General features: G+C 46.0%; 41 protein-coding genes (1 of these 41 running past the window's edge). 26 read left to right on the top strand and 15 right to left on the bottom strand.

The window, feature by feature from the left end; all coding sequences use genetic code 11:
* Window positions 1-406: 406 nt before the first annotated feature.
* The 3 genes from AC3WS5_RS09650 (at window position 407) to AC3WS5_RS09660 (ending at window position 3222) form a co-directional block, all read left to right on the top strand.
* On the top strand, window positions 407-955 hold the full coding sequence (locus AC3WS5_RS09650) for a hypothetical protein (RefSeq protein WP_492467103.1): 549 nt from the start codon (window positions 407-409) through the stop codon (window positions 953-955).
* 94 nt (window positions 956-1049) lie between these two features.
* Window positions 1050-1862, top strand: coding sequence for a COG1470 family protein (locus AC3WS5_RS09655; RefSeq protein ID WP_492467104.1), 813 nt, complete (start codon window positions 1050-1052; stop codon window positions 1860-1862).
* Complete coding sequence (locus AC3WS5_RS09660; protein ID WP_492467105.1) at window positions 1849-3222, top strand: hypothetical protein; 1374 nt, start codon at window positions 1849-1851, stop codon at window positions 3220-3222. The genes AC3WS5_RS09655 and AC3WS5_RS09660 overlap by 14 nt, the downstream gene beginning before the upstream one ends.
* 5 nt (window positions 3223-3227) lie before the next feature.
* Here AC3WS5_RS09660 and AC3WS5_RS09665 read toward each other — a convergent pair whose 3' ends face one another.
* Together AC3WS5_RS09665 and AC3WS5_RS09670 are read right to left on the bottom strand one after the other, a co-directional pair.
* Window positions 3228-6068, bottom strand: a complete 2841-nt coding sequence (locus AC3WS5_RS09665) for a hypothetical protein (RefSeq protein ID WP_492467107.1) — start codon at window positions 6066-6068, stop codon at window positions 3228-3230.
* Between the two features lie 76 nt (window positions 6069-6144).
* Window positions 6145-6771, bottom strand: coding sequence for a LuxR C-terminal-related transcriptional regulator (locus AC3WS5_RS09670; protein ID WP_492467108.1), 627 nt, complete (start codon window positions 6769-6771; stop codon window positions 6145-6147).
* Between the two features lie 697 nt (window positions 6772-7468).
* Between AC3WS5_RS09670 and AC3WS5_RS09675 the strand changes: the two genes are divergently transcribed.
* The 7 genes from AC3WS5_RS09675 (at window position 7469) to AC3WS5_RS09705 (ending at window position 15580) form a co-directional block, all read left to right on the top strand.
* Window positions 7469-9484 (top strand): site-specific recombinase, encoded by a 2016-nt coding sequence (locus AC3WS5_RS09675; RefSeq protein ID WP_492467109.1) that lies wholly within the window; start codon window positions 7469-7471, stop codon window positions 9482-9484.
* Between the two features lie 20 nt (window positions 9485-9504).
* Complete coding sequence (locus tag AC3WS5_RS09680) at window positions 9505-11826, top strand: TonB-dependent receptor (RefSeq protein WP_492467110.1); 2322 nt, start codon at window positions 9505-9507, stop codon at window positions 11824-11826.
* 2 nt (window positions 11827-11828) lie between these two features.
* Window positions 11829-12635, top strand: coding sequence for a DUF4249 domain-containing protein (locus tag AC3WS5_RS09685; RefSeq protein WP_492467111.1), 807 nt, complete (start codon window positions 11829-11831; stop codon window positions 12633-12635).
* Window positions 12636-12749: 114 nt separating this feature from the next.
* The gene (mce, locus tag AC3WS5_RS09690) at window positions 12750-13175 is read left to right on the top strand and encodes a methylmalonyl-CoA epimerase (protein WP_492467113.1); all 426 of its coding nucleotides are present in this window, start codon (window positions 12750-12752) and stop codon (window positions 13173-13175) included.
* Window positions 13176-13264: 89 nt separating this feature from the next.
* The gene (locus AC3WS5_RS09695) at window positions 13265-14824 is read left to right on the top strand and encodes an acyl-CoA carboxylase subunit beta (RefSeq protein WP_492467114.1); all 1560 of its coding nucleotides are present in this window, start codon (window positions 13265-13267) and stop codon (window positions 14822-14824) included.
* A gap of 23 nt (window positions 14825-14847) precedes the next feature.
* Window positions 14848-15114 (top strand): hypothetical protein, encoded by a 267-nt coding sequence (locus AC3WS5_RS09700; RefSeq protein ID WP_492467116.1) that lies wholly within the window; start codon window positions 14848-14850, stop codon window positions 15112-15114.
* Window positions 15115-15139: 25 nt separating this feature from the next.
* Window positions 15140-15580, top strand: coding sequence for a biotin/lipoyl-containing protein (locus tag AC3WS5_RS09705; RefSeq protein ID WP_492467117.1), 441 nt, complete (start codon window positions 15140-15142; stop codon window positions 15578-15580).
* A 270-nt stretch (window positions 15581-15850) separates the two neighbouring features.
* Here AC3WS5_RS09705 and AC3WS5_RS09710 read toward each other — a convergent pair whose 3' ends face one another.
* A complete protein-coding gene (locus tag AC3WS5_RS09710; RefSeq protein ID WP_492467118.1) occupies window positions 15851-17998 on the bottom strand; it encodes a family 20 glycosylhydrolase in 2148 nt (715 codons plus the stop codon).
* 144 nt (window positions 17999-18142) lie between these two features.
* Between AC3WS5_RS09710 and AC3WS5_RS09715 the strand changes: the two genes are divergently transcribed.
* From AC3WS5_RS09715 to gnd, 6 genes are all read left to right on the top strand, one after another.
* Window positions 18143-19816: a putative transporter gene (locus AC3WS5_RS09715; protein ID WP_492467119.1), complete on the top strand. Its 1674-nt coding sequence runs from the start codon at window positions 18143-18145 to the stop codon at window positions 19814-19816.
* A gap of 365 nt (window positions 19817-20181) precedes the next feature.
* Window positions 20182-21261: a PfkB family carbohydrate kinase gene (locus AC3WS5_RS09720; RefSeq protein ID WP_492467121.1), complete on the top strand. Its 1080-nt coding sequence runs from the start codon at window positions 20182-20184 to the stop codon at window positions 21259-21261.
* A 173-nt stretch (window positions 21262-21434) separates the two neighbouring features.
* On the top strand, window positions 21435-22685 hold the full coding sequence (locus AC3WS5_RS09725; RefSeq protein ID WP_492467122.1) for a tagaturonate epimerase family protein: 1251 nt from the start codon (window positions 21435-21437) through the stop codon (window positions 22683-22685).
* Window positions 22686-22760: 75 nt separating this feature from the next.
* A complete protein-coding gene (locus AC3WS5_RS09730; RefSeq protein WP_492467123.1) occupies window positions 22761-23573 on the top strand; it encodes an SDR family oxidoreductase in 813 nt (270 codons plus the stop codon).
* A gap of 157 nt (window positions 23574-23730) precedes the next feature.
* Window positions 23731-25017, top strand: coding sequence for a nickel-dependent putative hexonate epimerase (locus AC3WS5_RS09735; protein ID WP_492467124.1), 1287 nt, complete (start codon window positions 23731-23733; stop codon window positions 25015-25017).
* Between the two features lie 193 nt (window positions 25018-25210).
* Window positions 25211-26665, top strand: a complete 1455-nt coding sequence (gnd, locus tag AC3WS5_RS09740) for a decarboxylating NADP(+)-dependent phosphogluconate dehydrogenase (RefSeq protein ID WP_492467125.1) — start codon at window positions 25211-25213, stop codon at window positions 26663-26665.
* Window positions 26666-26743: 78 nt separating this feature from the next.
* On the opposite strand, the gene AC3WS5_RS09745 is transcribed toward gnd, so the two are convergent.
* A complete protein-coding gene (locus AC3WS5_RS09745; RefSeq protein WP_492467127.1) occupies window positions 26744-29545 on the bottom strand; it encodes a TolB family protein in 2802 nt (933 codons plus the stop codon).
* 237 nt (window positions 29546-29782) lie between these two features.
* Between AC3WS5_RS09745 and AC3WS5_RS09750 the strand changes: the two genes are divergently transcribed.
* Window positions 29783-34669, top strand: a complete 4887-nt coding sequence (locus AC3WS5_RS09750) for a translocation/assembly module TamB domain-containing protein (protein ID WP_492467128.1) — start codon at window positions 29783-29785, stop codon at window positions 34667-34669.
* A 62-nt stretch (window positions 34670-34731) separates the two neighbouring features.
* Here the strand turns inward: AC3WS5_RS09750 and AC3WS5_RS09755 are convergent, their stop codons facing one another.
* Entirely contained in the window at window positions 34732-35931 is a 1200-nt protein-coding gene (locus AC3WS5_RS09755) for a bifunctional 3,4-dihydroxy-2-butanone-4-phosphate synthase/GTP cyclohydrolase II (protein WP_492467129.1), read from the bottom strand.
* 312 nt (window positions 35932-36243) lie between these two features.
* Between AC3WS5_RS09755 and AC3WS5_RS09760 the strand changes: the two genes are divergently transcribed.
* The 4 genes from AC3WS5_RS09760 (at window position 36244) to rnhA (ending at window position 41361) form a co-directional block, all read left to right on the top strand.
* The gene (locus tag AC3WS5_RS09760; protein WP_492467130.1) at window positions 36244-39483 is read left to right on the top strand and encodes a TonB-dependent receptor; all 3240 of its coding nucleotides are present in this window, start codon (window positions 36244-36246) and stop codon (window positions 39481-39483) included.
* Between the two features lie 172 nt (window positions 39484-39655).
* The gene (locus AC3WS5_RS09765; protein ID WP_492467131.1) at window positions 39656-40177 is read left to right on the top strand and encodes an Xre family toxin-antitoxin system antitoxin; all 522 of its coding nucleotides are present in this window, start codon (window positions 39656-39658) and stop codon (window positions 40175-40177) included.
* 37 nt (window positions 40178-40214) lie between these two features.
* Window positions 40215-40673: an RES family NAD+ phosphorylase gene (locus AC3WS5_RS09770; RefSeq protein WP_492467132.1), complete on the top strand. Its 459-nt coding sequence runs from the start codon at window positions 40215-40217 to the stop codon at window positions 40671-40673.
* Window positions 40674-40884: 211 nt separating this feature from the next.
* Entirely contained in the window at window positions 40885-41361 is a 477-nt protein-coding gene (rnhA, locus tag AC3WS5_RS09775; RefSeq protein WP_492467133.1) for a ribonuclease HI, read from the top strand.
* A 17-nt stretch (window positions 41362-41378) separates the two neighbouring features.
* On the opposite strand, the gene AC3WS5_RS09780 is transcribed toward rnhA, so the two are convergent.
* Complete coding sequence (locus AC3WS5_RS09780; protein ID WP_492467134.1) at window positions 41379-42641, bottom strand: outer membrane beta-barrel protein; 1263 nt, start codon at window positions 42639-42641, stop codon at window positions 41379-41381.
* A gap of 608 nt (window positions 42642-43249) precedes the next feature.
* Here AC3WS5_RS09780 and efp point away from each other — a divergent pair.
* The 3 genes from efp to accC all read left to right on the top strand — a co-directional run bounded on the left by efp (window position 43250) and on the right by accC (window position 45913).
* Window positions 43250-43816: an elongation factor P gene (gene efp, locus AC3WS5_RS09785; protein WP_492467135.1), complete on the top strand. Its 567-nt coding sequence runs from the start codon at window positions 43250-43252 to the stop codon at window positions 43814-43816.
* Between the two features lie 203 nt (window positions 43817-44019).
* The gene (gene accB, locus AC3WS5_RS09790; protein WP_492467136.1) at window positions 44020-44514 is read left to right on the top strand and encodes an acetyl-CoA carboxylase biotin carboxyl carrier protein; all 495 of its coding nucleotides are present in this window, start codon (window positions 44020-44022) and stop codon (window positions 44512-44514) included.
* A 58-nt stretch (window positions 44515-44572) separates the two neighbouring features.
* Complete coding sequence (gene accC, locus AC3WS5_RS09795) at window positions 44573-45913, top strand: acetyl-CoA carboxylase biotin carboxylase subunit (RefSeq protein WP_492467137.1); 1341 nt, start codon at window positions 44573-44575, stop codon at window positions 45911-45913.
* Window positions 45914-46030: 117 nt separating this feature from the next.
* On the opposite strand, the gene AC3WS5_RS09800 is transcribed toward accC, so the two are convergent.
* The 4 genes from AC3WS5_RS09800 to AC3WS5_RS09815 all read right to left on the bottom strand — a co-directional run bounded on the left by AC3WS5_RS09800 (window position 46031) and on the right by AC3WS5_RS09815 (window position 49004).
* Window positions 46031-46861 (bottom strand): DUF2911 domain-containing protein, encoded by an 831-nt coding sequence (locus tag AC3WS5_RS09800; RefSeq protein ID WP_492467138.1) that lies wholly within the window; start codon window positions 46859-46861, stop codon window positions 46031-46033.
* Window positions 46862-47007: 146 nt separating this feature from the next.
* Window positions 47008-47913, bottom strand: a complete 906-nt coding sequence (xerD, locus tag AC3WS5_RS09805) for a site-specific tyrosine recombinase XerD (protein WP_492467139.1) — start codon at window positions 47911-47913, stop codon at window positions 47008-47010.
* 11 nt (window positions 47914-47924) lie between these two features.
* Window positions 47925-48596 (bottom strand): hypothetical protein, encoded by a 672-nt coding sequence (locus AC3WS5_RS09810; protein WP_492467140.1) that lies wholly within the window; start codon window positions 48594-48596, stop codon window positions 47925-47927.
* A 51-nt stretch (window positions 48597-48647) separates the two neighbouring features.
* The gene (locus tag AC3WS5_RS09815; RefSeq protein WP_492467141.1) at window positions 48648-49004 is read right to left on the bottom strand and encodes a YraN family protein; all 357 of its coding nucleotides are present in this window, start codon (window positions 49002-49004) and stop codon (window positions 48648-48650) included.
* A 35-nt stretch (window positions 49005-49039) separates the two neighbouring features.
* Here AC3WS5_RS09815 and manA point away from each other — a divergent pair, with 35 nt between their 5' ends.
* Window positions 49040-50254, top strand: a complete 1215-nt coding sequence (gene manA, locus AC3WS5_RS09820; RefSeq protein WP_492467142.1) for a mannose-6-phosphate isomerase, class I — start codon at window positions 49040-49042, stop codon at window positions 50252-50254.
* A gap of 131 nt (window positions 50255-50385) precedes the next feature.
* On the opposite strand, the gene AC3WS5_RS09825 is transcribed toward manA, so the two are convergent.
* The gene (locus AC3WS5_RS09825) at window positions 50386-50883 is read right to left on the bottom strand and encodes a GNAT family N-acetyltransferase (protein WP_492467143.1); all 498 of its coding nucleotides are present in this window, start codon (window positions 50881-50883) and stop codon (window positions 50386-50388) included.
* Between the two features lie 121 nt (window positions 50884-51004).
* The gene (locus AC3WS5_RS09830) at window positions 51005-52006 is read right to left on the bottom strand and encodes a beta-ketoacyl-ACP synthase III (RefSeq protein WP_492467144.1); all 1002 of its coding nucleotides are present in this window, start codon (window positions 52004-52006) and stop codon (window positions 51005-51007) included.
* Between the two features lie 178 nt (window positions 52007-52184).
* Between AC3WS5_RS09830 and ruvA the strand changes: the two genes are divergently transcribed.
* Window positions 52185-52766: a Holliday junction branch migration protein RuvA gene (gene ruvA / locus AC3WS5_RS09835; protein ID WP_492467145.1), complete on the top strand. Its 582-nt coding sequence runs from the start codon at window positions 52185-52187 to the stop codon at window positions 52764-52766.
* 44 nt (window positions 52767-52810) lie between these two features.
* On the opposite strand, the gene AC3WS5_RS09840 is transcribed toward ruvA, so the two are convergent.
* From AC3WS5_RS09840 to AC3WS5_RS09850, 3 genes are all read right to left on the bottom strand, one after another.
* Window positions 52811-54181, bottom strand: a complete 1371-nt coding sequence (locus AC3WS5_RS09840; protein ID WP_492467146.1) for an efflux RND transporter periplasmic adaptor subunit — start codon at window positions 54179-54181, stop codon at window positions 52811-52813.
* Between the two features lie 68 nt (window positions 54182-54249).
* Window positions 54250-55680, bottom strand: coding sequence for a TolC family protein (locus AC3WS5_RS09845; protein WP_492467147.1), 1431 nt, complete (start codon window positions 55678-55680; stop codon window positions 54250-54252).
* A 142-nt stretch (window positions 55681-55822) separates the two neighbouring features.
* A protein-coding gene (locus AC3WS5_RS09850; RefSeq protein ID WP_492467148.1) for a peptidase domain-containing ABC transporter crosses the window boundary here: on the bottom strand, window positions 55823-57671 show its 3' portion. It continues 314 nt past the right edge of the window; 1849 of the gene's 2163 nt are visible here — the last part of the coding sequence; its start codon lies beyond the right edge, outside the window; the stop codon is at window positions 55823-55825.

A 57671-nucleotide genomic window follows, 5' to 3' on the forward strand; every position in this document is an offset into this window, starting at 1 on the left:
TACGGTGTTGAAGGGATTTGGGTAAACCCACCTTATTGGGATCTTGAAAAAATCCCGTATAAAATTTCATCTTCCTGAAAGCCCTCAACACCTTCGGTGTTGAGGGGGCTTTTTTGTTTTGAAACAACGATGTCTGGCCAGTGTATTAAACGGATATCATATTTTGGTAAAAAAAATTTTTTTCTTTAAAAAAATACGTATATTCGTAGTATATAACCGTTGCAAAGATCGCCGATGAAATAATGCCGCTGAAATTAGAAGTGTTTAGAAACTCTAAAGCACTTAATTTATTTTGATCTTTCACATCTTTATGTGATAGTCAAAATTTTTTTTTTCAACTAATCTATCTCACCTTTGCACCCTGAAAAAATACAAAACAATTTTTTTATTATCTAAAAAACTATATATGCAACTTAGTCAACAACGGACTTTTTTAGTCCTTGGCATTGCCATTTTTGCCTTGAACCCTTTTCACACACAGGCACAGGGAACAGTGAGCGTAAACGTAACGCTCAAAGACTTTACGGGATTTTCCGCCACGACGCCGGCTGGATCCCAGACGGTCAATTTTTCTTATGCCTCAGCATCGGATTACAACTCAGCGAAGTCTGTGGAAGTGACTGATCAACTCAGATTCACCAGCACGAGAAATTACAATATCCAGGTTTTGGCATCCGGAGCACTTTCGAACGGCACAAATACCATTCCCCTGTCTATTCTTAGAATCAGCGCCAAACTTAACGGTGGAGCTACGTACGGAACAGAAATAACGCCCACAACGACGGCTCAAACTATTGTTACCGGGGCCTTAGCTACCCTTGACCAGGGCTTTGATATCAAATATGCCATTCCAGTGGACCAGGCAAAAACGGTATTATTCCCATCCACAGCCGCGAAGAGCAGTACGGGGATCACATATAACACAACAATCACCTATTCTACAACAGCGATATAATTATACTTCTGCTCAGCAGACTTAAGCAATCGCTGACTCGCGGACCACATACCAGATCTAAACTGCTGTTGTACAGCCTTACAATTCTAAAAAATTGAAACGTCCTCTCATCCTACTCGCTTTTTCACTGGCTCTATGTGGCAAAGCCGTACTTGGTCAACAGATATCTATTTCACCTATGCGCCTTTTTTTTAAAGGCGCCCCCGGTGAGACTGTCAGCGAAAAGCTGGCCATAACCAACGGAGGTACCGAACCCTATGAATTCCTGATACGACTTCAGGACTGGGACCGAGATTCGTTGGGTAACAAACGTTACTTTCCGATGAGCACGCTGCCACATTCAAATGCTGCAGAGATCAACCTGCCTCAAACCAGCCTGTCCATTGGTCCGAACGAAACCAGGACTTTCACGGTCAGCATGAAAATCCCGGAGGCTGATACTGGGAATTTTACTACCAACAGCATGCTTTTTTTCACCCAACGCCAGGCGCAGGCTTTAGATCCAAAATCCAAAGCAGCTATCGGCATCATGATCAAGATAGAATTTGGCATCCAGCTATTCTATACACCCGCCAATGCCAAACAGGGAACGTCGAATTTCATTGGCTTCGACTATGAGCCGGTACAGGTGAAGGACAGTGTTGATCATCAACTTAGATTGACGTTCGAAAATACAGGGGAAATCAACAAAGATGGAGTCGTTCGTTTTGAACTGACCAACAAACAGACGGGTGTAGAAACCAAACTAAATTCGGTGCCAGTAGCTATTCAGCCATTAAGCAAACAGATCCTGAATTACCCCCTCAAAAAAATGGCCCGGGGTGATTATCTCGCGGTAGCAATCATGGATTTTCCGGCAGACAACGAAATCAAAGTAGCCGAAAAAAACATCCATGTGGCGGAATAATTCCATCTGCGTGATCTTGCTCGTGGGACTAAATAGTTGCGCGGGCATCATAGAAGCTCAGGATGGATTGCTCACTATTGACCAGAACGCCCTAACAGTTGGACAAGCCACAAATGTTGTCTCTGGATATTCTTTGACCAATAATGGCCCCTCTAACAAGCGCCAGGTTACTATTATGGGAAAACAGGATCCAACGGAGACAACGGCCGGAACTTCCATCCCGATAGGAAAATTTACAGCCGCACTCCTGCATGGAACCATTTGGGAACCTCCCGTCACACTGATAAACAATACCCCTCAGACAATTTCAAGCGGCGGCAGCTTCACATCAGGCCCATTTTCCATGGGATATACAGCCCCAAACCTGGCAGCCTACGCATGGCTGGCAGCCTACTATTCGACAACCCTCGTATTTGGTGTTCTGTACAATTACAAAGCCCAGGTTTTGCCTGGCGAAGTCATGTTCTCGATTAATGTACCTGCATTTATAGCTGAAAAAATGGATCCTGGATCTATTACCCTTAACGTGAATAGTCTGAGTTTTTTTCGTAATCAAACCATCAGCACAACCAAGACTGTATCCCTATGGCATACTGTACCGTTCAAACTTTCTCTTTCCTCCACAGCATCGCAGCTTTATTTTTCAGGGGGCTACGCCGGTGTCAGTGACCCGCATGCAAATGCAGATAAAATACAGGTACAGAGTATCTGGCCCTCTGGAAGCCCCTTTCAGCTGGGAACAATACCACAGGTCTCTGTAAACAGTGCAGCCGTGGGAATTGGTAATAGCACCGACGTTTCTCTACAGTTCTCAATCAGCAGCCCCGGTTTGAAAACAGGTTTCACGAACATGGGAAATTACTCAACTACCGTTGCGCTGGCGGGCAGCAACGCTGATTTGAGTGGGCCGTCCGCGACTTACAATAAACCCTTAACCCTGAATGTCACAGTCAGCGACCTAGCCGAGCTGAATGTGACCAGCAACCAGGTTGATATGACCCTGCAATCCGCAGTTGATTATAAAAATGGTGTAGTTATAGACAAGCCGAACCATCTCCAGGTAAGCAAAACCACACCTTTTGACATAAGCGTAAAAGCAGGCAATCAAAATTTTATATCACCATCGGGCGACATACTGCCTGTGAGTATCATGAGCGTTGGGCCTACAACTCCCCAGGCGAATGTGAACACGGTCCAACTGTCAGCAACAAATCAGTTACTTATTAGCGGATGGTCGGCTACCATAGACCAATACTTTGATATTCGGTACCAGATTCCCTCCACTCAAACACAGAATCTCTTAAATAAAAAAGCAGACGTCTACAGCGGCACGGTCATTTATACATTAACAGCACACTGACCAAATCAGAACTGGGATACTTCAACCTTTCGATCCTCGTAAACATATTTAAAAACGATATCCCTTTTTTCCCCAGGCGCCAACTTTACAGTCTGTTTTTCCAGGACCATCTTGAAATGAAGCCCCCGTGTCTCCACAGAAACGGTATAACCACCTACAGGTAGATAAAACATAAATTCACCCTGTTCATTTGTCAGCGTGCTTTGTTCAACGCCGTTTGAAGCCACTGCCTTCACCTTCGGGCCGGATGGAGGCGGTGCATTGCCGACATACTTCTCGGCCACATACTCCAGCTTACCTGTAAGAACTGCTGTTTTAACGAGTGCAATTTCCATACGAGTATTTCTCCTAAGTGTCATCTCTACAGGATTTAACAGACTAAAATTTTTAGTCCCAGCAATCGAAACCGAATAGAATTTATCTTTCTCCCCGATGAACTTCACAACGCCCTTGGCGTTAGTTATAGCCGTGGTCCCATCTATTCTCACCAACACTTCGGAGGCGGCAGGTTCACCTGGATCGTGCACTCCATTAGCGTTCAGATCGGCAAAGAAGAAAAGTTCCAGCTTACGGTCGAGGGAATTGGCTTTTCGCCCAAAGCCTTTTTCAATTCCGACGCGGAACTGGTGATTATAATACCATGAAATAAAGGTAGGGTCCCGTGGGTCGGGTTTCACGCGTTCACCTACGGCGACGTCGTAAAGGGAACGTTGCCTGTTCACCCCATATAATATATCCGCAGATACTGTCCAATTATTTTTCACTCTCCAGTGAACGTTTCCGTTGATCGTGTAGTTTGCATTGTGATTGTACCCCGCATAGTTGTATCTGGCCGCCAGAGAAGCTGACATCTTTTTTTTCAGAATATCGAAACTTGCATCCGGGCCCAGGGTCAGATACACATAACCGGGGCGTTCAAGATTCAGCGCAGGCAGATCTGCCAGATAATAGCTGTTCATCTGAAAAAATGCAGAAAACCCAAATATGGGCCCCTTATAATTCGTAATGACGCGCGAGGAAATAAAGCCTTTCAATGGTCTCCCGGGAATAGACTGTAAAGTGTAGCCATTATCTGCGTCAAGTGAGACCTTATGTATTGTACCAAAATTGTTCAATTGAAGCCTGGTGCGAAATGATTGAGACCGCAAGCGATCCACTGTATTGAACATTTTGATAAACTGCGAGTAATAATAGGGTTTCAAAGAAATATTCCAGGCTCCGACTCTAACGCGGTAACTCAATTCGTAAAAATTGTTCCCGCGGCTCTCCGTTTTTTCAAGATACTCGTCTCCGGGCTCATAAGGCAGCCTTGGCGTATTCTTCAGCAAGCGCACTGAGAAAGACAATGATTTATTTGTGTCAAGCGGAAACAAAATGCTATTGTCCAGTTGAAGCACACCCCGTCTCAGCCCCCCATAGTAAGGGGAAGAATAATAGTTATAACTCTCAACCCGAAGACGAGACTTGTCAGTGTTAAGTCTTAGGCCGGCTGCGAACCCTGGAATGGCCCGCTCCGCACTACTATCCTTGCTGAGCAGGCTATATCCACCTTCCAGCCCAAGACTAACTTTTTCGTTTAACGGCGTAGTTATCGATCCTGAAGTCAACAATGTATTTACTTTTGTATATATATCTGAATTCCCGATAATGTCGAACAGTTTGCTTTTGTCGGGTGTCCGATTTTCTTTATAGGCGACGGCTACGGTTTGCCCTAAAAACTTGGGAAAGCTGCTCGGGCTGGAATAGATCAGGTAATTGTTGTTTAAACCGTAGACATTCAGCGATCCACTCTTTCCGGTTCTTATATTTGCTTTGATCCCCGTTCCGTTTATATTAAAATCAAACGCGTCATATACGCTCCCGGCGCGGATACCCCACCTGGCTGACTGGAAGTCGATGTAAGAATCGTACATATGTACCGTTTTACCATCCGAGCTACCCATATAGTCGGTGTTGAATCGGTAGCTGAGTTTTCGATTCCCTGCCAGTGCTTGCATTCCGCTTCCCTGAAGTTGCCAGGCGGACATCGTATTGCTCATCGTCAGATAACGAAGCGAAATCAGGTTTGATTTATATTGCGTGCCAGTTTGCCAAACCGGTTCGAGACGCTTGATACTAGCAATATTCACAATCCTGATCGTCTTTGCTGCAAGTTGTTCACCTGATGCATCCGAAGCGACAACCGTGACCGAAAAATCAGCCGCAATCCGTTTGTTGACCGGATAGCTTATAGTTAAAACAACAGATCGCTGCCTTCCCGGATCCAGTTGAATTGTGTCTTCAATACCGGTAACCTTCAAACCATTTTGACTGTTTGCCAGGTTTAACCGAATGGCCGAAGTTATCAACCCGTGGTTATAACACTGCACGGTTAGTTTTGCCTGATTTGTTCCAAGTCCGAAATAGAGCTCAGATTCTCCTGTATCAATGATGATCCCTCGTGTACCTTCTATTTGAACCCGAAATGCCGTGCCTCCCTGAACGGTAACATTTTCCCGCGTAGCCACCAACTTCACAGGAAATTCCTGAAAATTTCTTTGGATCGTTAGCCTGTCGGCAAAGAACTTAACAGGAAACGATTTTTTCTCGAAGGGCAATAAATGGATGCTATCAGGAAGATTAAGCAGACCCTTTGAGGATTGTTCAGGGTTTGCCCGGAAAAGCCACACCTCTTTAGCAGAGACATTTTCAACCCATAAACTATTGGAAAAAGTCTCTCCAGCCCTCACGGAAACCGTATCAAATCTGAATCCATAGCGGACTTCCCATGTCTGTCCGTTGACTTGTTGCTGTCCGTAAGTTATCAGAACTAAAAATGGTGGTAGCCAGTTGGAGAATTTTCTCATTAAAACGACCTGCAAATGTAATGAACTGCTCTCAGAAAGCGCAATCCTGGTCATCACATAAAAATGTGAGGCCGGGTTAAAAATAGTGAAATTTAAGTATGGCCATTAGTTCCGCTTTGCTATTTATCCGAAGTACTTTATAAATGTTCTTAATATGCTGACGTACGGTATCGATTGAAATCTGATACCTGTCGGCAATTAGTTTGTAACTGAGTCCGTCTAAAATGGACTCAGCTATCTGCCGCTGCCTGAGCGTGAGTTTTTCATCCAGGTGAGACTGCCGATGCAGATAATTAAAGACCTTGGTGATCACAGAATTGCTCACAAAGGCGCCGCCATCAGCTACGCAAGTCACAATCCTGTCGATGTCTTCCCTCGTAGCCTGCTCCGGAATGAACCCGCGTACCCCTGCTCTGATAAAGTTCACCATTAACCGCAGATCGTTGGATTCTCCAAATACCAGTATGGGTACTCCCAGGAAATCTTTTGACAATTCGGTTATAAAATCTAAAGATCCAGGTTTAAAAAGCCCATCCTCTAAGAAAATCAGTACCGGCAGACCATTTGACTGACTATTCAGCGAATGATCAATTTCATTTTTGTTCCAGGTTAGGGTATTGAAATGCAATTCCCTGGCCCAGTTAACCAAACGTTGGGGTCTTTCTCCTCCGGAGGCATTGTCGGCTATTACAATAATTCTCATAAGAAAGAAGAACTTACAAGCAAGAAAAGCATACTATCAAAACAGTTTAGGATGGCTCTTCATATACTAAAGTATGCAAATATAGATATTCCGCACATTCAACCTCTTTTAAAACTGGTGAATTTAATGTTATGGTCACAAAGCCGACAAAACCGCAATTTCCGGAGCCAATATTCGCCCAGGAACGGAATAAGGTTTCGCACCGGCTCGACTCCCAATTAAATCAGCTAAAAGAATGCAAGCTGCTCCATTTTCGGTCTTCGGTACCGCCAACCTCAGAACTTCACGCACTTATTCATGCCCAAATCGTCATTGAACCATGGTGCAAAATCTCGTGAATGTTAAAAAATTTTAACACCCCCCAGGAAATTTAAAATCGTCCTGAACGTTTGGTATGTAACAAATTAGAGAACAAAATACGATTTGACTTAACTTCACTCAGTTATGAAAATGCTCGAGAATGATAGGGTCAGCCCTTCATATTGCCGCGGCACGGATTTACGCGGGACGGCCCATTCAGCCCGACTGAAAAGGGAAGCACCGGACAAAGCTTTGAACGAACCAGAATCGTCAGCTTGTTATGAACCTGGCAAACAGGTTCGGGCAACCTGTTCACAAATAATCATCTTCCTTTAATTTTGGCAGTCATTCAAAACAAAGAAACAGACTGAATTACCCTTCAACAATGGAATCATAGATGTTGATTCAAAAAGAAATATTGCCGGGCAAAAATGAGTTACTGCGGAACCTCGAAGATGATAAGGTTTGCCCCGTGGGCACAAGAAATGAATGTCTGAATTTCCTGGTTGCATTTTTCAATTCCGTCAGACCCTCTGATCTGAAAGACAGGAAGGAAGCTGAGGAGAACCTTCAAGAGGCAATCCAGTTTATAGAAGTTCATCCTTTTGTCGCGCGAAAATTGCGCCATGCTATACTCGTCCAGTTGGTTAACAGTAACCTGGAATCTTCGCTGACAGAAAGCGGTATACCGGTAGGCAGCAACTTTTGGCACGAGCTGATCAGCAGGATCGACCATAAAATCCTCCCGCCAGAACAAAATAAGGACGATTTTCTTTATGTACTGAACCGTATTTTTCATGAGAAATACGATTATATTTGGGTTAACGGAATAAAACGAACTACCTGGATTAGTTTTTTTGAGTTACTTCAGTTTACCCTCCAGGCGTCTGATCCCAGTCTGCAGGGACATATTCTTTCCGCCCTCCGTGTGCTTTCTTTTAAAGTGGCCAATATCGGACTAGAAGATGAGATCCGAGACTTTACTTCTGTTTCCGGAACACCGCAGGAAAGTCCATTCACCAGGCAAAGCAGGAAGCTGTATGACCTGACGCAACAGGCAAAATCATCGCCTGATAATATTCAGGAAGCCTGCAACAGGCTGAAGACCGTATTGTTTGAAATCGAAGATGAAATCGATTATATCACCCGCCGCAAAGCTGCCAGAGGGACCAGTATCCGGCAGAGTTATTTACTGCTGATGGCGGGCGCGAGAGTTAGGAGAATGGTGCTCCTGATTGATATGATCGACAATGATGATTCCTTCGAAATGGGCCAGTTTGTAGATATGTTTAAAATACTGGTCAGGAATGAGAATCTGAAATATAGTATCCGGGAATTTGCTTCTCAGACTTTCAGCTATGTCGCTTACCAGATAGCAGAGCATAAGGGAGAAAAAGGGAGTAAGTACATTACGGCTACCCGGAAGGAATATCTCCATATGATTGTCAGTGCGATGTGGGGAGGACTGATCATTTGCTTTGTGGCGATCTTTAAGAACCTCCTGGGGCGTCTGCATTACGCACATTTCTGGCAGGGCTTCTGGTACAGCATCAATTACAGCGTGGGTTTTGTGGCTATTGATCAATCGGGCTCTACACTAGCCACTAAGCAGCCAGCATTTACGGCCAATGCAGTTGCCGTTTCACTTGATTCCAAGAAAAATAATGGGAGTCCGGATTTAAATAACCTGGCTTTGACGGTAGCCAGGGTGGTGAGGAGTCAGACAGCCTCTTTCATTGGTAACCTCGTCATTGTATTTCCGGGGACCTATTTACTGGCCTGGATTTACCATCATATTTTTCATGAAAAGATTTCGTCAGGAAGGGCAGCTGTCCAGTTATTGCAGGATCAGCATCCATTTCAAAGCATGTCATTACTCTATGCGTGCAATACAGGCGTATTCCTTTTTCTGAGCGGTCTTATTGCGGGATATGTGCAAAACAAAGTACGATTTGGCCGGGTTGGAAAAAGAATCGGCGAATTGGGTTCGCCGGATGAAGGACAAAAAAAGAAGGGCGTACTTTGGTTAGCCAGGTTTATTGAAAAGCACGCAGGATCCTACGCGGGTAATATCAGTCTGGGTTTTTTCCTGGGAATGGCGGCCCCGCTGGGAAAGATTTTCGGGGTTCCTTTTGATATCAGACATATCACCATCTCCTCCGGGAATATGGCTATTGGTGTTTATGGCGTGGGTATCCATAATATTCCCTTTAACTATTTCATGACCGTGTTCCTGGGCGTACTTGGTGTGGGATTCTTTAATTTTCTGATTAGTTTTTCGCTGGCATTTATAGTGGCAGTAAAATCGCGCGGGATAAGGCTGAAGCAATACCCGCAACTCTTAAGTATATTAGGCGCACATCTCAGAGCGAAACCCCTATCCTTTATTTTTCCACCCAAAAATGCGGGATAGGTCTCCGCGCGGTCTTTACAATGTCAGTTAGATCTATTCTTACAATACTCGGGGTGATCATCATGTGGACGGCTCAGGGTCAGGACAAATACACCATCAGCGGTTATATAAAATCCGACCGGACCGGAGAATCCCTGATCAACGCCAGCATTGAATTGGGGAGCAATGCCACGGGTACCAGCAGCAACGAATATGGATTCTATTCGCTGACTGTCCCGGCGGGTGACTATGAAATCAGCTATTCCGCTATCGGCTACGCACCAATAAAAGAAAAAATCACTCTTAAGGGAAATTTGCAGAAAAATATGCGACTTACAGAACAAGTGCAGGATCTTGAGAATGTCACCGTAACCGCCCATTCCAGGGGGCGCTCTATAGCCGGGACTCAAATGGGCGTCGAAAGATTGACGATGAAGGACGTTGAATCCATTCCCATGTTTTTCGGAGAGCGGGATATCCTTAAAGCGATCCAGTTTTTACCCGGCATCAAACCGGCAGGAGAAGGCAGCAGCGGCTTTTATGTCCGCGGTGGATCCATCGGCCAGAACCTGATCCTTTTAGATGAAGCAACCGTTTATAACGCTTCTCATCTGCTTGGATTCTTTTCCACCTTCAATCCCGAAATGATCAAGGATATCACGATATTTAAAGGCGCGATCCCTGCACAGTACGGTGGCAGACTTTCGTCCGTGCTGGATATAAAAATGAACGAAGGCAATAACCAAAGAATGGGTATGAGCGGTGGTATCGGTCTGATCTCAACCAAATTAAACCTGGAGGGACCCATCAGAAAAGACCGGTCTTCCTTCCTGGTTTCGGGCAGGAGGACCTATGCCGATCTGTTCCTGGGGCTTTCGAAAGATACCCTTATCAAAAAAAACAGGTTGTACTTCTATGATCTGAACGCTAAAATGAATTTTGACATGGGGAAGAAAGATAAGTTGTTCATTTCCGGCTACCTGGGCAGGGATTATCTGCGGCTGGATAAACAGTTCAGCATCGACTGGGGAAATGCCACGGGCACGCTGCGCTGGAACCATATATTCAGCAACCGCGTCTTCTCCAACACATCATTAATCTACAGTAACTTCGACTATAACATCCAGCTGGAGAGCACCAGCAATCATTTCAATATATACTCTGAAATCCGGGACATCAACCTGAAACAGGAATTCCAATGGTTTCCCAAAAGTTCGCACGCCCTACGTTTTGGTTTTAACTCCATTTACCATGCGCTCAAACCCGGACAGGTTACCAGTTCAGACATCACCAGTTACAATAACTTCTATTTGCAGGACCGCTATGGGTGGGAAAATGCCGTCTTTTTTACGGATACCTGGAAGACAGCCAATTGGCTTAACCTGACCTGGGGATTGCGCTTATCATCTTTCTCTATTTTAGGGCTAGGGAATTTTTACAACGTAGATAAAACAGGGCGTGTGACAGATACGCTTCACTATAATAAAGGGCAACTTGTCAAAAACTACCTGAATCCGGAACCCAGACTGGCAGCAAGTTTTATCCTGAATAACCAAAGCTCCATTAAAACATCCTATGGGCGTAATGTTCAGAACCTTCATCTCATTTCCAACTCCGCGACCAATACACCTACGGACAAATGGCTGATCAGCACCAACGTGATAAAGCCCGAAATTTCAGATCAGTATTCTTTAGGATATTATCGGAATTTAAAAAATAATGTCTATGAGTTTACAACCGAAGTATATTACAAAGCGACCAGGAACGAAATTGACTATCGCTCGGGAGCGGATGTGTTTACCAACGATGCCATTGAATCGCAGGTCTTATTTGGTATAGGGCGGGCGTATGGCTGGGAAATAATGCTACGGAAAAACAGGGGTGCTTTTACTGGCTGGATAAACTATACCCTTTCAAAAACTGAAAGAAAGATAGACGGCATTAACGACAACGAATGGTACAATGCCCGGCAGGACAGGACGCACGACATAAACATCGTGCTGAATTATCAGTTAAATAAAAATTGGAATTTCTCCGCCAACTGGGTTTATTACACAGGAGATGCCGGTACATTCCCGGCGGGCAAGTACGTGGTGGATAATCAGATTGCCCTTTATTATGGCAGGAGAAATGCGTCCAGAATGCCCGATTATCACAGGCTGGATCTGGGTATAACCCGTCAATTTAAAAAACGAAGGAATTTTTCATCGGAACTGGCCTTTGGCCTCTTCAACGCTTATGCCAGGGAGAATGCCTACCTGATCAGTTTTCGCCAGAATAAGGACGATCCTTCGCGTACCGATGCCGTGCAGACCTCTCTCTTTAAGTTAGTCCCGTCCATTTCCTATAATTTCAAATTTTGAGAATGATCCGGATTACATCACTGAAAGTTTCGACCATTTTGTTGTTGTGTTTAGCAACGCTGGGTTCCTGTGAAAAAGTAATCCACGTGTCTATCGCTGATACTGAGAAGAAATACGTTATCGAGGGGATGATCAGCGACCAGATGAACTCATGCAGGGTAAATCTTTCGCAAACATTAAACATCAATGATTCCAACAAATTCAGAGGAATCAGCGGAGCGGAAATTTCAATCAGGGAAAATGAGGGGGTAGATAGAAAACTGATCGACATCGGCGACGGCATCTATCGTCTGAACTTTAGCGGAAGGCCCGGTAACCGCTATACACTGACAGTGAAAATAAACGGACAGATTTTCACTGCTGTTTCCACAATACCGGAAAAAGTGTACCTCGACACGCTTTACGTCACGAAAAGATCTTTCCTCGGGAAAATCAAGGAATTCGCTACCGTTGAATTCCAGGATCCGCCAGGTATCGGTAATACCTATCGTTTTATCCAATTCGTGAATGGCATGAAAGAAATGTCGATTTTTATTTTGAAGGATGAATTGTTTGACGGGAAGAAAGTCACTTACGACCTCATTGTTTTTGGAGATGAAACCACAACTCTTGAAAAAGATGATCAGCTCAGGGTTGAATTTCGATGTATAGACCAGGCTAATTACCTGTACTTATACAGCCTGGAGCAAGGGGCCTTCGGCCAGGGTCAAAGCGCCACACCGGATAATCCTGTCTCAAATATCCAAGGGGGGGCGTTGGGCTACTTCAGCGCGCATACGTCAATGTCAAAAGCGATCGTAATACAATAATTTCCTGCTTCGCCGTAAAATATGATGAACATCAGGTCATTTCATGATGGTGAATACAACCATTCGTTCAAGTCCCGTTAACTTTGCCTTTCGATCCGATTAATCTGTCTGCACATGAACTTGAGCCATATTGAGCACATCGGCATTGCCGTTAAGAGCCTCGAAGAGAGCATACCATACTGGGAAAAGGTATTTGGTCTGCAATGTTATGCCATTGAGGAAGTGGCAGATCAAAAAGTGAAAACGGCCTTTTTCAGAATCGGACAGACCAAGATCGAACTGTTGCAAAGCACAGACCCTGAAGGTCCAATCGGAAAATTTATCTCGAAAAAGGGTGAAGGTATCCATCACATCGCATTTGCCGTGGAAGGAATCGAAACGGCTCTTTCCGAATTGGAATCAAAAGATATCCGGCTGATCGACAATACCCCGAGGAAAGGGGCTGAGGGGCTGGAAATTGCATTCCTGCATCCTGCTTCAACGCATGGGGTGCTGACAGAGCTCTGTGAAGATAAAGACAAGGATAAGCGTGGCGGCTGAAACGAAAGGGACACTTTGATTCACTCCACCCTTTCCCGGATGAATTGGCTCCGAAAACCTGTGTTATTAATATCTCACAATAACCCGACATGAGTACAGAAAGTAAAATCAGAAAGCTCCTTGAAAAGCGCGAGGAGGCCAAAATGGGAGGCGGACAAAAACGAATCGATTCTCAGCACAAAAAGGGTAAATTGACGGCCCGCGAACGAATCGACCTTTTGCTGGATGACGGCAGTTTTGAGGAATTTGACATGTTTGTGCACCACCGTTGCACAGACTTCGGGATCGATAGAGAAAGGCCGTATACGGATGGTGTGGTGGTTGGATATGGCACGATTGATGGCAGATTGGTTTACGTTTATGCTTATGACTTTACAGTTTTTGGAGGTTCACTGGGTGAAATGGTGGCTCATAAGATCTGCAAAGTCCTTGACCAGGCGATGAAAATAGGAGCACCGGTCATTGGACTTAACGATTCGGGCGGAGCCCGAATCCAGGAAGGTGTCAGGAGCCTGGCTGGTTACGCGGAAATCTTTGAACGGAACATCCTTGCCTCAGGTGTAATTCCCCAACTCACGGCGATTTTCGGCCCCTGTGCAGGCGGTGCCGTGTATTCCCCTGCCCTGACGGATTTTATCATCATGTCCAAAACGAACAGCTATATGTTCCTCACCGGGCCAAAGGTGGTTAAAACGGTTACCAGCGAGGATGTGACAGACGAAGAGCTGGGTGGCGCAAGGGTACATGCCACTAAATCCGGTGTTGCGAACTTTGTAGCAGACAATGAACAGGAAGGTATCATGCTCCTTCGCAAACTGCTGTCCTATCTGCCGCAAAACAACCTGGAGGATCCGCCCTATATACCTACGGATGACCCTATCGACAGACAGGAACAGATACTGGATACGATCATCCCCGACAGCGCGGCAAAGCCCTATAATGTGAAAGATATCATCCACGCCATCACGGATAACAAGGAATTTTTAGAAGTATCGCGTTTGTACGCACCGAACATCGTAACAGGCTTCGCCCGGTTTGATGGAATGTCTGTGGGCATTGTGGCTAATCAGCCAAATTACCTGGCCGGTGTGCTGGACATAAATGCATCCAGGAAAGCAGCCCGTTTTGTGAGATTCTGTGACGCTTTTAATATTCCTATACTGACCCTTGTGGATGTACCCGGGTTTTTGCCAGGTACTGCTCAGGAATACGGCGGAATTATCCTTCACGGTGCGAAGCTGCTTTACGCTTACGGCGCCGCCACTGTTCCGAAAGTCACTATTGAACTCAGAAAATCCTACGGAGGTGCTTATATTGTGATGAGCTCAAAGCATCTCCGGGCGGACATCAATTATGCGTGGCCGACGGCCGAAATTGCGGTAATGGGAGCTAAAGGAGCTACGGAAATTCTTTTCGGACGTAAAATGCTGGGTATTGAGGATCCTGAAGAAAGGAAAATTGCGGGTGAAAAGTTCGAAAAGGAATACGAGGATAAGTTCAGCAATCCTTACGAAGCAGCGTCCCTGGGCTTCATCGATGATGTTATCGTGCCGCACACCACCCGGTTCAGGGTGATCCGGGCATTCCAGGCGCTGGCTACCAAGAAGGAAACGGTTATCCCCAAAAAGCACGGAAATATTCCACTTTAAATTAATTATTAATACATTTTAATATGGGAATTTTTGGCAAAAGGTCGCCGAAAAAAGATCCGCTCACGCCAGAACGAGTTCAATCGGCAACTATCGTTACCCATGATGAAGAGGCGCAAATAGTAGCCGCCATTGCGGTGGCGCTTCAATTATATACCTATCGGGCTACCGTCATTGAAGAACAAATTATCACCATTCAGAAAGTAATACGGCCTTATTCTCCCTGGAGTTCGAAGATCTATAATATGAAACAAATGCCCCAAAGAACCCCCAGGAAATTCTTTAAATAACCGGTCACCGCTAAATCGAAAGAATATGAAAAATTATAAACTGACGATCAACAATAAAGATTACCAGGTTGACGTAATGAACATTGAAGACCAGACAGCTACCGTCAGGGTAAATGGAGTGATTTATGAGGTAGAGGTTGACCGTCAGCTAAAGACGACGAAAACACCCAAGCTTACCCGTTCTTATTCCGTTCCCTCCACGGATGTTGAAGCATCTACGGCAAAGACCGCCAAGCCGGATGCGGTGAAAAAATCCAAAAATATTAAGTCTCCGTTACCCGGGAAGATCCTGGACATTTTTGTAGAAGTAGGCGACAAAGTGGCGGTAGGTCAGACAGTACTGGTGCTGGAAGCCATGAAAATGGAGAATAATATTAATGCAGATAAGGACGGTGAAGTAAAAGCGATTATGGTCCACAAGAATGATACGGTCCTGGAAGGAGAGATCCTGATTGAACTGGGGTGATGAAGTAGATGTTAGACGCTAGATATTAGACCCTAGACAATAGACGCTAGACATTAGATTGTAGACGCAAGACCTTAGATATTAACCGCCCGAACGTACCGTTGGGTACGAGCGGATATATATAATATTAAATTTGTTTATTATACCATATTTATCATATATTTAAGTCCTGCTACTGTAGTCAGGCAGGTTTACCCTCCTTCGGCGGGCAGGCCTCCGGACGGGAGGCTTAGCCTGAACCCCAACCTCAGTCTCAGCCTCAATCTCAGCTTAATAATTTGACAAAGGCACAAAAGTGAACATCCATTTGACAGGATTTTGCCAGTCTTTTCCTTTAAATGAGCCCACCGGCGCTTTGACCAGTACATCGTTCCAGCCCTTTCGTAAATAGATCTTTGTTGGCGCGCGATATTCATAGCCCTCATCCGTTAAAGGAACTTCGGAGTTTCCTTTCTGCCCGGCTCTTTTCCAATCGGGGGGCGCAATCCAGGTACCGTTTACGCGAACACCACTCTGACGGGTGTCCCAGGCTCCGGCCGGCGGCGAATCCGTCGCATAGGAACGTGAGAAATTATTAAACCCAATCCAAAAGTCTTTCATTCCTGCCTGGCTACTCCAGATCCGCGTGGTCGCATACCACGTCGTGTTTTCCCGGGCCACACTATCAAGTGCCCCCGCAATCAGCGGAGCCCACCAATGCCTGAGTATGACGGTGGCTCCCATGATCTCCTTATAGGGCTTGGCTTCGCGTACATTGCGCGCATCCTGCTCCGGCTCAAATTTCTTCGAAAGAACTCCGCCGTTATCAAAGGGCCCAAACAGCTTCCATTCCATCCGACGCTGCGTTACGTAGGGGAATGACCGGTTCTTGAAATACCGGTCCTTATGTTCCAGCAGCATGCTTTCGAACTCAAAAAAATCTTTGGTCCTTTGCTCATCCGGCCCGCCGATATTGGCCTGCCAGCCTGGTATGCCACCACCTCTCCAAGTACGTTCCGCAAAGCTGAGCATTCCCGGATAAACCAAATTCATCCGGATAGCATCTTCTTCGTGCGCTACCCTTCTGTCAGGCCAGTTGCACAGAATAGCTCCCAAATGCAGCGAATCGCCTGCTTTAAGATTCAGTACCTGCCGGTTGAACAGGGTAGTTACACCTTCAAACGGATCCATGTGATTCAGGTAAAGGTGCCTCGAATCAAGCAGTTTGTAGCCGGCACTCTTCAGTCCCCCCGCTCCCTCAGCCCAGAGCTGACGAATCGTCTGGCTGTCCAGGTTACCGCCGGGACTCCACCCTATCGTTGAAACTCCCCTACCCTGAACCAATTTTATCACTTCAGGGAGAAAATTATAATTTTTGATTTTTACTTCATCACCCCCAATGTGCAGGTAAGGAAGTTTATAAGTATCCAAAAACTCATTCAGGATATTTTTCACGAGGCGCGTACCATCTTCGGTTTGCATATCTGTGCCCATAGCTCTCCGGAAAGCGGCGCTATGGCCGGGCATATCGATTTCAGGGATGAGGGTGATGAACCGCTCTTTACAAAAGGCAATCAATTCCTTCAATTCTTTTTCACTGTAAAACTTACCGGGATCCCTGAGCATATTATCCGAGGCTGTAAGTTGCGGATACTTCTTGCTTTCGAAGCGCCAGGTAATATCTTCAGTAGCATGGAAATGAAAAATATTTAATTTGTACCGGGCCATCATCTCCACCTGTTCCTTTAATAACGCCATCGATTGATAATTCCTTCCTACATCCACCATATAACCCCGCCATGAAAATGCGGGCCAGTCGAGAATTTCACAGATAGAGACTTTACCAGCGTCGTCGGTCAGTTGCCGAAGGGTTTGCAGCCCGTTAAATATACCGTGTGGTGTAAAAGCTGCCAGGATAATTTTTCCTTTCGTGACACTAAGCTGATAGCCCTCCGCGATAGCCCCCGAGTTCCCTGGCAGTACGGCGGGATTGGTCAGGCGGCGCAGGACTACTGGTGCATCTTCCCCAGCCGGACGACGGCTAATCCGCAGATGAATACCTTTCCCTGACAGATCTTTCCGAAAATACTCTGCAACATCTCCAAAACTGATATCTCCCACAAAAACTTTGGTTGCTTTGGTGAATTCGAAGCGGCCGGTACCCCATCGCAGTTCCCTCGGAAGCGGGATCAGGGCCGGCTTTGTTTTGGAAACAGCCGGTAAATGCCGCGGCGGCGCAGTCCAAACCACAGCACTGACACTGCTAATCTGAGATATTAATATCAACCCTAATAGAATGTACCGGTAACGTAACCCAATCAGGATTACCCTTTCAGAAAATTTCGCGATCATATGCATGCAAAGATATCGAACCAAATAATTCTCAAACTCGTTCATCGCCACATGATCTTCCTCCGAGCCCCTTATGATTTTTGTCATAACGTTCGATTTCGGTTCCCTAATCGACGGCATTGAGTTAACTTTGCCGGCATAAACCAGGGCAGCGCTGTAACACCCTGGTGGAACCTGCTATTTGGCCTGCTTGTATTATGAAATTCATAAATGAATTTGAAAATTAACATTATGAATTGGATAATAGACCTTTTGACTCAGAACAGTGTAGCCCAGACTGTAATTATTTACGGACTATTGATTTCGATAGGACTGTTACTCGGCAAAATAAAGATCTTTGGTATTTCGCTGGGCGTGACCTGGATCCTTTTCCTGGGACTATTTGTCTCCTATAAGGGCGTAAACCTGAGTTTAGAAACCATTCACTTCCTGCGGGATTTTGGGTTGATCCTTTTTGTTTATTCCATCGGCCTGCAGGTAGGCCCGGGGTTTTTCTCATCTCTCAAGAAAAACGCGCTTACAACAAATTTACTGGCTGCTACTATTGTGATCCTTGGAATTGCGATCACCACGATATTCATCTATACGACATCGACCAAATTCAATATTCTCGTAGGTATCATGAGTGGTGCTGTTACCAATACTCCCGGACTTGGTGCAGCACAGGCTGCCATCAATGACCTGAAAATAAAAGGGCTGGACGGATCAGGAATGACGCTGGCTTATGCGCTTACTTATCCATTTGGCGTATTTGGCATTATCATAACTTTTCTGATTTTAAAAGTGGTGTTCCGGATCAATATCAGCAGGGAACAGGAATTACATCGCCGGCTGACTGCTCTCAGCGCAAATAAAGTGGTTTCATTTCATCTCGTACTAGAAAATGACGGCCTGGACAAGCAACCACTGAAAACCATCTTCGACCTGCTTCCCGACAAGATCATCGTCTCCCGGCTAATGCAGCACGATGACCGGATCATTACACCCACACCGGAAACGATCCTCGAAAAAGGAAATATCCTGCTGATCGTTGCGCCCCGCAGCATGCGCAAAAAACTATTGCTGTTAGTAGGAAAACCTGCGAATGTCGATTTGAGAACATCTCCCAACAATATTCTGATTGACAGAACAGTTGTGGTAACACGGAAGGAAGTGACCCGCAAGCGACTAGGAGACATTACCAGGCTGCACCAGGATGGATTTACTCTTGTCAGGTTAAGCCGGGCAGGTATTGAAATTATGCCTCATGGTGACCTGTTTCTTCAACTGGGCGACCGCGTAAAAGTGGTGGGCACTGTGGAGGGTGTTAATAAAGCCACCGAGGTGTTGGGTAATTCAGTAAAAAAACTGGACGTACCCGAGATCGCGCCAATATTCCTGGGCATTGTGCTGGGCGTATTATTAGGTAGTATTCCTTTTAATTTCCCCAACATACCCATTCCGGTAAAGATCGGTCTGGCTGGCGGACCTCTGATCATCGCCCTGCTGCTGAGCCGGTTTGGGGGTATGCTGTACCTCAATAATTACACGACCCACAGTGCCAACCTGATGCTGAGAGAATTAGGGATCACGCTATTCCTGGCCAGCGTGGGGCTGGCAAGTGGACATGGCCTTGGAGCTGCTTTTGCTACCGGCGAAGGATGGGTATGGATGGGAATGGGCGCCGCGATCACAGTAATTCCTCTGCTGATTGTGGGCTTTATTGCCCAGAAATATTTCAAAAAAACATTTTTCGAAACCTGCGGTCTGCTGGCGGGGGCCTCCACTGACCCCCCCGCGCTGGCTTTTGCCATTAAGACTGCTGGAAATGATATTCCGTCGAATACCTATGCTACTGTTTATCCCCTCACCATGATCCTACGGATTGTAGGGGCCCAGATGCTGATCCTTATTTTCGGGAGTTAATTTGGAGCGGGGATTGCGGATCGGCTCCTACTAAATCGTCAAGTTTTTGTCTCCATCATGAAATGTATTCCATAAACCGGCCTCCACACCCTCACGCCCGGGTATGTTTTGACAGTCAGATCGGAACCCATGCCGGGCTTGCGGGCGTCGTCACAGGCCTGAGGGCATCGCAGACCGTTCAAACCTTCCGTTTGCCATCTCCCCATTTAACTCTTAATTGGTCATTGTTCATTCCTAATTCTTTTCACCCGGATTACGCACCCGTTAACGATAACGTTTGCATAGTTTAATTCCCTTATATTGTTTGGGTTCAGTACATTTACGCAGATTTTATGAGATGCTAACGATTTAAAAAAATTATCAATATGTCAATTCAGTTAAAGAAAGATTGCAGGTATTCACTGCTAGTCCCTACAAGCATCGGCGTGCGCATTACGCCGGTTAATCAGCAGCCGGTACATTCCTCACACCTGTATGAAATGCATGTCTCCAGCGCCGAGACCAATGTTGCCAGTATCTCATCATTCCTTGGCCTCCCGGTGAAAGTACTGACTACTTTTGTTAAGGGCAGCCCCATTGCCGCATTCATAAAAAACAACCTGAAGAGCCGGCATATCGACTTTGAAGGGCCTGAGGTGGAACAAGGAGGGCCCTGGGGTTACCGCCACCAGTTTAATATCGCGGACAGCGGATTTGGTAGCAGAGGCCCGAGGGTTTTAAATGACCGTGCAGGAGAAGTAGGGCGTACCCTCAATATAAAAGACTTCGATCTGGAGCGTATTTTCGGCAAAGAAGGCGTGCAGATCGTTCATCTGTCTGGCCTCATTGCGGCATTATCGCCCGACACCAGCAACTTTTGCCTGGAAATCGCACGCGCTGCCAAAAAATACGGCACACTAATCTCCTTTGATCTGAACCACCGCGCAACTTTCTGGAAAGGCAGGGAAGACGAACTGCACGCTGCTTTTGCTGAGATTGCTTCATTGAGTGATATCCTCATCGGGAACGAAGAGGATTTTCAGCTTTGCCTGGGAATCGCGGGGCCGGAAGCGGGCGGAAAAGGAATTGAACAAAAAATCGAAGGATTCAAGGAAATGATCGGTAAGGTCAGAAGCCGGTTTCCTAACGCTTCGGTTTTTGCCAACACCCTGCGCGAGGTGGTCAGCGCAAATGAACACATGTGGGGCGCTATCGTGCTGGAAGGCGACAACTGGCACGTGATTGAGCCCAGACGGATTCAGGTACTCGACCGCATTGGCGGAGGAGATGGCTTTGTTGGGGGATTGCTGTACGCTATTCTGAAAGGAATGCCTGCAGAAAAATGGGCGCCGTTTGCATGGGCCAGCGGTGCATTGGCAACCACATTTTCTACAGATTATGCCCAGCCGGCCGACGAAGAAATGATATGGAGTATATGGGAAGGAAATGCAAGGGTTAAGCGCTAAATAAATTAACCGACTCAAATTGTTGTAATGAACCGAAGCATGACAAATTATTCTCAAAAAGCGGAATGTCTGTGCGAAGCTCCCTGTCTGCCTGCCTTCCGCAGGTAAACCGACAGGCAGGCGTTCGACAAAATCATTCACCGCCAGAGGCGGTGAAATAAAAAAATATACGAATGAAATTAAGTAAATACAGTTTTGGCCTGGGTGACCGGTTTGCCCATCAGGGAATAGCCCAGTTGAAGGCCATCATGAAAGCAAATGAGGCCGGCCTGGAAATCTCTCCAGTCTGGAACAAATCAAACCGCGAACACCATTATGTGCATACAGTACCCGCAAGTGTAAGAACGGAGGCCGATGCAGCCGTAGCACAATTGGGTTTTAAGGGGAAATACTTCGTAGATGCAGATCATATCAATCTTACTACAGTAGCCCCCTTTGTTCCCTATTCCGATTTTTTTACGCTTGATGTTGCAGCTTTTATTGGGAAAACAGCTCCGGCCGAAGAGGTAAAGGCGTTTGTCGACTCCTGTGAGAAATATCTCGAAGACCTTGCTATACCTGGAATTGAAGAACCTCTGACCGTAACCCGGGAGCTCCTTGAAGAAATAGCCTCGAAGTTTCTGGTTGCCACACAACAAGCTTCTGAAATCTACCAATACCTGCTGCAAAATAAAGGCAAAGGGCAGTTCGTCACGGAAGTGTCGATGGATGAAGTGGAAAAACCTCAGACCCCCGTCTATCTTCTTTTTATTCTGAAAATGCTGGCCGACAAGGGCGTTCAGGCGCAGACTATTGCGCCTAAATTTACTGGCAGATTCAACAAAGGCGTGGATTACCGCGGAGACCTGGATCAGTTTGCCAAAGAGTTTGAGGAAGATGTGCTGGTTATCGACTTTGCCGTTAAAGAATTCGGCCTGCCGGAAGAGTTGAAGCTGAGTGTTCATTCGGGGAGCGACAAATTTTCCATCTACCCGATCATGTACAATATCCTGAAAAAGCACGACAAGGGTCTACACATCAAAACTGCAGGAACCACCTGGCTGGAAGAAGTTATTGGACTGGCCATGGCTGGCGGTGAGGCATTGGAACTGGCCAAAACCATTTACGCCATAGCTTTCGATCGGCGGGAAGTCCTTTGCGCACCTTATGCCGATGTCATTGACATTGACGCCTCGCAACTTCCCTCTGTTGAAGAGGTGAATAGTTGGAGCAGCGAAAAATATGCGAATACATTGCGCCACATCCCGGGCCATCCGGACTTCAACGTCAATTTCCGCCAGTTGATTCACGTAGCCTATGCCGTTGCCGCCGAATTGGGTGACGCCTATTATGCTCAATTGGAAAAGCATGCAGATATTGTAGGCCAGTGTGTGGAAGAAAATATTTATGACCGACATCTGAAACGTTTATTTAACTTGTCTTAACAAATAAAATATAAGGACCGACCGCTTGTCGCGAAGCGGTAGTTCATTCTCAAAATATTTAAAATGTGAATTGTCATGAGAAATCTATTTGACATAAAAGGTCGTGTGATAGTCATCACGGGTGGCACAGGTGTGCTGGGAACTTCAATGACTGAGTACCTGGCTGAACAGGGTGCAAAAATGGTCGTACTGGGCCGCAACAAAGAAAAAGGCGAGGGTATCGTAAAAGGTATCCTTGACAAAGGTGGCGAGGCTATCTTCCTGCAGTCTGATGTAAATGATCCAAAAGCAGTGGAACAAAATGCCACGGATGTAGTCGCCAGGTATGGCAGAATTGATGTGCTGATCAATGGCGCCGGCGGAAATATGCCGGGCGCTACTATTGGCCCCGACAAGACCATCTTCGATCTGGACATCAGCGCCTTTAAAACAGTGGTCGATCTGAACCTTCTCGGCACCGTAATCCCCACTATGGCTTTTGCCAGGGTGATGGCAGATCAAAAGTCGGGCAATATCGTCAATATTTCTTCCGAGTCGGCTTTACGCCCGCTGACCCGTGTGGTAGGTTATGGTGCAGCCAAGGCAGCAGTGACCAATTTCACTAAATACCTGGCCATAGAGCTGGCGACTAAGTTTGGGGAAAACATGCGTGTAAACGCTATTGCGCCCGGTTTTTTCATCAGCGAACAAAATCGCACTTTACTTACAAATCCTGATGGTACCTACACGCCACGAGGTAACGCGATCATCTCCCATACACCTTTCGGTCGGTTCGGCGAACCCGAAGAACTCCTGGGAACCCTGCACTGGCTGGTGAGTGATGCATCAAAATTTGTGACAGGGACCCTGACGGTAGTAGATGGCGGATTTGACGTATTTTGTATTTAATAACAGATTGAGAAGCCCGTCGTTCATGTCCAGACCCGAAGCGCCCGAAATAAACAGGCTGCTTAAAAACTTTCGACTCCGGTTTTTGTAGTTTTTAATGTAAGGTCACGACGGTGTAATTCGCGGGTACAGTATTGTAAACTTCTAATTATTTAATATGCTATATTATTCGGTGGGTTCACCTCAACATGATTTTACTGCCGAAGACCTGAAAAATGGCCTGGATGAAGCGCTGGATAAACTGGGAGCAAAAAAGAAAATCCTGGCAATTCCACCGGATTACACAAGGCTTCCCAGCCGTGCAGGCGAACTGACTGAATTTTCCTGGATGTATTATGGAGACCGGCTTACAGATATACTGCCGGCACTGGGAACTCACACCCCCATGACCGACGTCCAGATCTCACACATGTTTGGAAAAACTCCCCGCAGCCTTTTCCGGGATCACGACTGGCGAAATGATGTGCTGACTTTGGGAAATGTTCCGGCAGCATATGTAAAAGAAGTGTCTGAAGGAGCAGTGGATTATCCCTGGCCTGCGCAGGTCAACAAACTTTTGGTGGAGGGAGAATTCGATCTGATCCTGTCGATCGGGCAGGTCGTGCCCCATGAAGTAGTGGGTATGGCCAACTACAACAAGAATATCCTCGTGGGAACAGGAGGGTCAGAAGGCATTAATAAAAGTCATTTTATCGGTGCCGCTTATGGCATGGAGAAAATGATGGGGAGATCGGATACTCCAGTGCGAAAGATATTCAACTATGCATCTGAGCATTTTATAAACCACCTGCCCATAGTTTATGTACTGACGGTGGTGGGCCTTAACAAGAGCGGGCGGCTGCAGACATACGGGTTGTTTGTGGGAGATGATTTCGATGCTTTCGACCAGGCCGCGAAATTATCCCTTGAGGTGAATTTTGAAATGGTTGACAAACCACTTCAAAAAGTCATCGTGTGGCTGGACCCCTCTGAATTCAAAAGCACATGGCTGGGTAATAAATCGGTGTACCGCACCCGGATGGCCATTGCTGATGGCGGTGAACTGATTGTATTGGCCCCGGCATTGAAAGAATTTGGAGAGGATAAGGAAATCGACCGCCTGATCAGGAAATATGGCTATTTCGGGACACCTGCCACGCTGAAGGCCACTGCCGAAAACGAGGAATTACAAAAAAACCTGAGCGCGGCTGCCCATCTGATTCACGGATCATCCGAAGGCCGGTTTTCGATCACCTATTGTCCCGGTAAAGAGGCTGATAATCTGACCCGGGAGGAAATTGAAAGTGTAGGATTCAAATATGCCGATATTGATGATATGATGTCGAAATACGATCCGGCTAAACTGAAGGAAGGATTCAATATCATGCCCGATGGTGAGGAGGTTTTTTATGTCTCCAACCCCGCGATCGGATTATGGGCCTACCGGGACAGGTTTGAGTTTTAGCGAGACCGGTTGGTTATGTCTTCGCATTATTGGGTCTGATGATATAGATTTAACAAGGCATTCAATTATGGAAAGTAACTATTGGGTGATATTTATTGGATCTGATCATTCAGCAATCTGCGAATTGAATTTAAATGGTGCTATAGATTGCGATGCAAGAACTGATGGATAATAAACTACTAAAAATACAACGATGAAAAATTTAGCAGACATCGGACTGATTGGTTTAGCCGTTATGGGTGAGAACCTGGTTCTGAATATGGAAAGCAAGGGCTACACGGTGGCCGTGTACAACCGCACCATCTCCAAAGTGGATAATTTTGTAAATGGTCGCGGCGCAGGTAAAAACTTCATCCCGGCTCATTCAATTGAGGAATTCGTGAGTAAACTTGAGCGTCCCCGTAAGGCTATGATGCTGGTGAAAGCCGGTCAGCCTGTGGATGATTTTATCGAATTGCTGCTACCTCATATGGAGCCAGGCGACATCATGATAGATGGAGGCAACAGCCTTTATACAGATACTATTCGCCGTGCAAAATATGTAGAGAGCAAAGGATTACTCTATGTCGGCACCGGTGTTTCCGGAGGCGAAGAGGGCGCTTTGACCGGGCCTTCGCTGATGCCCGGAGGATCACCTGCAGCCTGGCCGCATATTAAAGAGATCTTTCAGGCCATCGCGGCAAAAGTGGATGACGGAACACCCTGTTGCGACTGGGTTGGTGAAAACGGAGCTGGTCACTATGTAAAAATGATCCACAATGGAATTGAGTACGGTGATATGCAGATCATTAACGAGGCTTACCATATTATGAAAGATCTGTTAGGCATGAGCGATGATGAGCAACACGAAGTATTCAAAAAATGGAACGAGGAAGAACTGGATTCTTACCTGATTGAAATTACCCGGGATATCCTCGCGTTCAAAGACACCGACGGACAGCCACTGGTGGAAAAGATCCTGGACACCGCCGGACAGAAAGGAACCGGAAAATGGACCGTCGTCTCGGCCCTTGAAATGGGCATTCCGCTTACGCTGATCGGGGAATCTGTTTTTTCAAGATGTCTCTCTGCCCAGAAAAATATTCGCGTGGAGGCTTCAAAAATATTAAAGGGCCCCAAACCACAATTCGAAGGGGATAAAACAGCGTTTGTCAATGACCTGAAAATGGCGCTCTATGGTGCAAAGATCATTTCTTATGCACAGGGGTACGACCTGATGATGGAAGCTGCCAAAGAACATCAGTGGAACCTGAACCTGGGAGGCATTGCCCTGATGTGGCGCGGCGGATGCATTATCCGATCTGCATTTTTAGGAGATATTAAGAAAGCATTTGACAAGAACCCGCAGTTGAATAATCTATTGCTTGATGCGTTCTTTACAGAAAAGATCACCGCGGCTCAGGACGGATGGAGGCGGGTTTGTACTGCGTCCATTACCAATGGCATACCTGTACCGGCTCTGGCTGCTGCGCTTACGTATTTTGACGGATTCCGCAGTGAAAGACTGCCCGCCAACCTGCTGCAGGCGCAAAGGGATTATTTTGGCGCACACACTTACGAGCGGATCGATAAGCCACGCGGTCAGTTTTTCCATACCAACTGGACTGGTCACGGTGGCACTACCGCCTCCACAACCTACATTGTATAAGTAGCAAAGATTATGGATTTTTGAAGTTTGAGGCCGCCCGGTCGGGCGGCCTTATTTTTCGGTTTTTGAGATCCCGGGCTACCTCGGAATCAGGCTCACCGGCAGAACAAACTCAAAAAAGATTTTCCGGTTCGGGCTCAACGGATCAGCCGAAAGCAAATAACCGCCCCTTAGTCCGAATGTCAACGGGTACTCATTCCACCATTTTGTATCCAGGTAAATCTCCGCACCCGTACTTCTAAGGTTTCGGGTCGGGTAAGTGCTCTGGCCCCAGGCCTGGTTATAGTCGTAAAACGCCGCGCCGCGAACCCGTTGGAGGTAGAAAACATTCGCGAATCCAAAATCGGGATAGAATAGAGGCAGATGATAATTTAACCTGACACCCCACACCTTTGCCGAATCCGGGCTATTAAACCCGCGCGCCCAGGGAAACTGGTCGCTAAACGGCCGGTCGTGACCCGCGTTATCCTGCAGGCTGGCAGACAACACAAGGGCATGCGCGGGAGCCAGCCCGGGGAGAAACAGGTTTATCCGCGAAAACACCTTTCGAGCATCGTAATAACTGATCGAGTGGGCATACCGGAAATAAGCCTGGAAACCCCATTTGGGAAAAATATCCTGCCTGGTCGTCTGTACCTGGTGCGACCAGCGGATGAAATGATCCAGATAGCTGAACCTGACCGTGTTGAAATGCACTTTCGAAAGGCCTTTATTAAAATCAATCCGGTATGAATAATCTGTGCCCAGGCTCAAAGACCGGATCGTACGGCCACCAGTCCAACTGAGCGGTAATTGAAGGCCGATTTCATTTTCCCATTGATCCCACTCCTTGCGCAATCGCTGAACCTGACGGCGCCGGTTAAACGTGTATTTACTACCTACATGTATATATGGAAATAATCCACCATATAGCAGATCTCCACCCACAGCGTGTGTGCGATCGTTTTGGTTGTATAGGTAATACAAGCGGGTGTCTGTTGTATTTAGCACGTTATTGCCAAAAATGGAAAAACTAAACTCAGGATCTTCATAGTCAGGGCGCCAACTGTGAAAATTGAACGGTTGGCTTAGCCGGGGGTACTTGCTGACAGGATAGCTCCCTGCAGGCAGGTCCCCGGCAATAATAATATTATCAGAATGACTGATCGTATCTTTCCCCATGCTTCGACTTTCAAATTCGTACCGGGTCACCGGTTCCCACGTCAGCGCAGCGGCTGCTGCCTGTCTTACCCTGAATCCATCGGCGGTAAAAGAGCTCCAGGAAAGTTGTCTAAAACCAAACCAGGCATAATAATTTGTGAGATCCTGCGTGCGAAGCCGGCGCAGATCCCCCGAGGAAATATCCAAGGAAAAAATATTATCCTTCAGGCCCCCGGAACCCGTGAAGTAAACTTTCCCTGAATCAACTGAAATATCACCAACTAGTGAAAAAGATGGAGTTGTAAGTGAGGTGATCGTTCCGGACACCGTGTTTACCAGTCCGATAAAAGAGCGCCCGCTTTTTGTTCTAAGGGCCGCAACAATTTGCTGATTATCTAGGAACTTTGGGCTGGCGAAATATTTAATACTGTCGTTACGCACTTCCCCAACTATATTTCCATTTCCCGCGTCAAGAACTACAAGTGCCGATCGGCCATCAGCGAGAACTTCATTGGCAACAATCCTGCTTCCGTCCAGGGAAATATCGGGCGTGAAATACCTGGTTTTGTGCTGAAGACTTCTCTGAACACCGGTTGCCAGATCCAGTACCCTGATCACACTGTAATCCACCCCCTGCCACCGGGGATCTTTTTCGTAAGCAGCGTACACAATCTGGCCATTGCGATAGCTGAACTGTCTGTCAATGCTGATATCCCTCAATCTCACCAAGTGGTCCCCTTTTCTGTCGCGGATAAAAAACCCGGGACGCTGCGAATAGGTCGATCTAACAAAAAGCAGGGAGTCGGGCGACACTTGCTGTGGATATACTTCATTGATCACCGTTCCTAATCCGTGAACTGGCTCCTGATTCGTTTTGGGCTTTTTTTCGTCAAGACCGTACAAGTCACGATAGTACCCCATGGCATTTTGCGTGAATTGAGTAAAATTTTCACCGGAATATTTTTTCACTGCGCGTTGAAAAGGATAAAAAACACCTTTGTATGCGCTGGCATCCCCGGTTACTCTCTGCCAGAAAGCATCCCCAAATTTCTCGTACCCGTAACTCACCAGCAGGTACCCCAGGTCATAGTGATTCGGTACATAATCTTTGAGTGACCCATTGCGAAGTTTCATCCAGTTGTACTTCCGGTTCGCACTCCAGAGCGCCGGATAAGCTTTCAGAAAAGATGGCATCCGACCCCGGCCCTGCTCCGACAAGCGGGTTTCCTGGTACACAGCGTCACCTTCGTAAAACCAATTCGGAATTGCAGCACTAACAGCAACCGCATAGCCCTGCTGACCAAAAATTGTCCGGATCCATTTGCTGACACCGTTATTGAAATTGTTGTACTGGTGCACATGCCGGTACTCATGAATGGTAAGCTGGGTGGCCCAGTTTGTGGTTCCCTGATCAAAATTGTTGGAGGGCGGATTCAAATAAAACTCACTCCGGAAAGGACCCATGCCAACATAGCCGTTAGAAACTACTGTCTGGTTTCTCAAGACAACACTTATCTTGCCCTGTTTTTTTCCAAGCGGAAACGGGTTGGCGGCTGCCAGACGATGTATCAGCGAGGCTACTTCTTCCGCCGTACTATCCATTCCTCCAGGGAAGATGATCCGGGCTGTGTCTGTATTCACCTGCCGCCACCGCATAGAAAAAGGGCTTCCCCCAAATTCCTGGGCCGGCGCCCTGAAACAAATCACGGCCAAAAGCAATACTACCAGAAAATATCTCATGGTATCGGGTTCTTAACGCGGATCATACTTTCAACTTACCCTCTGGGGCTGATTTTAACAACTTCACCAAATACCTGTTAAAAATATTAAATTATCACCGCGGTCCCGCAAATTTGTGTTAACTGTGCGAATAAATTACTTTTACAACCTGTTTATTTTTACAACTGGCAAACTCCGGATCTCCTGAAAAAATTAAGTAAAATATTAATTATCACCCTGGGTATCATTTTGGCGGTTGTGGCAGGAACCTGGTTACTCATTCAAACGCCACCGGTCCAGAACTGGTTAATTAAACAGGTCACCTCCAGGTTATCCAATGATCTGCGATCAAAGGTGAGCATCAACCGGGTAGATTTTTCCCTGTTTGATAAAATGCACCTGCTGGGAGTGTTAGTAGAAGACCGACAAAAAGACACGATCCTCAGCGCCGGCGATGTGGTCGTAAACGTGAATGACTGGTTTTTTCTCAAAAAAAATATTGAACTAAAATACATCGCACTTCACGACGCAGTAATCAAACTGCAACGAACCGATTCTGTGTGGCGACATGAATTCCTGTTGGATTATTTCAGCTCTCCGGCTTCAACTCAACCCAAAAAACAAACCCCACTCAATCTGGCCCTCAAAAACATCGACCTAAAAAATATTCTTATACGGCAGCATGATGGATGGCTGGGCCAGGATATTACGGTATCCCTTGCTTCTCTGCGAACCGACACCCGCTCGGTGGATTTCAAACAAAAGCTGATAGACCTGGAGTCACTCACGATCAATAAACCCTATTTCGCGATAAGGGATTACCAGGGAAACAGACCTCCCCGCGAAAAAAATCAGCCGATAGCAAAACAAGATAGCACTGGAACAGGCCCACAGTGGAATTCCGGAAACTGGCGATTGTTTGTAAATCATTTATTTCTCAGGGACGGAACGCTGAAAATAGATAACGATCAAGGTACGGCGGTCCATAACCCTGGCATTGCCACCCAGAAAGATTTCTTTGATGATCGTCATATTGCATTTGAAAAATTAAATGCCGAATTCCGGTCCGTGAAATGGCAGGTAGATACCTTTTCCGCAAGTTTACACCTGGATGCCAGGGAGAAGAGTGGCTTTTTGGTAAAAAGCCTGAACGCTGGGGTAAAAGTAACCCCGAAGGAAATGAGTTTCGGAAACCTGGACCTCAAAACCAACAACAGTACCATTGGTGATTATTTCAGCATGAAATTCGCTGATTTTTCATCGCTCGGAGATTTTATTGACAAAGTAACCCTGGAAGGCGATTTCAAGGGATCTGAAATTAACAGTGATGATATCGCCTATTTTGCACCTGAACTGAAAACCTGGAAAAAGACCATTAATCTGACCGGTAAAATCAGGGGACCGGTGTCTTCATTGATTGGCAAGGGGTTAAAAATACAGGTGGGGCATCAGACATTTTTTGATGGCGATGCCAGTCTGACCGGGCTCCCCGAAACCAATTCCACCTTCATGGATATAACAGCCCGGGAATTCAGAACTACCTGGAACGATGTCACAGCTTTCGCGCCCCAGGTAAAGAAGGTAACTTCTCCCAATCTAAAAAGTATTCAATACCTGAACTTTGCCGGGAACTTCACGGGTTTTTTCAAGGACTTCGTAACTTTTGGAACCATTAGAACTGCCCTTGGAACCGTAAAGGCCGACCTGAACATGAAATTTCCGCAAGGTAAAAAACCGGTTTACTCAGGAAATGTATCTTCACCCGACTTCAACCTGGGAACTTTCCTGGATGATCATAATTTTGGCAGGCTCAGTCTGAACGCACGCCTGAAAGGGAGCGGCTTTGATGCCGAAAAAGGAAATATAGCCCTGGAATCAAAGATTCATTTTCTGGATTATAATAATTACCGTTACCAGAATATCCGCGTTGACGGGGAACTTAATAAAAAAATATTCAACGGTATTTTTAACATCAATGATTCCAATGCCAATTTCACACTAAACGGTCTGGTAAACTACGCTGAAAAAGTACCGCGCTTTGATTTCCTTGCCGATATCCGGCACGTCCATTTTAAACCACTGCATCTGGTTAAGGATGATCTGCGGCTTACGGGAAAACTGAATGTTAATTTCACGGGAACTAATATTGATGATGTGCTGGGGCATGCTAATATTAGAGAAGCAACACTGGTTAAGAATGGCTCCCCAATGTCGTTTGATTCGCTGAATTTCACTTCCGCTTTCAGAGAAGGCAAGAAGCACTTACATGTCAGTTCAAATGAATTTGATGCGGAGCTAACAGGTACGTTCAATATTAAAGAATTACCAAATTCTGTAAAAAGTTTTCTGACCAGGTATTATCCGGCTTATATCAAAGGGCCAATCCGTACTCCCAAAAACCAGGTTTTCTCCTTTGATCTGAAAACCAATATGGTGGACGATTATGTCCAGTTGTTGGACAGTAGCCTTCGCGGCTTCAATAACAGCCATATAACGGGCAGTATCAATACCCTCACAAATGGCCTTCTGCTCACGGCCCTGGTGCCTGATTTCAGCTACAATAATCTTCGTTTTCTGAATGCCAGCGTTCAGGCTGATGGGAATTATGATAGCCTGACCGTCGCGGGGAAAACAGCAAATATTATCGCAGGCGATAGTTTAAACATTCCTATGGCTGCTTTTAATGTTATGGCCCGCAATGATGTGTCAAAAGTTACGATCCATACCGGAGACAATTTTGCGTTCAACCGGGCAAGGCTGAACGCGACGGTCAGAACATTCGGCAATGGTGTAAGGATTGAAGTGGAACCATCCAGTTTTGTTGTTTCCGGGAAGACCTGGTCTATTGATGACAAAGGCGTCCTGGAATTCAGAACCGGGGTACCTGCACAGGGATTACTTGCTATGCGCGAGAGCAATCAGGAAATTGTAATCAGGACACTGCCATCCACTGCGGGTAACTGGAATGATGTGGCTATCGGCATAAAAAACCTGAACCTCGGAGATATTGCGCCATTTATTCTGCCATCAAACCGGTTAGAGGGCCTTGCTGAAGGCAATATTCTCATCGAGAATCCCGGCAAGGATATGAAAATAACTTCCAGGGATTTTATGGGTCGGGGTATACGTTTTGACAACGATTCACTCGGGGACATCAACGCGACAGTCTCGTTTGACATGGCCACGAAAGAACTGCTGGTTAAAGGCAAGACGCTGAACCCGCAACAAAAGGATCTGGCCTACGATATTCATCTTTATCTGAAAGACCGGGAGAGTAGCAAAAAAAATATCATAGCGCTGAATGCAAACCGATTTGACCTCAAGTATCTCGATCGTTTTCTGGGCTTCTTATTTTCTGATATCCGCGGGGAAGTCACAGGGAATTTTGATATCAAAGGCCCGCTGGATGCGCTAAGCGTAGTAGGAAAGGGCAGGTTACATCAGGCTGGGCTTAAGGTCAACTTCACCCAATGCTTCTACGAAATCGAAGACCAGGATATTGTCCTGGGCGAAAACGAAATCAACCTGAATGGTATTGTGCTGAAGGATACCGTTACCAAAAATCCCATTTATCTGCGAGGGAATATTATGCACAACGCATTTAAGGATATGTTCTTTGACCTGTCTGTTTCTACCCGTAAGCCCGGCACCCGGGATGAAAACAATAACCGGCCCGTTCAGGTTTTGAAAACCACCTTTAATGATAACAAACTTTTTTACGGGGATGTGAAGGCTACCGGTTCATTTGCGCTGGTAGGGCCTGCTAACAATACCTACATGAAAATTGACGCTATGGCGTCATCGACCCAGGAAAGCAGTTTCACCATCGCATCAGCGAACAGTCGGGCGGGGAAAATGCCGGAATGGCTGGTGGAAAGAAAATATGGAACGGCAATGGCGGATAGTATTTACCGGGCAAAAGAGTCAAATATTATTTACGATATGGATATAACCGCCAACCCTCGCGTCCAGATGCGGTTTATCATGGACGATCTGACTGGCGACGAGATCAAGGGCAGGGGATCTGGCTCGCTGAATATCCGTTCAGGTACATCGGAGCCTTTGTCAATACGTGGCAGGTACGATATCGACCAGGGTAATTATAATTTTACCTTCCAGTCGTTTTTCAAAAAGCCGTTTGAAATAAAAAGGGGAAGCGAGAACTATATTTCCTGGAGCGGCGATCCCATGAACGCCAATATCAACATTGAAGCTTACTATAAGGCAGACCGTGTAAGTTTTGCACCATTGGCCAATTCCGGAATTGCGATGGACCAAAGTTATTCCGGAACGAGGGAAAATCTGTATGTCGATGCCAGCCTGACCGGAAAGTTGTTTGAACCCAGGTTTAAGTTTGGCATCAGGCTCGATCCCAACAGTAAATTCAGAAACGACTTCAATGTGACCAATACCCTGGAGCAGATTAGTAAAAACCCGAATGAGATTACGCGCCAGGTCACTTACCTGATTGTATTCAACAGTTTTGCCCCGCCCGAGAGCGGTGTTGCGAACACGGGGCTCAATAACGCGGTCAATGAATTCGGGTACAGCACTATTTCCAGTCTGTCGGGGTTATTTTTTAATGAAATAAACCGGAAACTGAATAACGAACTCTCGAAGCTCTTCGGAAGCCGGGTTAACCTGGTGTTCAGTGGCGCCGTATATAACAGGAACCTGCTGAGCTCGCGGAATTCAGCGTTTAACCCGAACCAGGCAAATTTCAGCGGGGCCCTTACTTTTCCAATTTTCAATGAACGGTTTATCATCTCCCTGGGTAGTACGATGGAGGTGCCGCTGCAATCTTCTCTTCAGCAAACTGTACAGTTCCTGCCAGACGTGACGCTTGAATGGATGATCAACATGAGCGGGACTATCCGCGCGAACCTGTTTTACCGGGAAAATCTGGATCTGCTCACCACTTCAAGTACCGGAGCGGCCAAACTAAAGCGTACGGGAGCAGGGATTTCCTACAACAGGGAATTTGACAGGCTGGGGGAAATTTTTGTCAATGCAAAACGCAGGGCTGAAAAGAGTGCCCGGGCCGCAGCCGATAGCTCGGTTAAAAACCAGCAAGGTCTCAAAGCGGACGCCCGCAAACAAAACGGGGACTCCATCAGGCGGAGTGAAGACAGCCTGGGAAATTAATTCCGTACGGCCATCGTTCATTTTATTTTTAACGCTGAAATTTTGAAATTCGATAAATCGTATCAGAATTCGTGGCCTAGTTTTTCCTTTTTTGTTCGAAGGTATTTTTCGTTGTGACTGTTGGCCCCCACGATAATGGGAATATTTTCTTCAATAGAGAGGCCGTAACCTATCAGGCCGACCCTTTTCCTCGGATTATTACTCATCAGTCTCATTTTAGTCACACCCAGATAGCGTAAAATCTGCGCCCCTACCCCATAATCTCTTTCATCCATTTTGAAACCAAGATGAATATTTGCCTCAACCGTGTCCATACCTTCCTCCTGCAGTTTGTAGGCCTTCAGCTTATTCATCAGTCCAATGCCCCGGCCTTCCTGGTTCATATACAATATAATACCAGTACCTTCTGCCTGAACCATTTCCATGGCTTTATGCAGCTGCTCGCCGCAGTCGCATCGTAGCGATCCCAAAATATCGCCTGTAAAACAGGATGAGTGCACCCGGGTGAGGACCGGATCACCTTCCTTCCATTTACCTTTGATCAGTGCGAGGTGTTCACCGGAATTATTTTTCTCTTTAAATGCCACCAGCGTGAAATCCCCATATTTAGTGGGCATATTTACGCGTACAATCTCTTCGACTGTACGATCGCGCATCACCCGGTATTCCACGAGATCTTTAATAGTGATGATTTTTAAATCAAATTTCCGGGCAACCTCTTTCAAATCCGGAAGTCGCGCCATTGTGCCATCGTTATTCATGATTTCCACCAGGGCAGAACCATGCGGATAGGGGAACCCGGCTAATCTCACCAGATCGGTAGCCGCTTCTGTATGACCAACGCGCCTGAGTACGCCTCCTGTTTTGGAGCGCAACGGGAAGATATGCCCCGGTCTGCCGAGATCCCAGGGGACAGTTTCAGGGTTGTTCAGGGCTGCAATAGTCTTTGCCCGGTCTGCTGCCGAGATACCGGTTGTACAGCCATGTCCCAGCAGATCTACGGAAATCGTGAAGGCTGTCTCGTGAAGTGCCGTGTTATTTGTCACCATTAAATCAAGTTTCAGCTCATCACATCGCTCTTCAGGTAAAGGCACGCAGATCAGTCCGCGCGCGTTTGCAGCCATAAAATTCACAATTTCGGGGGTAATTGTCGCTGCCGCAGTAATAAAATCACCTTCATTCTCCCGGTCCTCATCATCCACTACAATAACCAGTTTCCCTTTTTTGATATCATCAATCGCACTTTCAATGGAATCGAACATGCTCGAAAATTTTTGCAAAGATACGATGCTGCGGCCTGCGGGAAAATGATTTATGACATCAAAGCTTAAATCCCGACCCGGAAATTCGGACAGCCTGTCCCGCAAAGTGGCAGGTTCCACCGTGAGAAATGTAGGTTGAAATTGATAAACTGAGAATGGTCAGACTGCCGATAATGACTGGATTTTCCATCTTGAGTTGACTCAGATCAATAAATTAATTATCTAATATCTGGTTACAATTTGTTAACATTTGTGTTAAAATCGTAACGCTTTATTCCTTTTATTTGCAGCATGAAAAAATTAACATTTTCTATGAAAAAATTTTATCTTTTTATTACTGTTTCACTTTTCCTGGTTGCAGGCATTCAAGCCCAGGTAACGACCAGTAGTGTAACAGGGAGTGTAAAGGGACAAAACAATGAGGCACTCATTGGTGCCAACGTGGTATTGACTCATGTTCCTACCGGTACCATTTATAATACGACCTCAAAAACCGGAGGGGTGTTCAATTTTCAGAATATTAACCCTGGGGGTCCGTACTCGCTGGTAGTTTCCTATGCGGGGTATGACGCGTATAGCCTGTCGGATGTCAACATTCCGCTGGGTGACGTTTATGAAGCCACCGTTACGCTGAACTCAAGTTCACAACAACTAAAAGAAGTGGTGGTGCTCGGATCGTCAAAAAACCAAAGAATGGGAGCAGCCACGAGTATTTCCCGGACTCAGATCACCAACCTTCCAAATATCAACCGTAGCCTTCTGGATGTTACCAAGCTTACGCCGCAGTCCAGCGGTAGCAGCTTTTTAGGCATGAGCAGCAGGTATAATAACATTACGGTTGACGGCTCAGTTTTCAATAACAATTTCGGCCTTGGCTCAAACCCATTACCGGGTGGCGCTTCTCAGCCGATTTCTATTGATGCGATCGATCAGATCCAGGTAAACCTGGCGCCCTATGACGTGCGGCAGGCCGGCTTTACCGGTGCAGGTGTAAACGCGGTAACCAGAAGAGGTACTAATAATTTCTATGGAACCGTTTACGACTATTGGAGGAATCAGAGTTTTAATGGCCGGACGGTGGACGGTTATAAATTGCCGGCTGCGCAGCAATCAAGTTCCAACATCGTTGGTGCCAGCATCGGGGGGCCTATCATCAAAAATAAGCTGTTCTTCTTTGTGAATGGTGAATACGAAAAAAGAATGTATCCTGGTCAGAACTGGGTTCCTTCCAAACAGGTTGGCGACCCAAATCCCAATGCAGTACCGAATGTATTGGAATCGGATATGGTTAAGTTAAGCGATTACCTGAAGTCTAAGTACAACTATGATCCAGGTACTTACTCCGGTTATAAATTTAATACGAAAAATACAAAGTTCCTTGGACGTATTGATTGGAATATTAATGACAATAACCGTTTTTCAATCCGGTATAACCAATCTGAAACGTCTGACAACAACCTTACCAATACGTCCAGCGGACCAAACCCGCGGCTGTCAAACGGAAGAGTTGGAGGAAAAGCTGGTGGACTTAATTTTTCGAATGCAAACTATACGCAAAACAACAATGTATATTCTGTTGTTGGTGAGCTGAACAGTAAAATCAGCAGCACTGCTTCGAACCAATTTCTGGCATCCTATACAAAGATCCATGATTTCAGAGCAACCCCGGGTCCTCAATTTCCTTTTGTTGACATCATGCGGGATGGTAACAATGTGCTGATGAGTTTTGGTTCCGAGATCTATTCTTATCAAAACTATGTAAAGAACAATACGACGAATATTGCTGATAACTTCTCATTGAACCTGGGGAATCACAACCTGTTGGCCGGTGCCAGCTTTGATTATATGACCTTTGAAAATTCCTTTGCCAATTACGGCGGTCAAAGCTACTATCGCTTCGCTTCTTTGCAGGACTTCCTGGATAATAACGCGCCAACGGTTTTTGCGATCACGTACAGTAATACAAACAGGTCTGGTGTAGAAGCAGCGAAAGCAAAATTTGCCCAGCTGGGATTTTACCTGCAGGATGTATTTACGGTGAATGACCGGTTTAAACTGACCTATGGCGCAAGGTTTGATATGCCGTTCTATCCAGGTAATAAAGTCTCCAATGACACACTGTATGCCATTCCCCTTCGTGATCCTTCGGGCAATGAATTCAGAGCGAACGTCGGCACCTGGCCTAAAGCCAGATTATTGGTTTCCCCCAGAGTTGGCTTTACATATACCGCAGGTGAAGATAGAAGTTGGGTGATCAGGGGCGGAACAGGCCTTTTCACCGGAAGAATTCCATTTGTGTGGCTGGTGAATCAGTCCTCCGACAATGGAGTGCTGAATACAACGGCTACTTATAACTCAAATATGAGTAATTACCTGTTCAATCCCGACAGGACTTCGCACGTACCCCAGACGCTGCCATCTACTATTGGAATAGTTCCCGGTGCTTACTATAGTGTGACCGCACCGAACTTCAAAATTCCGCAGGTTTGGAGAAGCAACCTGGCAGTTGACAAGAATTTTGGGGATGGCTTCACGGCGACGCTTGAAGGTATCTATTCAAAAACGATCAACGGGGTATTTCACTACAATGCCAATTTAGGAGATAAAGGTGGCCAACGGACTGGATTTGGCGGTGACAATAGGTATCTGTGGAGTAGCAAATACACACCAAAAGTTGGGCAGGTTTTCGTTATGGACAATACGTCAAAAGGCTATTCTTACGCGCTAACTGCACAACTTGCGAAAAGATTCGCCAGGAATTGGCAGGCGTCCGTTGCCTACACCTATGCACAAGCAAAGGATGTATCGCCTAATAATGGAGACAGGTCTCAAAGCTCCTGGACTCAAAATACCATTATTAATGACCCCAACAATCCTGAATTGGGATACTCGGCTTATAGCATCCCGCACCGCGTAGTTGCATATGCATCGTATAAATTTGAATATTTGAAGAAGAACCTTGCAACGACCATCAGTCTGTATTACTCAGGCTCAGCACAGGATAGGTACTTGTACAGATACGGGGGGGATATTAACGGAGATGGAGCTACCAATGACCTATTATATATCCCAGAATCCAGGAGCGGACTGGAACAACAGTTCACTGCTTCATATAGCGTGAAGCAGCCTGACAATACTACCAAGGTTTATACTGCTGCCGATCAGGCGGATGCCTTTTGGAAGTTCATTGAAAACGATAAACAACTCAGGAACCGCAAGGGACAGTTTGTTGGGCGCTACGATGCACTGCTGCCTTGGGTAAACCAGCTTGATCTTCGGATTCTGCAGGATATTACGCCGACTTTTGCGGGCAGGAAGCACACTTTCCAGGTAAGTTTGGATATGAAGAACCTGCTCAACCTGATTGATAACAGTTGGGGAAACAGGTACACCTATAATTATGGCGGATATTCTGACCAGGGTGTATTGGGATGGGACAGCAAATTGAAAAAGTATTCTTTTAATCCTGAGGGGAGTAAAAGTATTTATAGTAAATCAAACAGCTTTGGCAGTACCTGGAACATGCAGTTAGGTATTCGTTATATCTTCTAGTTTACTTTTATATAATGTAATTATTAAACCGGCCGATGGCCGGTTTTTTTTACAAATATTTTTCAAGCGCAAATTTCCCCCATTAGAAGATCCAGATTGCAGCACTTCCTGAAAAGAAAAAAAATTTTTTAGTCCGGACAAATGTCCGTATATTTGGGACAAATTACAAACAATGAAATCCTCAAAGAAGAAATACAGTACACCGCCTGCTTCAGGTAACCAGTTGCTGGAGCCGGCCGTTGACTATTACACTGCGCAGGAAGGCAACTGGAACTCCCTGAAGCTAATGGGGTTGGATACCGAAGACATTTTTAAACCCGTTGAAAATACAGTAGATTTCATCAATCGGATCCGCGAGGGAATTCCCAAAGCTGCACTGGACCACCTGGCAGCTATTATTGGGTTTTCAGGTGCAGAGATGGCAGGAATTGTACATACCTCAGACCGCACTTTACGGCGGTATTCGCCGGATCAAAAACTTACTGCGGATCAGTCTGAGCGCATCGTAGAACTTGCAAAGTTATATGCGCGGGGAGCCGAGGTTTTTGACAGCCTGGAATTATTTAAAACCTGGATGTCAACACCCATAGATGCACTGGGCGCTAAAAGACCCAATGAGTTTTTAGATACTTCAATGGGAATAGATCTCCTGATGGATGAACTGGGTCGCATTGAACACGGTATATTCGCGTAAAGTTTTTCAATTCCACAAATCCGTCAGGCATTAAAGAATGAAGGTTTACCGAATCAGCAAATGTAATTACGTTGATGATCTGAGTGGTACGGGAGCATCGCGTTATCCGGGCCGCTGGCATAACAAGGGAACTTATGTGCTTTATACAGCTTCGTCACCATCGTTAGCTATGCTGGAGAGCCTGGTTCATATTTCTACAGTCATCAAGATTGAACTTTGCATGATTTGTCTGGAGATTCCCGAAAACAGCATCGTTGAACTTACAGCGAACCAACTTTCAGAAAACTGGTTTATTAATCCTCCACCGGATAATCTGAAAATAATAGGCGACCGCTTTGTTCAGAACGAGGAATTTCTGGCACTTAAGGTCCCTTCAGCAGTTGTGCAGGAAGAGTATAACTACCTGCTGAACCCGGCCCACCCTTTTTTCAATCGGGTTAAAGTAATTTATTCCAGGCTGATTCGCATGGATGAACGATTGTTGAGAGATAGATAGCAACCCATTTTGGGGGAGGGCTGCTCTCTCCATATCATGGTGCAGATCCGCCTCTTTATATACCTATAATTTTTTGGCAGCTATCAGAGTGAGCCTTCTAAATGTCCTGGTAAATCCTGCGATCTTAAGCACCGTATTTTTACAATTTCATGCAGATAACGGATCAGGCGACAACTAACTTCGACCTCAATTTCCGGTTATCTTTGCTACCATGACCACTGTTCGTGAACAAGAGATCACCATTTATACAGACGGCTCCTCCAGGGGCAACCCCGGTCGGGGTGGCTATGGAGTCGTCCTGATGTACGGTAAACACCGGAAAGAACTGTCGGCCGGTTACAGGGTGACCACCAACAACCGGATGGAACTCCTGGCAGTGATTGAGGGGCTGAAAGCGTTGAAGCAGACAGACATTCCCGTCACCATTTATTCGGACAGCCAGTATGTAGTCAACGCGATCAGTAAAGGCTGGCTTAATAATTGGATCCGGACTGATTTCAAGGGTGGTAAAAAAAACCGTGACTTATGGTTACAGTACCATGGATTAGCCAGAAATTTCCAGATCAGGATAGTTTGGGTGAAAGGCCACGCAGAGAATCCCTATAATAACCGCTGCGACCAGCTTGCTACTGAAGCTGCTGATGGTACTAGTTTGTTAACCGACAAAGGATTTGAAAATGCGCAGTAGGGAATTTTTTGAAACGTTCAGAAATAACAAACGGCGGCCAGCAAAAAACTCAGATCCCCGGGCAATGACTGACGATGCTGATCATAAAGGATCCGCCCGCTGTGGGAGTGATCATATCGGATCTCAGGTATCAACGTAAAATGCCCGCTGCGCAAGTTTGCCGATAAGGTATTCGCGAAGACCGGGTCTACCTCCTGGTTGCCGTTGATAGATTTCAGGTGAAAATAATCATTAAAATATTCACTTCGCCAGGTTAGGCCTGCCCATTCCGCGAAATCATAATTGAAATACAGCACGCCACTCCACCAGGACTGTCCCTTCAAGTTTCGCTGCAACTGCCTGTCCCACGCTTCAATAATTGCATAAGCACCACTAAATCCAATCGAAAACCTGGAGTTCACCGTGAATGACCCAGCCAGATCGACCTGGTCGGACCGGGAAGTATCAGGCGCCTTCCCTCCTGTGTAGTTTAAATAGAGTTTAAAATTCTGTGAAGGTGTGAATCGATACTGAGCAATCAACGTTTTTTTGTTCAATTGCCCTTCCGGGACTAAAATATAATCCGAAGGGTTGGTCACACCCAGCATCAGGCCCTGCTTTTCTGTGCCATACTCGACTTTTAAACCGGTGTGAAAGAATGGGCTGTGACTAAATAGATAGCTCATACTGTAATTTCGGTTCGACTGTGGATCGAGCACCTCGTATCCGAGGTGTGTGGCAAATGTGCCGGCCGTGAATTTCAGCGACTTAATTGGTGAAAAACTCAAATAGACCTGTTTGATGGCCTGAGATATACCCGTTTGGGTATATGTATACTCGCGAACACGGGGTCCAAAACCCAGATCGGCCACCAGATCCAGTTTTTTGGTCGAATATTGAAATTTGACGCTGGCCATCCCCAGGGTGAATTGATTTTGGGTACCTGTAAAACTGGTACCAGCCGCACTTTCTGTCTGGACCGGATGAAACTTATAATAAACATCTGCCGAGCCAGAAATTTTCACTTGATCTTTGTGACCCGTCTCCACAGAATCCAGATCAGCCTGGGCATAAGAAACAGCATAACTTATTACTAACGAAAGCACTGCCAATAATCGGATACCCGGCTTCCGATCTTTGTAAATGATTTGCCAACTTGTTGATTCTGCTGAAACAGCGTGGATTTCCCCGCTCTTTGACAGATTTAAGGGTAATATCTTTCCTGAAGCTAACCCGAGAGTAAAAACTGAACGATAGATGCCGGGAAACTCACTTTTTGCGGTACCTCTTGACAAAATCATAAACATTATTTTTATTTCGATATTACATTTATCAAAATAAAATTAGTACATTTTATGTATTTCTGCGAATATTTTGTATTTTTTTTTGATCATCATTGAAAATTCATTTATTTGTCAGGCAATAACATTACATATTTATATTCATAATATTCAATTTGTACCAGAATATCGGCTGGATTTCGCGTTTACCGAAACGTAAAGAGTACTCAAAATTAACGGGTGGCCTTCCCGATCCGGATTTTCACGGTATCGCAGGATTTCTGCTCGGTTTCTGATAGACTTGGTGTAATAAATGGCAAAAACCATTTGCCAGCGAGGCGGGAATTACAGAGAGAACGTTAGTAACTGCATGGAAATCAGCGTGGCGAACCGTCTGGTTTCCAAAAAAAGCAGTACTTCAGAAGGTAGTAAAAAATAGTGTAATTCATTGGGTCATTCAGATCGTAACTTAATGGTTTTTGAAGATCAAGTCCCGTTCCCTAATATGGTAAAACGTAATCCATAAACCAAACGCAACATTCCGACGGTATTTATTTTCGACTTCGCTTATTGAATTCATTTTGCAGAACGGGATGCAGCGCTTACCTTTGCAGCCTTAAAAAATAAAAATGGCAAATACCTCAGATATCAGCCGCGGAATGATCCTGAAATTGGATGGCAACCTATATTCTGTTGTGGAATTTGGTGAAAACAAGACCGCAAGGGCCGCAGCTAAAGTCTGGGCAAAGCTGAAAGGTGTGGACAATAACCGTTCCATTGAAAAAACCTGGAATTCGGGCGATTTGATTTACCCTGTAAGAGTAGAAAAGAGAGAGTACCAATATCTTTACCAGGATGAAACGGGTTACAATTTCATGGACAATACCACCTTCGAGCAGATCAGCATCCAGGAAAATATGATCGATGCGCCACAGTTCCTCAAGGAAGGTCTGGAAGTAGCTATAGCTATCAATACAGAAACTGAACAACCCGTCAGTGTGGAATTACCGGATAAAATTGTTATGCTGGTAACTTATACGGAGCCAGGACTTAGGGGCGATACAGCCACGCGTACTCTGAAACCGGCAAAGGTTGAGACCGGGGCTACCGTGAGTGTACCTCTCTTTGTGAACGAAGGGGAAAAAATTCGTATTAATACAAAGACCGGGGAATATGTGGAGCGTGTAAAAGACTGATAACGAAAAATCGTAAATAATGGCTCAAAACATAAATTTTTTTGGGCCATTTTTGGTCATATTCCCCCTTATATTTCAAAAATGGTTCTGTTTTCATTTCTTTATGGAATTGAAATACTTACCTTAGCCATTCTTTATTATATTGCTGGTTTATCATATTGCTTCGAATAAATTAAAACCAAATACCTGTCAAATTGAAAAATATGGATTTCAGACAGATTCAGGAATTGATCAAAATGATCAACAAATCAAATATCGGTGAGATTACCATCGAGCAAAAGGATTTCAAGATTTCAATCCACCAAAAACAGGATGCTGTTCAGGCAACCCAAATAATATCATCCCCTGGACAGCCCTACCCGGTCCATTTACCGGCACCTCCGCCAGTAGTCCAGACCGCCCCTCCTCCCGCCTCGATGCCTGCCGCCGAAAAAACCAAACCAGCCGAAAGCGCTCCAAATACTATCACAATCAAAAGTCCCATGATCGGTACGTTCTACCGAAGGCCAACTCCCGACAAACCTAATTTTGTTGAAGAAGGTGATATCATCGGCCCAGGCAAGATCATTTGCGTCATCGAAGCCATGAAACTGTTCAACGAAATCGAAAGTGAAGTAAGCGGAAAGATCGTGAAGGTACTGGTAGATGATGCCTCCCCTGTTGAATTTGACCAACCGTTGTTCGTGGTTGCCCCCTGATGCCACGTTTTTGATTGCACCATAAATATTTTATTGACCTAAACGGAAATTATTTATTGTGTTTAAAAAGATATTAATTGCTAACAGGGGTGAGATCGCCTTGCGCGTTATCCGTACCTGTAAAGAAATGGGCATCCAGACAGTTGCCGTGTACTCTACCGCCGACTCGGAAAGCCTCCACGTAAAGTTTGCCGATGAAGCTGTCTGTATTGGTAAACCGCCCAGCTCAGACTCTTACCTGAACATACCCAACATAATGGCCGCATTGGAAATCACCAATGCCGATGCTGTACACCCCGGCTACGGGTTCCTGGCTGAAAACGCCCGGTTTGCAGATATCTGTAATCAGAACAGCATTAAATTTATTGGGCCAACCGCGGATATGATCAACAGTATGGGCGACAAGGTCACTGCCAAAGAGACCATGATCAAAGCGGGTGTTCCCGTTGTCCCGGGCTATGAAGGACTGCTGGAAAGCAGTGACCACGCGAAACATGCAGCAAAAGAAATCGGTTATCCGGTGATCCTGAAAGCAACAGCAGGCGGTGGTGGCAAGGGCATGCGGATTGTTTGGGAGGAGCAGGAAATGGACAAAGCCTTTCAGACAGCCAAAATGGAAGCCGCTGCTTCTTTTAAAAATGACGGCATCTATATTGAAAAATTTGTGGAAGAACCCCGGCATATTGAAATCCAGATTGCCGGAGACCAATATGGCAATGTAAGCCACCTAAGCGAACGTGACTGCTCCATCCAGAGACGCCACCAAAAACTGGTGGAAGAGTCGCCTTCCCCATTCATGACCGATGAACTACGCCATGCTATGGGCGAAGCCGCTAAAAAAGCAGCGGCGGCCATCAGTTATGAAAGCGTAGGCACCGTGGAGTTTCTGGTGGATAAACACCGGAATTTCTATTTCATGGAAATGAACACCCGTATCCAGGTAGAACATTGTGTTACAGAGGAAGTGATCAATTTCGACCTGATCAAAGAACAAATCAAAATTGCTATGGGTGAGAAAGTGTCCGGCATTGATTATGTTCCGCAAATGCATGCCATAGAGTGCCGGATAAATGCTGAAGATCCCTACAACGACTTCCGGCCCTCGCCCGGTAAGATCACCACCCTGCACGTACCCGGCGGACATGGTGTTCGCGTCGACAGTCACGTCTACGCCGGATATACTATTTCACCTTATTACGATTCAATGATCGGCAAACTAATTGCCATCGCCCGCACGCGCGAAGAGGCTATTGGCACGATGAACCGTGCACTCAGCGAATACATTATTGAAGGCGTTAAAACAACGATTCCCTTTCACCAGCAACTGATGCAGGATGAAAAATTCCGGAGCGGTGATTTCAACACCAAATTCATGGATTCGTTTGTTCTCAGGAAGTAATTTTAAAGTCAGAGGCGCTCCAGGAAGCGCCTCTGACTATTTTATCCGGATACCCGTTAATTCTGAAAAGGATTATCTTTTTCTAAACCAACGGCCCGGTCTTCCCTTTTGGATAATTTACAAACCGGCAATCAGCTTTTCATTCAGCTTTACGTAGTCTCCATTTTTTGCAGCCTTCGCCAGCTCAATAGATTTCTGGGCTGCTGCTCGGGCTTCTTTCTTTTTACCCAATTTGGCAAAGGCTCTGGCCTGTTGATAGCTGACCCAGAAAGCGTCCGGCTGGGCTTCCGCAGCTTTCGTCAGCCATTCAGCCGCCTTATTCGCATCTTTTCCATTTTCCAGGTAATAATAGCCGGCCTGGAAATAGGCAGGTTTCTCCGACTTCATCGAAGCATCGATGGACGCCATCACTTTCGTGTCGACATCAGCCTTAATCGGCAGGAATACCATCACGTCAGCCCACCTGATATGGAGTTCACAACTTTCCGGCTTTACATTAGCGAATTGCATCGTAAAAGTTTCCGCCTTTGCCGGCGTTTTCATTACTTTAGACTTTACCCGCACAACATCATCTTCCGGCTTGTAAGCTGAAGGACTAGTCACATCGGTCTGTTTAGAAATGATCAGCGTCCATTCCGCTTTATCCGGAATTGACAGCAGGCCGTATTTACCCGGCGCGATCTTTTTGCCCCCTATAATCACCTCATCTCCAAAAGTAAGCGTGGTAGCGCTGTTCGCACCGGTTCGCCAAACCTCGCCGAAAGGAACCAGGTCTCCAAAAATATTTCGTCCCTTCATTCCCGGCCGGCTGTAGGACAGCTCAATAGATGAAAGTCCAAAATCCTGCTTGATTGTTTGGCTGGGACTCGGGGCCGGCGTTTTGATTTGTGCCCAGCCTGATGTGGTGAGCAATAAAAGGGCAATGGGAAAAAAAAGATGTTTCATCATGGAATGTTTTGTTTTAGTGCGATTATGCAATTGATTTAAAAGCTGCAACGGATGTTTCTCGGACGGCAATGAAAAATTCTTTACTTCGATTTCAATCTACTAACTGTATGCCAATTCTGTCTCAAATGTAGGTATTAATCTCCGAATCATTTATGCTTAAATGATGGATGGTACATTTCCAGCGTCTTCCTCAGAAACTCCCGATCCAGGTGAGTATAGATCTCTGTAGTAGTAATACTTTCATGACCCAGCATATCCTGTACGGCCCTGAGGTTAGCACCACCTTCCAGGAGATGCGTAGCGAACGAGTGCCTGAATGTATGCGGCGACACTGTTTTTTGAATGCCAGCTTTCGCAGCCAGGTCTTTAATGATCAGGAAAATCATAACTCTGGTTAGCCTTGCCCCCCTTTTATTGAGAAATACAAAATCTTCGTTGCCAGGCTTAACAGCCACATGCACACGGATCTCCTTTAAATAAATGTCCAGGTACTTAATGGCCGATTTTCCCACAGGGACCAGCCGTTCCTTATCCCCCTTGCCAAGAACCCGGATATATCCCACATCGGTGAATAATTGTGAAATACGCAGGCCGACCAATTCGCTTACCCTCAGTCCGCAACTATACATAATCTCCAGTATCGCCTTATTCCTACCTCCTTCAGGTTTGCTTAGATCTACCGCGGCAATAATGCGTTCTATTTCTTCGAAACTCAGCACATCCGGCAGGGAGCGCTTTATTTTGGGAGATTCAAGCAACAAAGTAGGGTCTGCCTCAACGATTTCTTCCAGTAAACAATATTTATAAAATGCACGGATCCCTGAAATGATGCGAGCCTGGGAAGATGCCATCATGCCCAACTCCGCCAGGCCCTGCAGAAATTGCTGGAGATCTTTCAGGTTAATATCGGCAGGTGTGCCGGATCGGCCAAAGCCTTCCAGGTGGGCAGTCAGCAGGTCCAGATCATGCAGGTAGGCACCGGCCGAATGGGCCGACAAGGATTTCTCCAATTCAAGATAAGCCTTAAACCCTTTCCGGTAGGATTCCCACATTTGAACCTGCCTTATTTTTTAAAAGTGAGCGGATTATTATGTTCAACAATCTTTCCTGCTACCTTAAGTTTCGCGTATATCTGGGAACGAGTAATATGTACGGTGTCAATCAGGGAATGAATATTATCATAATCTATCTCCCTTACACCGGTATCTGTGAGTAATTGTTTAGCAACAGAATCGGTAGCCATATCCTGAACATATATAAACGTATTGTCATAATAAGCCACGAGCCCCGGCTCCACATTATACTTCGGATCAAAGCTGTTAATGGCGCTGGTGTATTTGCTGGTGGTACCGGCAGCATCGAAAGGCAGCCGTAGGAGGAAACCGCGGCCTGTACCGCAATCATTAAATTTGATCCAGGCTGCTTTGTTATCGATAAAGTCGCAACTGATCATTTTTGCTGATGGCCTGACGTCCCTGCCGATAAACTCGTTAAAAACAATATCCTTAATAACGCCCATACCCCCTTTCTCCCAATGAATAGAATCAATCTTGCAATCTTTGAAAGAAATGCTGACGAAAGGCTTGTCTTTTGACTGGCTTTCAAACTTCAGTGGCTCCGACAGGCAGGTGGTATCCTGACAAAAAGGTTTCTGCGCGCCATCCCCGCCGCCTGTCTTACAACTTGCAATGGCAGCAGTCACCAACAGCAAGGAAATCGAAAGTCTGAGATTCATGTATAAATTTTTGTGTTTTGATAACCGTAAAGATACTCTTTTAAGGCGCCTTTACAAAAAGACATCTTCTATCAGAAAGAAATCCGGCGTTTGTTTGCCATTAAAGCTGATAGACAGAATATCATAACGGATCCATTCATAGCCCGGATGCTGCTGCAGGTATTCATGGGCTGCTTTCTGCAGGTATTTGAATTTCTTTTTGGTTACGCTATCTTCCGGGTAACCGTATTGATTTGTGGACCGGGTCTTCACTTCTACAAAATGCAGCCTGCCGTCTTTCTTCGCTACGATATCCAGTTCATATTGTTTATGGCGCCAGTTCTGATGAAGAATGGTATAACCTTTTGAAGCCAGGTATTCCTTCGCCAGGTCCTCTCCTTTCTTTCCGATCTCATTATGTGTAGCCATTTTTTTATCTTTACCCCAAGATAATCAAAATTTGTATGTCAAAATTGGCGAGTTTATCAGGTGATGTAAAGCACTATGATTGGGGCGGAATTCATTTTATTCCGGATTTGCTCCAGGTTGAAAATCCACAAATGGAGCCTTTCGCGGAATACTGGTTGGGGCAACACCCGCAGGCTCAATGTACGCTTTTTACTGAAGACCGGCAAGAAGTCCTGTTAAGAGACTTTATCAATGAGGCGCCGGGAAAATTGTTAGGAGAAAAGGTATTTGAAAATTTTGGTGCGCTACCCTACTTGTTGAAAATACTGGATGTGCGTGATATGCTTTCCATCCAGGTGCACCCGTCGAAAAAAGATGCAATAGCAGGGTTTGAAGAAGAAAACAGGAAAGGAGTTCCCCTCAACGCACCAAACCGGAATTATAAAGATGCCAACCATAAGCCCGAACTGATGGTGGCTTTAAGTCCATTTCACCTGTTGCACGGATTTAAACCTGAAGATGAACTTAAAGATATTCTACAAAGAATTAAAGAACTAAATATATTTCTTGCTGTTTTTAAGAATGAGGGGTATCGGGGACTATACAAGATGGCCATGGAATTGCCTCAGGAAGAAGTAAACGAGTTGCTGCACCCACTGCTAACCAGGATCATTCCTCTTTATCAGAAAAACGAATTAAAAAAATCTGATGAGAATTTCTGGGCGGCGCGCGCCGCGTTGACTTTCGTGCGATCGGGTGGATTGGACCGGGGAATTTTCTCTATTTACTTCTTCAACCTGGTGCATCTGCAAACCGGCGAAGCTATTTTTCAGGATGCCGGTGTACCACACGCTTACCTGGAAGGTCAGAACGTTGAGATCATGGCCAGTTCTGATAACGTGCTGCGCGGCGGACTTACCAGCAAGCATATTGATACCGTGGAATTGCTGAAGCATACCAGGTGTGAAGCTACTCACCCAAAAATCCAGAAGTATGCTGCACATCGGACCCATCGTATCTATAAAACGCCGGTCACAGATTTTGAACTTAGCTCCTGGTCGCTGAAAAAAGGTGAGGAAATCAGTATCCAGTCTATAACTTCAGAAATCTTTTTGCTGACTTCGGGTGAGGTGCAGCTGAAATCTGGAAAATCAAAAGCAGATTTGCGTCAGGGGCATATAGCGGCTGTCAGCTTTTATGGCGCTGAAATTACGATTCGGGCTACAACAGATGCGGTATTGTTCCGGGCAAGCGTACCAGATAAATCTTAGGTTGAACGTGTCGGAAGCGTGCTCTTGCAATTTGAATTATTGGAATTTGCAAGATCTTTTACTGCTTTTGAGGTCTTGCTCGCAAGCAAATCTGTATAGTAGTAATCATTTTGTGAGGTGACAATACGGGGTTATTGCAGGTCCACTGCACAATTGACCCATTCACCATCGAAGGATGCGTTATATTTTCTATAGAAATTTATCGCGGCTTCGTTCCAGTCCAGCACCTGCCAGACCATCCGGTTCAGGCCTTTTTCTTTGGCTTCCTGCAGAAGCCTTTCAAAAAGCAAGGTTCCGATTCTCTTTCCCCGCATGTCCTCCGTTACAAGGATATCTTCCAGGTACATTGCCTGACCTTTCCAGGTGGAGAAACGGATATAATATAATGCAAAGGCGACAATCCGTGATTCACCGGATTCATTTCCCGGGACCTCAGCAACAAAGGCCCACCAGACGGGCTTGGGCCCGAAACCGCTTTCTCTGAAATGAGTGAGGGTGATGGTGACTTCCTGCGGTGCCCGCTCAAAGTGTGCCAGTTCCCTGACTAATTCCAGGATCCGTCCGCAGTCCTCCGCCCTGGCACGGCGTATTTTTATCCCTGCTAAGTTGTTATCTGATACGTTCATCATAAAGTCTCTTATTTTCCTGGTCAACACAAACAGACACCACACATTGAAGGCTGGTATCCTCAGCCAGAACGGTGAGACAACGGACTTGCCGGGAAGCCAGGCCGTGTTCGGCGAAAGGCGATTATTTGGGATCGTAGGCCCATTCTACCAGGGTAGCACCCCAGGTAAATCCGCCGCCAAATGCGGCCAGAACGAGCTTATCGCCTTTTTTCAGCTGATTTTCCCATTCCCATAAACAAAGGGGTATGGTAGCAGAGGTTGTATTGCCGTACCGGTTGATATTGATCATCACTTTATCCCTTGAAAGACCCATACGGTCAGCAGTGGCATCAATAATGCGCAGATTTGCCTGATGGGGTACCAGCCATGCAATATCGTCACCGGTCAGGTTATTTTTCTCCAGGAGTTCAGCACTGATGTCGGCCATTCCCTTAACGGCGAATTTGAAAACCGCCTTCCCTTCCTGGTATATATAATGTTCTTTCCTGGTTACCGTTTCGATTGATGCGGGATAGGCAGATCCTCCTGCTTTCATATTCAGGTACTTGGCTCCGCTCCCATCGCTTCTGAGCAGGCTGTCTTTAATTCCAAATTCATTCGGACTGGGCTCCAGCAAAACCGCTGCGGCGGCATCTCCAAAAAGGATGCAGGTGGTGCGATCTGTATAATCTGTAATGGCACTCATTTTATCTGCGCCCACCACTACTACTTTTTTGTAACGACCACTTTCAATCATCATGGCGCCCGTTGTCAATCCATACAAAAAACCTGAACAGGCGGCAGACAAGTCAAAACCAAAAGCATTGACAGCACCAACCCTGTGGGCTACAAGGTTTGCAGTTGCGGGAAAGAGCATGTCCGCCGTGACAGTAGCGACAATGATGCAATCAATTTCTTCGGGAGCGATACCTGTCTTCTGAATCAGGTTAAATACGGCAGGCGCAGCGAGTTCTGAAATACCTTTTCCCTCTCCCTTTAATATCCGACGCTCCTCAATACCGCTACGGGTACGGATCCACTCGTCTGTAGTATCGACCATCTTCTCCAGATCAAAATTCGTTAACTTATCTTCGGGTATAGAAGCCCCAACCCCGGTAATTGCAGCGGTAATTTTGTTCGTCATCTGTTGTCAAAAATTTAGTGGGCAAAGTTAGTAATAATGGGTTAATAAAGAATAAATTAACAGGGTGTGTTTGAAGCAGACCTCGGGCATTCAATAGCCTGCTGGCGGGGCATGCGGATATTGGCGGCCCACCCCTGCGGAGCGAGGGATCTTTGGCTGAATATTGTATTTTCGTAGCATGATAGGATATCTTAAAGGAAAATTTGTGCAGAAAACACCATCGTCCGTGTTACTGGAAGTTGCGGGTGTGGGATATGAAGTCCAGATCAGCCTGAACACCTACACTGCCATCCAGCACCTGGAAGAGGGCCTGCTTTACACTCACCTGCTTATCCGGGAAGATGCTCATCTCTTGTATGGTTTTGCCGATGGGCACGAGAAGGATATCTTCCTTTCTCTGATCGGCGTTTCGGGGATCGGCGCCGGCACGGCCAGGCTTATCTTATCTTATATGAAACCCGAGGAGCTGACCAACGCGATCATGCTGGGTAATGCTGCCGCCCTGGAGAAAATCAAGGGAATTGGCAAGAAGACTGCCGAAAGGACTATCCTTGAATTGAAGGACAAACTGGGTAAGCAGGGAATAACTGTTACACTTCCGTCGGGGACAGTGGCTCCTCTGAAACAGGATGCGCTGCAGGCGCTGACAGCGCTGGGAATTCAAAAAAACCAGGCAGAACAGGCGATACACAAGATTCTGGCAGACGATCCTGCTATTTCACTGGAAGCCCTGATCAAGCGCGCCCTCAAGGGAGTCTGATACCATCAAGAGATCAACTGTAAATAAATTATTAACGGCCAGGGCTATTTTTTCTGGAACAGTTCATCTTTTGTAACAACCTTCACTTTTGTCCCGTCTTTCAATGTCTGACTCACGACGCTATAAGGCCCGGTAACCACTTCATCCCCCACTTTCAGCCCGTTCAGTATCTCGATATAATTGAGATCCTGGATGCCGGTCTTTACCACCTTCTTTTTAACCGTGCCATCGGCCATTCTTAAAAACGCCACCTCTTCCATATCATCGCCGGTATTGTTATCTTTTTTATCTGCATTGGCGGGATTGTCCTTATCTTTTTCTTTTTCTTTCTGTGTATCGGCAAAACTTTTGTCAGTCCCTTTGATCCTTGCGTTAACTGCTCCAATGGGTACCGCAATTACGTGATCTTTCCGCCTCGTTTTAATATCAGCGCTCGCATTCATTCCCGGCCTGAAAGGGAATTTTTTCGGTCTCGCAGGATCAACCAGGTCCTTGTATGAATCCTTTTCCAGCCGGATGCGCACCTGGTAATTGGTCACATCGTTGCTGCTGGTGCTCCCGGTACCAGATTTTACGCTGCTCGCTATCTTCGTAACATAACCAATAAATTTCCGGTTATTGTAGGCGTCAATTTCCACATCCGCTTCATCGCCGATATTGACCTTCACGATATCATTTTCACCCACGTCTACCCTCACTTCCATCGTATTCATATCCGCGATTGTCATCATTTCAGTACCAGCCATCTGGGCTGTTCCCACGACACGCTCACCCTGCTTAATCTTCAGCGATGACACAACGCCGTTCATGGGCGCGGTAATCGTTGTGCGCCCCAGGTTCTTATTAGCCGAGCGCAATCCGGTTTGCGAACTCTGCACACCTGCCTGTAAGCTACGTATATTTTGAAGGCTGGCTTTATAATTCGCCTTGGCTGTGGCAAGGTTGGTTTCATATTGCTCAAACTCGGACCTTGAGATCACTTTGTCGCGAAATAACTTTTCGTTCCTGTCGTACACCTGCTGGGCAAGATCCAGGTTGGCCTTTTGCGCACCCAGCGCAGCCTGGCTGTTAGCAACAGTTGCCTGTGACTGACCTACCCGGGCTGCGGCTTCATCACGCTGCAGCGCATAAATATCCGCATAAACCCTGGCCAACACCTGGCCTTTAACCACGCTGTCACCTTCTTCCACTTTCAGCTCCGTTACCTCACCGCTGATATCCGGACTGATCTTCACCTCAATTTCGGGGTAAACCTGTCCGCTTGCTGTTACCGTTTCCGTTATGGACCGGGTCGCCGCTTTTTCGGTGGTCACCTTAATAATATTCTTGTCTTTATTCCTGATAATGGAAACGACCACCAGTATCGCGATCAAGCCCCCGCCGATCAGCAGCCTTCTCCTCCATTTTTTACTCATAGCCTTGCGTATTTGAATGTACAATTTTCACCATTCGGTTATCATACCAGCCTGGCTTATCATTCCGGTTATAATTTAATGCCCTTGCCTTTATAAAACTCGAGCAGTTTCATCTTAAACACGTAATCATAATGTGCGGAAAGCGCCGTGATCTTGGTCTTGAACAGGTTATTCTGATTCGTGATCAGGTCGATGGGTTTCAGTAGGCCAAGATCAAATCTTTTCCTGGCAAAATCATAGGCCTGCTGGGCAGATTTCAGCGCGATCTGCGAGGCGTTATATTTTTCCAGGGATGCCACCGCATTGGCATGCGCCTGATAAATATCCTGTTTCAGCGTGCGGCCATCCTGTTCCGCGGTCAGTTGCATCGCCTCCTGGTTCAGCCGGGCTTTTTTCCAGTTTATGCGCGATGTACCGGCGTTAAAAATCGGGATACTCAGTGCAAGTCCGATATTCTGGCTGAAATTATTATTCAGTTGCTTGAAATAAGTGTTCTTATCGTAGGCGGTCGGTTGGTTCAGCCTGGAAGTCACCTCATAATTCACACCGTTGACATTGACCACGCCAATGGGTACATTCACCGATTGAAAATGGCTGGGTATTCGTTTTTGAGCATCTGAATACCTGGAGTTCAGTCCGCCAAAGAGGCTGATTGTGGGGAACATGAAGGCTCGCGATGCCAGGGCCTGGTGTTCCGCCGCTCTTAAGTTTAGCTGATTGATCTTTTGTTGAGGCAGATTCTCTCGGGCAGAAGCAAACACTGACGCTGGCTCAAGTTCGGACAGTGGATCCATGGGGATATTCTCCACCGGTGGCGTTTCAATATCAAATGTTTCTGCGGCATCCAGGTTCAGCAGGGCTTTCAGTTGTAGCAGCGAAAGGACGAAATTTGCTCTCGTAGTGATGAGTGTCGCACTGTCATTGGCCAGTTGGGTTTGCATTTCAGCGAGATTCAGTTCCGGCAGCACGCCGGCATCTACTTGTTTAGCTATATTCACCACCTGTTCCCGGCTTTGATCTACCTGTACCATGCTGGTATTGATCTGCTCTTTAGCAAGCAGGGCGGATAGATAGGCGTTTGCTACATTGAGTGAAATATCGTTCCGTGCTTTTTCAATCCTGGCGCCACTTGCCTCGGCTGTGAATTTGGAGGCTTCTGCGCTGTTCTTCTTGCTGAACCAGTTAAAGAGATCTAAACCGGCATCCAGCCCGTGGTTGGCAAAAAGAATCTGGTTGGTGGTAAATTGGTTCGAGGTAGGGTCGATAGAACGTCCGAACTGGTAACCCCCGCTATGCTGGCTGCTGACCCTGGGGTATTGAGCCAGGACATCGCGTTGGTGTGTTAGCCGGTCAATCCGGGCCTGTACATCGGCCTGTTTCACGGAAATATTATGGGCCAGCGCATATTCCACACATCTCAACAGGCTCCATTTCTCCTGGGCCCTTACTAAGGCAGGCATCAGGAGACAAAACCCCAGGACGGTAAAGAAGCATCTCATAGTTTGCAAATGTATATCAGAATTTTATTACAATGGTTTACAGTGGAAAAGGTTTTTTTACCGCTTGTCAGAAAGATTTACTTCTTTTGACGATACCTGAAGAACTATGCCGAAAGTATCACCGGCTGCAATGCTAAAAAACTCACAGACCATTCTCTGCCTCCATCGACCTGAGATCTGAATAGAGTTCCCGGTTATTGACAATATCTGCGTAGCTTCCTTCACCCACTAATTTTCCATCGCGAAGTACGAGAACACGATCGCAGTTCCTGATGGTTGATAGTCTGTGAGCAATAATAATAATGGTCTTACCCTGATCCCTGAACCAGTCGAGCGTATTTCTGATCTGCCGTTCACTGTTTAGATCCAGGCTACTGGTAGCTTCATCCAGTATCAGTATTTCCGGGTCTCTGTAGAGTGCCCGTACGATGGCCAATCTTTGTCTTTGTCCCCCGGACAACCCCGTACCATGTTCCCCTAAAAAGGCGTTATAATTGTTCGGGAGTTTTTCTATAAACTCGTGCGCTCCGGTCAATTTGCTCAGCATCAGGATTTTTTTCATATCTGGCTCGCTGTCACCGATGGCAATATTACTTAGAACCGTTCCTGTAAACAAATCAATCTCCTGGGGCACCACACCAATCAATCGCCGTAAGCTGGGTGTACTGACGTGTTCCAGATCGATATCCCCTATAGTAATACTTCCTTCCTTTAGTGGATATACTTTTTGAAGAATAGCGATTATGGTTGATTTCCCGCTGCCGCTCTCACCCACGATGGCTGTACTCTTTCCCGCTTGTATTGAAAGATTCAGGTGCCGGAAAACTTCCGTCCTCGTACCGTATCTGAAAGAAATATTGTTAAACCGAATGGCCCCCATACTCTCTTTAGAGAGCTCAACTTTTGAGTCGTTATCCGCTTCAATTTCAAGGTCAATAATCTCAAAAAGGCGGTCTGCGGCTATTAACGCGTCCTGAATGTATTTATTTGCACCGATCAGATACCCCGCTGGTCCCGTAAAATACCCGATCAATGCGTAAAAAGACAGTAATTCACCCGGCGATAATTCCCTATTGATCACAAAATAGCTTCCAACCCACAGGAGAATGATCGTAAACCCCCGGGTGACAAATTCAGAAATATTTGCCAGATAAAGTCCGTAAACCCCTGAGGTGTAAATGGATCCCAGAAGTTTTGAGAAGCGGGCTCCTGTCTTTTCATTGGCGTATCGCTCCAGTCCGAACAGTTTGACGGTACCTACAGCATTGAGGCTTTCGACCCAGTGAGATTCAAGTTCAGCACTTTCTTCCATTAATTTACGCTGCCATCTTTTATTGATGAGGTTACTCATAAAATAAATGACTGTATAGACAGGTATGATGGCAAGCATAATCAATGCAAGCTTCCAATAATAAACAAACATTATCAAAATCGAGAATATAATTATAAGGAAATTGACGACCAGGTTCAGCGACACATCATTCACAAATATTCTGATCTTCACAGCATCGTTCACCCGGCTAATGATCTCGCCAACGCGCATAGTATCGAAAAACCTCTGTGGTAAGCTCAAAAGGTGCTTGTAATATCCCAGGATGAGCCGGGCATCAATATGCTGGCCCGTCTGTAGGGCGAGTAAAGATTTAAAGTACCCGATCAGCGTCTGAAACAATAGTATGATCAGCATTGCTATACTCAGGAGATTAAGTAGGCGGAAATTCCCTTCGACCAGCACAAAGTCAATTATCTTTTGCAGATATATCGAAGTGGACAAACCCATTATTGTATAGGCTATTGCACCAATTAAGGCTTGCAGCATCAGCGATTTGTGTGGCCTGATAAGAAACCAGAATCTCTTAACATTCGAAACTTTTTGATTTCCCTGCACAAATTCTCCGCCAGGATGTATTAGCACGATAATTCCGGTCCACATCTTCCTGAATTTGGCAGGAGAAATTTTGTGCAATTGTCCGTCAGCCGGATCCATAAAT

This window comes from Niabella sp. CPT15-335-S11, from assembly GCF_058792415.1.

Coding starts and splice junctions, on each gene's coding strand:
- ruvA (WP_492467145.1), top strand. CDS start 52,185: ATGATAGGATATCTTAAAGGAAAATTTGTGCAGAAAACACCATCGTCC.
- AC3WS5_RS09695 (WP_492467114.1), top strand. CDS start 13,265: ATGAGTACAGAAAGTAAAATCAGAAAGCTCCTTGAAAAGCGCGAGGAG.
- AC3WS5_RS09760 (WP_492467130.1), top strand. CDS start 36,244: ATGAAAAAATTTTATCTTTTTATTACTGTTTCACTTTTCCTGGTTGCA.
- AC3WS5_RS09680 (WP_492467110.1), top strand. CDS start 9,505: ATGTCAGTTAGATCTATTCTTACAATACTCGGGGTGATCATCATGTGG.
- AC3WS5_RS09765 (WP_492467131.1), top strand. CDS start 39,656: ATGAAATCCTCAAAGAAGAAATACAGTACACCGCCTGCTTCAGGTAAC.
- AC3WS5_RS09830 (WP_492467144.1), bottom strand. CDS start 52,006: ATGACGAACAAAATTACCGCTGCAATTACCGGGGTTGGGGCTTCTATA.
- accB (WP_492467136.1), top strand. CDS start 44,020: ATGGATTTCAGACAGATTCAGGAATTGATCAAAATGATCAACAAATCA.
- AC3WS5_RS09845 (WP_492467147.1), bottom strand. CDS start 55,680: ATGAGATGCTTCTTTACCGTCCTGGGGTTTTGTCTCCTGATGCCTGCC.
- AC3WS5_RS09815 (WP_492467141.1), bottom strand. CDS start 49,004: ATGGCTACACATAATGAGATCGGAAAGAAAGGAGAGGACCTGGCGAAG.
- xerD (WP_492467139.1), bottom strand. CDS start 47,913: ATGTGGGAATCCTACCGGAAAGGGTTTAAGGCTTATCTTGAATTGGAG.
- gnd (WP_492467125.1), top strand. CDS start 25,211: ATGAAAAATTTAGCAGACATCGGACTGATTGGTTTAGCCGTTATGGGT.
- AC3WS5_RS09840 (WP_492467146.1), bottom strand. CDS start 54,181: ATGAGTAAAAAATGGAGGAGAAGGCTGCTGATCGGCGGGGGCTTGATC.
- mce (WP_492467113.1), top strand. CDS start 12,750: ATGAACTTGAGCCATATTGAGCACATCGGCATTGCCGTTAAGAGCCTC.
- manA (WP_492467142.1), top strand. CDS start 49,040: ATGTCAAAATTGGCGAGTTTATCAGGTGATGTAAAGCACTATGATTGG.
- rnhA (WP_492467133.1), top strand. CDS start 40,885: ATGACCACTGTTCGTGAACAAGAGATCACCATTTATACAGACGGCTCC.
- AC3WS5_RS09725 (WP_492467122.1), top strand. CDS start 21,435: ATGAAATTAAGTAAATACAGTTTTGGCCTGGGTGACCGGTTTGCCCAT.
- AC3WS5_RS09825 (WP_492467143.1), bottom strand. CDS start 50,883: ATGATGAACGTATCAGATAACAACTTAGCAGGGATAAAAATACGCCGT.
- AC3WS5_RS09650 (WP_492467103.1), top strand. CDS start 407: ATGCAACTTAGTCAACAACGGACTTTTTTAGTCCTTGGCATTGCCATT.
- AC3WS5_RS09705 (WP_492467117.1), top strand. CDS start 15,140: ATGAAAAATTATAAACTGACGATCAACAATAAAGATTACCAGGTTGAC.
- AC3WS5_RS09770 (WP_492467132.1), top strand. CDS start 40,215: ATGAAGGTTTACCGAATCAGCAAATGTAATTACGTTGATGATCTGAGT.
- AC3WS5_RS09660 (WP_492467105.1), top strand. CDS start 1,849: ATGTGGCGGAATAATTCCATCTGCGTGATCTTGCTCGTGGGACTAAAT.
- efp (WP_492467135.1), top strand. CDS start 43,250: ATGGCAAATACCTCAGATATCAGCCGCGGAATGATCCTGAAATTGGAT.
- AC3WS5_RS09665 (WP_492467107.1), bottom strand. CDS start 6,068: ATGAGAAAATTCTCCAACTGGCTACCACCATTTTTAGTTCTGATAACT.
- AC3WS5_RS09745 (WP_492467127.1), bottom strand. CDS start 29,545: ATGAGATATTTTCTGGTAGTATTGCTTTTGGCCGTGATTTGTTTCAGG.
- AC3WS5_RS09800 (WP_492467138.1), bottom strand. CDS start 46,861: ATGATGAAACATCTTTTTTTTCCCATTGCCCTTTTATTGCTCACCACA.
- AC3WS5_RS09720 (WP_492467121.1), top strand. CDS start 20,182: ATGTCAATTCAGTTAAAGAAAGATTGCAGGTATTCACTGCTAGTCCCT.
- AC3WS5_RS09755 (WP_492467129.1), bottom strand. CDS start 35,931: ATGTTCGATTCCATTGAAAGTGCGATTGATGATATCAAAAAAGGGAAA.
- AC3WS5_RS09670 (WP_492467108.1), bottom strand. CDS start 6,771: ATGAGAATTATTGTAATAGCCGACAATGCCTCCGGAGGAGAAAGACCC.
- AC3WS5_RS09730 (WP_492467123.1), top strand. CDS start 22,761: ATGAGAAATCTATTTGACATAAAAGGTCGTGTGATAGTCATCACGGGT.
- AC3WS5_RS09710 (WP_492467118.1), bottom strand. CDS start 17,998: ATGACAAAAATCATAAGGGGCTCGGAGGAAGATCATGTGGCGATGAAC.
- AC3WS5_RS09700 (WP_492467116.1), top strand. CDS start 14,848: ATGGGAATTTTTGGCAAAAGGTCGCCGAAAAAAGATCCGCTCACGCCA.
- AC3WS5_RS09715 (WP_492467119.1), top strand. CDS start 18,143: ATGAATTGGATAATAGACCTTTTGACTCAGAACAGTGTAGCCCAGACT.
- AC3WS5_RS09685 (WP_492467111.1), top strand. CDS start 11,829: ATGATCCGGATTACATCACTGAAAGTTTCGACCATTTTGTTGTTGTGT.
- AC3WS5_RS09810 (WP_492467140.1), bottom strand. CDS start 48,596: ATGAATCTCAGACTTTCGATTTCCTTGCTGTTGGTGACTGCTGCCATT.
- AC3WS5_RS09675 (WP_492467109.1), top strand. CDS start 7,469: ATGTTGATTCAAAAAGAAATATTGCCGGGCAAAAATGAGTTACTGCGG.
- AC3WS5_RS09735 (WP_492467124.1), top strand. CDS start 23,731: ATGCTATATTATTCGGTGGGTTCACCTCAACATGATTTTACTGCCGAA.
- AC3WS5_RS09780 (WP_492467134.1), bottom strand. CDS start 42,641: ATGATTTTGTCAAGAGGTACCGCAAAAAGTGAGTTTCCCGGCATCTAT.